Origin of the sequence: Pseudomonas sp. TKO26, assembly GCF_003225665.1 — a bacterium.
GTDB classification, from domain to species: domain Bacteria; phylum Pseudomonadota; class Gammaproteobacteria; order Pseudomonadales; family Pseudomonadaceae; genus Aquipseudomonas; species Aquipseudomonas saponiphila.
Map to the genome: position 1 here is coordinate 112487 of NZ_QKLN01000008.1, position 57671 is coordinate 170157.

At 64.2% G+C, this 57671-nt stretch carries 45 protein-coding genes (2 of these 45 running past the window's edge); 17 read left to right on the forward strand and 28 right to left on the reverse strand.

Going from position 1 to position 57671, the window contains the following annotated elements; translation table 11 throughout:
• Window positions 1-739, forward strand: the 3' portion of a protein-coding gene (locus DNK59_RS14205; RefSeq protein WP_110723589.1) for a sensor histidine kinase KdpD. 395 nt of this gene lie to the left of the window's left edge; only the last 739 of its 1134 coding nucleotides appear in the window; its start codon lies beyond the left edge, outside the window; it ends in the stop codon at window positions 737-739.
• A 91-nt stretch (window positions 740-830) separates the two neighbouring features.
• Here the strand turns inward: DNK59_RS14205 and DNK59_RS14210 are convergent, their stop codons facing one another.
• Both DNK59_RS14210 and DNK59_RS14215 read right to left on the reverse strand, forming a co-directional pair.
• Window positions 831-1136 carry a chaperone modulator CbpM gene (locus DNK59_RS14210; protein ID WP_173655925.1) on the reverse strand — a complete coding sequence of 102 codons (306 nt, stop codon included), beginning with the start codon at window positions 1134-1136 and terminating at the stop codon, window positions 831-833.
• A gap of 20 nt (window positions 1137-1156) precedes the next feature.
• Complete coding sequence (locus tag DNK59_RS14215; protein WP_060841868.1) at window positions 1157-2095, reverse strand: DnaJ C-terminal domain-containing protein; 939 nt, start codon at window positions 2093-2095, stop codon at window positions 1157-1159.
• 298 nt (window positions 2096-2393) lie between these two features.
• On the opposite strand from DNK59_RS14215, the gene DNK59_RS14220 reads away from it, so the two are divergent.
• Window positions 2394-3659, forward strand: a complete 1266-nt coding sequence (locus DNK59_RS14220) for an Hsp70 family protein (protein WP_110723590.1) — start codon at window positions 2394-2396, stop codon at window positions 3657-3659.
• Between the two features lie 95 nt (window positions 3660-3754).
• Here DNK59_RS14220 and DNK59_RS14225 read toward each other — a convergent pair whose 3' ends face one another.
• The 6 genes from DNK59_RS14225 to DNK59_RS14250 form a co-directional block, all read right to left on the reverse strand.
• Window positions 3755-4765: an AI-2E family transporter gene (locus DNK59_RS14225; protein ID WP_092319165.1), complete on the reverse strand. Its 1011-nt coding sequence runs from the start codon at window positions 4763-4765 to the stop codon at window positions 3755-3757.
• 125 nt (window positions 4766-4890) lie between these two features.
• Window positions 4891-5646: a hypothetical protein gene (locus tag DNK59_RS14230; RefSeq protein WP_256596366.1), complete on the reverse strand. Its 756-nt coding sequence runs from the start codon at window positions 5644-5646 to the stop codon at window positions 4891-4893.
• A gap of 98 nt (window positions 5647-5744) precedes the next feature.
• Window positions 5745-15374, reverse strand: a complete 9630-nt coding sequence (locus DNK59_RS14235) for a hemagglutinin repeat-containing protein (protein ID WP_110723592.1) — start codon at window positions 15372-15374, stop codon at window positions 5745-5747.
• 35 nt (window positions 15375-15409) lie between these two features.
• Complete coding sequence (locus tag DNK59_RS14240; protein ID WP_110723593.1) at window positions 15410-17113, reverse strand: ShlB/FhaC/HecB family hemolysin secretion/activation protein; 1704 nt, start codon at window positions 17111-17113, stop codon at window positions 15410-15412.
• A 246-nt stretch (window positions 17114-17359) separates the two neighbouring features.
• Window positions 17360-17659, reverse strand: a complete 300-nt coding sequence (locus DNK59_RS14245) for a PsiF family protein (RefSeq protein ID WP_092319159.1) — start codon at window positions 17657-17659, stop codon at window positions 17360-17362.
• Window positions 17660-17730: 71 nt separating this feature from the next.
• A complete protein-coding gene (locus DNK59_RS14250) occupies window positions 17731-18519 on the reverse strand; it encodes a helix-turn-helix transcriptional regulator (RefSeq protein ID WP_110723594.1) in 789 nt (262 codons plus the stop codon).
• A gap of 96 nt (window positions 18520-18615) precedes the next feature.
• Between DNK59_RS14250 and DNK59_RS14255 the strand changes: the two genes are divergently transcribed.
• Entirely contained in the window at window positions 18616-19521 is a 906-nt protein-coding gene (locus DNK59_RS14255) for a DMT family transporter (protein WP_110723595.1), read from the forward strand.
• Between the two features lie 3 nt (window positions 19522-19524).
• On the opposite strand, the gene DNK59_RS14260 is transcribed toward DNK59_RS14255, so the two are convergent.
• The 3 genes from DNK59_RS14260 to DNK59_RS14270 form a co-directional block, all read right to left on the reverse strand.
• On the reverse strand, window positions 19525-20415 hold the full coding sequence (locus DNK59_RS14260) for a triacylglycerol lipase (protein ID WP_110723596.1): 891 nt from the start codon (window positions 20413-20415) through the stop codon (window positions 19525-19527).
• Window positions 20416-20534: 119 nt separating this feature from the next.
• On the reverse strand, window positions 20535-20840 hold the full coding sequence (locus DNK59_RS14265) for a multidrug efflux SMR transporter (protein ID WP_110723597.1): 306 nt from the start codon (window positions 20838-20840) through the stop codon (window positions 20535-20537).
• A gap of 9 nt (window positions 20841-20849) precedes the next feature.
• Window positions 20850-21488 carry an FMN-dependent NADH-azoreductase gene (locus DNK59_RS14270; RefSeq protein WP_092319149.1) on the reverse strand — a complete coding sequence of 213 codons (639 nt, stop codon included), beginning with the start codon at window positions 21486-21488 and terminating at the stop codon, window positions 20850-20852.
• A 125-nt stretch (window positions 21489-21613) separates the two neighbouring features.
• Between DNK59_RS14270 and DNK59_RS14275 the strand changes: the two genes are divergently transcribed.
• Both DNK59_RS14275 and DNK59_RS14280 read left to right on the forward strand, forming a co-directional pair.
• Window positions 21614-22567: a LysR substrate-binding domain-containing protein gene (locus DNK59_RS14275; protein ID WP_177431244.1), complete on the forward strand. Its 954-nt coding sequence runs from the start codon at window positions 21614-21616 to the stop codon at window positions 22565-22567.
• 112 nt (window positions 22568-22679) lie between these two features.
• Window positions 22680-23210, forward strand: a complete 531-nt coding sequence (locus tag DNK59_RS14280) for a bacterioferritin (protein WP_110723599.1) — start codon at window positions 22680-22682, stop codon at window positions 23208-23210.
• 66 nt (window positions 23211-23276) lie between these two features.
• Here DNK59_RS14280 and DNK59_RS14285 read toward each other — a convergent pair whose 3' ends face one another.
• The gene (locus DNK59_RS14285; RefSeq protein WP_110723600.1) at window positions 23277-25352 is read right to left on the reverse strand and encodes an AsmA family protein; all 2076 of its coding nucleotides are present in this window, start codon (window positions 25350-25352) and stop codon (window positions 23277-23279) included.
• Between the two features lie 384 nt (window positions 25353-25736).
• Here DNK59_RS14285 and DNK59_RS14290 point away from each other — a divergent pair, with 384 nt between their 5' ends.
• From DNK59_RS14290 to DNK59_RS14320, 7 genes are all read left to right on the forward strand, one after another.
• Complete coding sequence (locus tag DNK59_RS14290; RefSeq protein ID WP_092319141.1) at window positions 25737-26204, forward strand: hypothetical protein; 468 nt, start codon at window positions 25737-25739, stop codon at window positions 26202-26204.
• 169 nt (window positions 26205-26373) lie between these two features.
• Window positions 26374-27006 (forward strand): TetR family transcriptional regulator, encoded by a 633-nt coding sequence (locus DNK59_RS14295; RefSeq protein ID WP_016967858.1) that lies wholly within the window; start codon window positions 26374-26376, stop codon window positions 27004-27006.
• Window positions 27007-27288: 282 nt separating this feature from the next.
• Window positions 27289-27789, forward strand: coding sequence for an urease accessory protein UreE (gene ureE, locus DNK59_RS14300; protein ID WP_110723601.1), 501 nt, complete (start codon window positions 27289-27291; stop codon window positions 27787-27789).
• Window positions 27786-28460: an urease accessory protein UreF gene (locus tag DNK59_RS14305; RefSeq protein WP_110723602.1), complete on the forward strand. Its 675-nt coding sequence runs from the start codon at window positions 27786-27788 to the stop codon at window positions 28458-28460. The genes ureE and DNK59_RS14305 overlap by 4 nt, the downstream gene beginning before the upstream one ends.
• A gap of 9 nt (window positions 28461-28469) precedes the next feature.
• Window positions 28470-29084, forward strand: coding sequence for an urease accessory protein UreG (ureG, locus tag DNK59_RS14310; RefSeq protein ID WP_092319135.1), 615 nt, complete (start codon window positions 28470-28472; stop codon window positions 29082-29084).
• Window positions 29085-29120: 36 nt separating this feature from the next.
• Window positions 29121-29693: a HupE/UreJ family protein gene (locus tag DNK59_RS14315; protein ID WP_110723603.1), complete on the forward strand. Its 573-nt coding sequence runs from the start codon at window positions 29121-29123 to the stop codon at window positions 29691-29693.
• 207 nt (window positions 29694-29900) lie between these two features.
• Complete coding sequence (locus tag DNK59_RS14320) at window positions 29901-31040, forward strand: AGE family epimerase/isomerase (protein WP_110723604.1); 1140 nt, start codon at window positions 29901-29903, stop codon at window positions 31038-31040.
• Window positions 31041-31089: 49 nt separating this feature from the next.
• On the opposite strand, the gene DNK59_RS14325 is transcribed toward DNK59_RS14320, so the two are convergent.
• From DNK59_RS14325 to DNK59_RS14370, 9 genes are all read right to left on the reverse strand, one after another.
• Window positions 31090-31995, reverse strand: coding sequence for a cation diffusion facilitator family transporter (locus tag DNK59_RS14325; protein ID WP_110723605.1), 906 nt, complete (start codon window positions 31993-31995; stop codon window positions 31090-31092).
• A gap of 212 nt (window positions 31996-32207) precedes the next feature.
• On the reverse strand, window positions 32208-32969 hold the full coding sequence (locus DNK59_RS14330; protein WP_016967870.1) for an SDR family oxidoreductase: 762 nt from the start codon (window positions 32967-32969) through the stop codon (window positions 32208-32210).
• Window positions 32970-33846: 877 nt separating this feature from the next.
• Entirely contained in the window at window positions 33847-34563 is a 717-nt protein-coding gene (locus tag DNK59_RS14340) for an ABC transporter ATP-binding protein (RefSeq protein WP_092319125.1), read from the reverse strand.
• Window positions 34560-35432, reverse strand: coding sequence for an ATP-binding cassette domain-containing protein (locus DNK59_RS14345; RefSeq protein ID WP_110723606.1), 873 nt, complete (start codon window positions 35430-35432; stop codon window positions 34560-34562). The genes DNK59_RS14340 and DNK59_RS14345 overlap by 4 nt, the downstream gene beginning before the upstream one ends.
• Window positions 35429-36724, reverse strand: coding sequence for a high-affinity branched-chain amino acid ABC transporter permease LivM (gene livM, locus DNK59_RS14350; RefSeq protein ID WP_016967873.1), 1296 nt, complete (start codon window positions 36722-36724; stop codon window positions 35429-35431). The genes DNK59_RS14345 and livM overlap by 4 nt, the downstream gene beginning before the upstream one ends.
• Before the next feature lie 2 nt (window positions 36725-36726).
• Window positions 36727-37641 (reverse strand): branched-chain amino acid ABC transporter permease LivH, encoded by a 915-nt coding sequence (locus tag DNK59_RS14355; RefSeq protein WP_092319121.1) that lies wholly within the window; start codon window positions 37639-37641, stop codon window positions 36727-36729.
• Window positions 37642-37802: 161 nt separating this feature from the next.
• Window positions 37803-38939 carry a branched-chain amino acid ABC transporter substrate-binding protein gene (locus DNK59_RS14360; protein WP_092319119.1) on the reverse strand — a complete coding sequence of 379 codons (1137 nt, stop codon included), beginning with the start codon at window positions 38937-38939 and terminating at the stop codon, window positions 37803-37805.
• A 364-nt stretch (window positions 38940-39303) separates the two neighbouring features.
• Window positions 39304-40587: an FAD-binding oxidoreductase gene (locus DNK59_RS14365; protein ID WP_110723607.1), complete on the reverse strand. Its 1284-nt coding sequence runs from the start codon at window positions 40585-40587 to the stop codon at window positions 39304-39306.
• Window positions 40588-40674: 87 nt separating this feature from the next.
• Window positions 40675-42165, reverse strand: coding sequence for an aldehyde dehydrogenase family protein (locus DNK59_RS14370; protein WP_110723608.1), 1491 nt, complete (start codon window positions 42163-42165; stop codon window positions 40675-40677).
• A gap of 171 nt (window positions 42166-42336) precedes the next feature.
• On the opposite strand from DNK59_RS14370, the gene DNK59_RS14375 reads away from it, so the two are divergent.
• The 3 genes from DNK59_RS14375 (at window position 42337) to nadE (ending at window position 45486) form a co-directional block, all read left to right on the forward strand.
• Window positions 42337-43239, forward strand: coding sequence for a LysR family transcriptional regulator (locus DNK59_RS14375; RefSeq protein ID WP_110723609.1), 903 nt, complete (start codon window positions 42337-42339; stop codon window positions 43237-43239).
• A 201-nt stretch (window positions 43240-43440) separates the two neighbouring features.
• Complete coding sequence (pncB, locus tag DNK59_RS14380) at window positions 43441-44655, forward strand: nicotinate phosphoribosyltransferase (RefSeq protein ID WP_092319111.1); 1215 nt, start codon at window positions 43441-43443, stop codon at window positions 44653-44655.
• Between the two features lie 3 nt (window positions 44656-44658).
• Window positions 44659-45486: an ammonia-dependent NAD(+) synthetase gene (nadE, locus tag DNK59_RS14385; protein WP_110723610.1), complete on the forward strand. Its 828-nt coding sequence runs from the start codon at window positions 44659-44661 to the stop codon at window positions 45484-45486.
• Window positions 45487-45561: 75 nt separating this feature from the next.
• Here the strand turns inward: nadE and azu are convergent, their stop codons facing one another.
• Window positions 45562-46008 carry an azurin gene (gene azu, locus DNK59_RS14390; RefSeq protein WP_011058960.1) on the reverse strand — a complete coding sequence of 149 codons (447 nt, stop codon included), beginning with the start codon at window positions 46006-46008 and terminating at the stop codon, window positions 45562-45564.
• 351 nt (window positions 46009-46359) lie between these two features.
• Here azu and DNK59_RS14395 point away from each other — a divergent pair, with 351 nt between their 5' ends.
• Both DNK59_RS14395 and DNK59_RS31930 read left to right on the forward strand, forming a co-directional pair.
• On the forward strand, window positions 46360-46947 hold the full coding sequence (locus DNK59_RS14395; RefSeq protein ID WP_060837277.1) for a TIGR00730 family Rossman fold protein: 588 nt from the start codon (window positions 46360-46362) through the stop codon (window positions 46945-46947).
• Window positions 46948-47015: 68 nt separating this feature from the next.
• Complete coding sequence (locus DNK59_RS31930) at window positions 47016-47186, forward strand: hypothetical protein (protein ID WP_177431246.1); 171 nt, start codon at window positions 47016-47018, stop codon at window positions 47184-47186.
• 97 nt (window positions 47187-47283) lie between these two features.
• Here the strand turns inward: DNK59_RS31930 and DNK59_RS14400 are convergent, their stop codons facing one another.
• The 6 genes from DNK59_RS14400 to DNK59_RS14425 all read right to left on the reverse strand — a co-directional run.
• Complete coding sequence (locus tag DNK59_RS14400) at window positions 47284-48174, reverse strand: transglutaminase family protein (protein ID WP_110723611.1); 891 nt, start codon at window positions 48172-48174, stop codon at window positions 47284-47286.
• Complete coding sequence (locus DNK59_RS14405) at window positions 48174-50660, reverse strand: circularly permuted type 2 ATP-grasp protein (protein WP_110723612.1); 2487 nt, start codon at window positions 50658-50660, stop codon at window positions 48174-48176. Before DNK59_RS14405 ends, DNK59_RS14400 begins: the two co-directional genes overlap by 1 nt.
• An 87-nt stretch (window positions 50661-50747) precedes the next feature.
• Window positions 50748-54023, reverse strand: coding sequence for a DUF2126 domain-containing protein (locus tag DNK59_RS14410; protein WP_110723613.1), 3276 nt, complete (start codon window positions 54021-54023; stop codon window positions 50748-50750).
• 171 nt (window positions 54024-54194) lie between these two features.
• Entirely contained in the window at window positions 54195-54656 is a 462-nt protein-coding gene (locus DNK59_RS14415) for a hypothetical protein (RefSeq protein WP_110723614.1), read from the reverse strand.
• Window positions 54653-55594: an NAD synthetase gene (locus DNK59_RS14420; protein WP_110723615.1), complete on the reverse strand. Its 942-nt coding sequence runs from the start codon at window positions 55592-55594 to the stop codon at window positions 54653-54655. Before DNK59_RS14420 ends, DNK59_RS14415 begins: the two co-directional genes overlap by 4 nt.
• A 170-nt stretch (window positions 55595-55764) precedes the next feature.
• Window positions 55765-57671: the 3' portion of a YgiQ family radical SAM protein gene (locus DNK59_RS14425; protein ID WP_060837271.1), read on the reverse strand. It continues 391 nt past the right edge of the window; only the last 1907 of its 2298 coding nucleotides appear in the window; its start codon lies beyond the right edge, outside the window — the gene reads right to left on this strand; its stop codon occupies window positions 55765-55767.

Consider the following 57671-nt stretch of genomic DNA (forward strand, 5'->3'; position numbering starts at 1 on the left):
CGACGAAGCCCTGGCCGAGTCCACCACCGCCTATGCCGAGCAGGTCAGCCGTTCACGGGACATCTTCCTGGCGATTCTGGGCCACGATCTGCGGGCGCCGCTGCAAGCGGTGAGCATGTCCACCGAAATGCTGGCGCGCAAAGTGCCGCTGGATGAGGACGCCCAGGCCTTTGTCTCACGCATCAAGACCGGCACCCGACACATGGGCGCCATGGTCAGCGATTTGCTGGAGTTCGTCCGCAGTCGGCTGGGCAACGGCCTGCCCATCGACCCCGCGCCCATGGACCTGGCCTGCGCGGCCAGGGCGGCCATGGACGAAGCCTGCGCGGGCCAGCCCGACTGCATGCCGCTGTTGAGCTTTGAAGGGGACAGCCACGGCATCTGGGACCGCGCCCGCATCGAGCAGATGCTGCAGAACCTGATCGGCAATGCCTTGCAGCACGGCAGCAACCGCCGCACCGTCACCGTGACCCTCACCGGCGGCGCCGAGCAAGTGCTGCTGACCGTTCACAACTACGGCGCCCCCATCCCCCAGGAAGCCCTGGCCACCCTGTTTGACCCGCTGGTGCGCAGCGCCGACGAGGAACTGGGCAGTACCAGCACCAGCCTTGGCCTGGGCCTGTTCATCGTCAAGGAAGTGGTGACGGCGCACCAGGGCAGCATCGAAGTCAGTTCCAGCCAGAGCGACGGCACCACCTTCACCATCACCCTGCCAAGGGTCTCCCGCGCCACCTCGTAGGAGCTGGCTGGCCAGCGAAGGCGTCAGCCTGGATTGCGCAAGGCCCAAGGGCCCCTTCGCCGGCAAGCCGGCTCCTGCGCGATGAGGGAGATCAATCCAGCAGCAGGCGCCCCAGGCGCTGCCTGAGCATCTGGTTCTCCGCCCGCAGTTGCCGCACTTCGTCCAGCAGGTCCAGGGCCAGGGCGACCCCCTCCCACTCCAGATCAAGGTCGCGGCGCAGCTTGGCCGCGCGCTTGGCCAGGGACAGCTCGACGTCACTGAAACGCCAATTCTGGGGCGCCGTCCCCTGAGGTTCGAGGATGCCGTGCTCGACGATTTCGATCACGTAGGCCGCCGACAGGTCGGCCACTTCACAGAATTCTTCCATGTCCAGCTGAACGATCAGGGTGCTCATGATCGGCGCCTCCTAGTGTCGAATCAGAAATTTTCCCGAGGGTCGAACGCCGCCTTCTTCGCCAGTTCCTGCCACAAGGCCTTGACGTCGTCGCCGGTGTGCTTGGGCATCACCGCCTTGAGCTGGACGAACAGGTAGCCACGCTGGCCGGCCTTGTTCAGCAGGCCGTGGCCCTTGGCGCGCATGCGCTGGCCGTTCTGGCTGCCGGCCGGAACCTTGAGGTTGATCTTGCCGGTCAGGGTCGGCACCGCCACCTCGGTCCCCAGCGCCAGCTCCCAAGGGGCCAGCGGCAGAGTGATGATCAGGTTCTCGCCTTCGACATCGAACTTCGGATGCGGCGCGAAGCGAATGGTCAGGTACAGGTCGCCATTGGCTCCGCCGCCCACGCCCGGCGCGCCCTGGCCCTTGAGGCGGATGCGCTCGCCGTCGGTGACCCCGGCCGGAATCTTCACGTTCAGGCTCTTGCTGGTGTTGCTCACGTGCTGGCCGGCGGCGTTGTACTGCGGCACCTGGAAGCTGATCTTTTTCGACTCGGTCGACAGGGTTTCCTCAAGAAAGATCGGCAGTTCCATTTCCACATCCTGTCCACGACGACCGCTGCTGCGGCGCTGTTCCGGGCCGCCGAATCCTGGCCCCCGGTTACCAAAGATCGAACTGAAGAAGTCCGAGAAGTCACCACCGTCGCCACCGCCAAAGCCGCCACGGCTCTGCCAGCCCGGCGGCCCCTGGAAGGGCTGGCCATGCTGGCCGTACTTGCGCAGGTCGTCGTATTCGGCGCGCTTGTCGGCGCTTTTCAACGCCTCGTAGGCTTCCGAGGCATCCTTGAACTTGGCCTCGGCATCCTTTTCCTTACTGACGTCGGGGTGGTACTTGCGCGCCAGCTTGCGATAGGCGGCCTTGATCGCCTTGTCGTCCGCTGTCGGCTCCACGCCGAGAATCTTGTAATAGTCTTTGAAGTCCATCGAGGGAGTCACCATCCGTTATCAAAGTCGCGCGGCGTACAGCACAGCATGCTCGGTCTGGCAGCATGAGAATTGATCAATCTCAATCCTCTGACTGAACGGCGCATCAGAAGTTTATCGGCAGCCGCGGGCGGATCTTGTGATCCCTGGACGACTGCTCGGCCCATGCCTGCAAGTTTGGGGGTCAAGGATAGTCTTTCAAGGCACCACGGGTTGCGATTTAGCACATAGTCGGCCTTTGCAACGCGCGACGACTGGCGTACGCTGCGCGGCCGTTTTTTTCACCGGATCCAAAGACATGAACAACGCCACCCCGGCCCGGGCCTGCGGCATTGACTTCGGTACCTCCAACTCCACCGTCGGCTGGCTGCGCCCCGGCGAGGAAACGCTGATCGCCCTGGAGGACGACAAGATCACCCTGCCTTCGGTGGTGTTCTTCAATATCGAGGAGCGCCGTCCGGTGTACGGCCGCCTGGCACTGCACGAATACCTGGAAGGCTACGAAGGCCGGCTGATGCGCTCGCTGAAAAGCCTGCTGGGCTCCAAGCTGATCAAGCACGACACCAGCGTGCTGGGCACCGCCATGCCCTTCAAGGACCTCTTGGGGCTGTTCATCGGCCAGCTGAAAAGCCGCGCCGAGGCCGCCGCCGGTCGGGAATTCGAGCAAGTGGTACTGGGCCGCCCGGTGTTCTTCGTCGATGACGACGCTGCCGCCGACCAGGAAGCCGAAGACACCCTGGTGGAAGTGGCGCGCAAGATCGGCTTCAAGGACGTGTCCTTCCAGTACGAACCGATCGCCGCGGCCTTCGACTACGAGTCCACCATCGAGCGCGAAGAGCTGGTGCTGATCGTCGACATCGGCGGCGGTACTTCGGACTTCTCCCTGGTGCGCCTGTCCCCCGAACGCCGTGGCGTCGACAACCGTCACGACGACATCCTCGCCACCGGCGGCGTGCACGTCGGCGGCACCGACTTCGACAAGCAGTTGAGCCTGCAGGGCGTGATGCCGCTGTTCGGCTACGGCAGCCGGATGAAGAGCGGCGCCTACATGCCCACCAGCCACCACATGAACCTGGCGACCTGGCACACCATCAACTCGGTGTACTCGCAAAAGTCCCAGCTGGCCCTGGGCAGCATGCGCTACGACATCGAGGACACCGGCGGCATCGATCGCCTGTTCAAGCTGATCGAGCAACGCGCCGGGCACTGGCTGGCCATGGAAGTGGAAGAAACCAAGATCCAGCTGACCCACGCCGAAAGCCGCCTGGTGGCCCTGGACCGCATCGAGCGCGACCTGAGCGTCGACTTGAGCCGGGCGCTGTTCGAATCGTCGATCGACGGCCTGCTGGAACGCATCCGCACCAGCGTCACCCAGTTGCTGGGTGACGCCGATGTCGGCGTGGGTCAGGTCGATACGGTGTTCTTCACCGGCGGCTCCAGCGGCATTCCGGCGCTGCGCCAGAGCGTGGCGGCCATGCTGCCCAATGCCCGTCACGTGGAAGGCAACATCTTCGGCAGCATCGGCAGCGGCCTGGCGATCGAGGCCAAGAAACGTTACGGATAAAGGCAGCGGTAAGCTTCAAGCGGCAAGCCACAAGTAAAGGCAAGAGCGCAGTCGGCTTTAGCTTGCGGCTTGAAGCTGCAAGCTTGCCGCTGCTGTTACACCAAGCCTGCCAGTTTCAGTTCGCTCTTCAGGTACGCATAATAAATCGGCCCTGCCACCACTCCGGGCAGGCCGAAGGCGGCCTCGAACACCAGCATCGCCAGGAGCAGTTCCCAGGACTTGGCACTGATCTGCCCGCCGACGATCCGCGCGTTGAGGAAGTATTCCAGCTTGTGGATGAAGATCAGGTAGCCCAGCGCCGCCACCGCCACCCAGATCGACAGCGACAAACCGACGATGGTGATCAGGGTGTTGGAGATCAGGTTGCCGATCACCGGCAGCAGGCCGAGCAGGAAGGTCAGCACGATCAGGGTCTTGGTCAACGGCAGCTTGACCCCGAACAGCGGCAGGATCAGGGCCAGGAAGATCCCGGTGAAGAAGGTGTTGAGCAGGGAGATCTTGATCTGCGCGAAGACGATGTTGCGAAACGCCTGGACCAGCAGGTGCAGGCGATCGAACAGCGCCGCCGCCAGGGGCTTGCGCTTGGTCAGGTCGGGAATGCGCTGCAGGGCGATGATCGCCCCCAGGACCATGCCGATCAGCAGGGTCACGAACATGTGCGCCGCGTCCTTGCCCACCAGTTGCAGCTCGCTCAGGTGCTTGCTGGCCCAGGCGCCGATGGCGGCCTGGAACTCGGCGGCGCTGGCCGGCAGATAGGAATCGAGGAACGGCGGCAACTGACCCCGGGCCTTGTCCACCACCACCATGAACTTGCCCAGCGAAGCGCCGGGGTTCTCCGCTTCATGCAACAGGAAACTGATGGCCCCGGCGAACAGCAGGGTCAGCAGACTGACCACCAGGGTGCCCAGCAGCGCCACCGCCAGCCAGCGCGCGCGCCGGCCCTCGATCAGCCGCTGCAATTGCGGAGTGAGCATGTTGACCAGCTCGAACACCAAGAGACCGGCCAACAGGCTGGGCAACAGACGCAGGGGCAAGGCCAGCAACAGGCCACCGAAGATGATGATCCAACTGATGAACAACAGATGACGCTGTGAAAACGTTGGCATACAGCCTCAAGACAGACAGCGGGGAAAAGACCGGCAGTCTGCCAGCCTTCACCCCTGAGGAATAGTGGCAGGCGCCGTAAGGATGCGGGCCTACAGGCTACTTGAGTGTTGTGACGGACGAAGGTTCAGTCGGTTTTGGCCTGAGGCACCGGGGCTGAAAGATCGGGCAGCGGCACGTCGTAGCCGCAGTAGCGCAGGCGGGTCAACGTCAGGCGCTTGTCCGGGTAGTCATCGCCCCATCTCAGGTTCTGGTCATAGCGCGACTTGATGTGGGCACAAGCCTTTTGAATATCGGTTCGAGCCTTGGCCAGCACCGGCGCCGGCAAGGGGTTGATCTTCAGACTCTGGAAGAACGGCACGATGAACACCTGATCCAGGTCATAGCCCTTGCTCCCCAGGGGCAGGCGCTGGCCGGCATGGACATAGAAAGGCTGTTGCAGGCCGCTTTCCTGTTCCCAGCACCAGTACTTGACCTTGTCTTCGAGAATGCCCACCGCGGTCCCTTCCCAGCGCTCATAGGAGCGCAGGCATTGATAGCCCTGCATGCTCACCCAGTCGAGACTGCTGGGCTTGACACCGGTATGGGATGGCAGCGCCTGCCTGGCCAGCAGATCCTCAAGAAAGGCCTGCTGCGGATAGAGCAGACCATCCCCCCAGCCATCGAGAAAGCTGTTGACGCGCATGTACAACGCCCCAGCCGTCACCTGGACAGTGCCGTAGGAGAAGGTTCCGGAGGTGCCGACCGACAGCGCGTCCTGGCCCTTTTCATAGTCGAAGCCACCGGTGACGGTGCCGCACGGCGCATGCCGATACGGCCCAGGTAAATCGAAGGAGTAGCGCTGCATCAGGGTGACCCGCTTCGCGCCCTCGGTGCACAGCATGCGGGAATCCAGGCGCGCATTTTCATAGACCAGGGGTGGGCCGCCGCAAGCCGGCAGCAACCCACTGGTCAGTACTATCAGCGCTATCCGTGCAGCCTTCATTGCGCACCCAGTAATTTGTCGTTGCCATACTGATCGATCAAGGTCGGGATGATGTACTTGTCGGTCTTCTTGAAGGTCTCTTGCAGCCCGCTGTTAGCCCCGCCGCAGATATCCTTGGCCACACACAGGTAGTTGGAGTGAGGACTGTCCGCGCCCAACAACTTGCCTGTAGTGGCCGCGGCCCCGAAGAATCGGGTAACCGTATCGGACGAGTGCCACGCATTCAGCCCCAGCAAGTCGGACACTGTATCGGTCACCGGCAACGTATTGAAAAGCATGCTCGACGTCGACCGGTTGACCTGGAAGAACGCCCCTTCACTGATATCGAACCCGGCATTCTTGGCTGCCGCGAAGAAGTCCGTCGAGCCGACGGGCGCGCCCGACAGCTGGATGCTGCCCGCATTGCCATTGACATTGAAATTGAGCCCGGCAATGGCCCGGTACGTCAGCAAGCCGCCCTGGCTGTGCCCGAAGACATCCAGCTTGTTGCCCTGATCTATACCGGCGCCAAGGAAGTCGCTGAGCTGCCGTGCGTTCCCCGAACGCACGGCACCGCCCAGCATCACATCCCACAGCGACTCCACCAGGTCTCCCAGCAGGCCGTGTTCCGGGTTATAGGCCTGCATGAACTGGTCCTGGCCGGTCTGCATGCCGCCATTGACCAGCGCCGCATCCAGCGAGTTCTGAATCCCGTTGGTGAACACCGCGCCGTTGCCGTCAGGTGTCAGCAGGGTCTTCAGGCTGTCGCGTGTCGCATCCACATCCATAACCGGCTTGCCGGTTTTCGGGTCGATGAAGACATGGCCATCTTTGTCCTTTTTGTACTGCATCGTCACATGATAGAAGCTCATGTCCCCCGTCAGCAGCGCCGGGACCTGGGTGATGACGCCGCCATGGCTGATGACGCCCGGCATCACTCCGCCGGTGAAGTAGGCCGACTCATCCATGGCTTTCTGCAAGAACCCCGGTATCCAGGCCAGGGGTGCCAATGCCGGGTTGTCTGCCAGTGCCTTGTCCGCCGCCTTGGTCAGATCACCGTATTGGGAAAAAGCCGCCGACGCATTCTTGCCATAGTCCTTGAGCCCCTGGGCCCATTGATTGAGGGTCTGCACCGGATGGCCCACCGCCTCCAGGGACGATTGAGACACATACAGGTCGGTACGCTTTTCATTGTCCTTGGTGATCTCATAGGCCCGTGACGGATCACGGTTCAGGCCCGCCGTGGAGTCGGCGCCAGTCTTGGCGTCGTTGCGCACGGTGATGGTGCCCGCGCCCACCGTGGCGCGCACTTCCTGCTCACGCTCCTTGCGGTAGTCATAGCCACTGACGCTCCAGCCCGAGGCGCCGGTCTTGCCTTCCTGGCTGTTGTCGGTGGTGAAGGCCACGTCCTTGCCACCGGTGGCCTTGGCGCCGTCACCGCCGCCCCAACCAAAGGTGCCACCCGCGTTGACGTAGTAGCTGTGCTCCTTGTCCTGGCCGGAGATATCACGGAAGCCCAGGGTGCCGGTGTCCAGCTTGAGATTGCCGTTGTCGGCGGCGACCAGCGCGCCATCGAGCTGGGTGTGCTTCTCGGTGCGGATGTCCACGCCGTTCTTGCCGGTGATGCTGGTCTGCTCCTGGATCCAGTTGGTATTGCCAGTGGTCTTGCCCACGCCCAGGGAACCGCTGACGCTGCCACCGCCGCCCAGGCCGATGCTCACGGTGACGCTGGCATCCAGCTCCTTGCCGCTGACCTTGCCGGTGTCCGGCACCGAGGACACGGTCAGGTCGCCGCCCACCCGGCCGATGACTTCGCCACCACGCAGGGTGGCGCCGGCAATGGTGGTGTCCTTGCCGCTGCTGAAACGCAGCTGGTCGCCGGCCACCAGATTGGCGTTCTGTTGCCGCTGGTTGTCCCGGTCCAACTGGCCCTTGCCCATGTCGACGCTGGCATAGACCGAGATGAAGTCCTTGCCGCCCACTGCCAGGCCCACTTCGCCACCGCCGCTGTGACGGCTGGACTCGCTGCTGGAATCGTTCTGCGCAGCACGGATGGTCAGGTCATTGCCGGCCCCCAGGTCGATATCGCGACCGGCATGGACCTGGGTCCCGATCAGGGTCAGGTTGTTGCGCGCCTCAAGGCTGACATCGCGCCCGGCCAGGAACACCGACGGGGTGTTGGTGCCCTGGTGCATCTGCTCGTTGGCCACACCGTTGCTGCCACCGATACCGGCACGGGCACTGCCGCCGCCGCTCTGGCCGTTGATGCCACCCTGGCTGCGGGCGGTCTTGCTCTCTTCGGAGATCGATCCGCGGGCCACGTCCACATTGATGTCACGCCCCACCAGGGTGATGTCGCGCCCGGCGTCGAACTGGCCACCGCGAATGTTGATGTCGTTGCCTGCCACCGCACTGATGTCCCGACCGGCCCCGAGGCTGGTTGGGCTGCTGCCGTGCACTTCCTGGCGCGAACTGCTGGACTGGCTGGCCGTACCGAAGTGGGTCGCGGTGGTCGGGCCCGAGGTGAACTGGTTGATCGCATCCACGGTGCTCAACACGCTGGAGGCCTTGCTGGTGTTGTCCTCGCCTTTGCCGGTGCCCTTGAGGGCATCCATGGTGTTGCCGTAGTTGTGGCTGACGTTGACCGTCAGGCCATTGCGATCACGGCTCTTGCTGCGTTCCTGGATCGAGGTTTCCTTGCCCGCGTCGATGCTGATGTCGCGCCCGGCCTGCAAGTTGATATCGCGCCCGGCATCCACGCGCGAGCCTTCCAGGGTCAGGTCACGCCCGGCCTTGATGGTTGCATCCTGCCCGGCCAGCAACTGGCTCGGCGCTACGGTCTGCTCGGCATTGCGCGACTTCTGCTTGAGGCCTTCGCTGCCCAGGAACGCGGTGACACCATTGCGATCGCTTTCCAGGGACAGCCCGACGTGTTTCTCGGATTTCCAGTTGCTCTGGTCCGAGCTGTTGCTGCCGGCCAGAACGTTGATGTCGCGGCCCGCCCCCACCGTGAGGTTGCGCTCGGCCGCCGCCGTGCTGCCGATCATGTTGACGTCGCGGGAGGCTTGCAGGGTGGTGTCACGCCCACCGCTGACCACACTGCCGACGCTCTGGGACTGAAGGTTTTCCTGGCCGGATTTCTTCGCCGAGGCGATCGAAGTGAAGCTGCCGGAACTGGAGAAGCCGACCTTGCTCTTGTACTTCTCGCTCTGGCTGCTGGAGGTGTTGGCCGCGTCCATCAGGTTGATGTCACCGTTCTTGTCGATCAGCCCAGCACGTACTTCGGCATCGCGCTTGGCTTCGATGGAACTGGCCGAAAGGTTGACGTTGGTCCCGGCGATCACCACGGCGTCGTTGCCGGCACTCAACTCGCTGCCCACCTGGGTGGTGGTGCTGGAGGTGCGGCTGTTGCCGCTCTTGCTCAGGCCGAAGCTGCCGCTCTTCTTCTGGCTGTAGGAGCTGTCCTGCTGCTCCTGGGCCGAAACCAGGCTGACATCCCGGGTGGCGCCCACCAGCAGGTCGTTGCCGGCCTTGAGCTGGCTGCCGATCACGGTGACGTCGCGCCCGCCGTTGAGGCTGATGCGTCCATCCTTGTCCTGGCTGACGTTGACCATCAGGTCGTGCCCGGCGCTGATTTCGGATGCCACGTTGCTGGTCGAGGAATCGGCGCCCTGTGTTGTCTTGCTCTTGCCCCAGGAGCCTTTTTTCTTCTGGCTGAAGGTCGAGGACTGCTCGTCCTGGGCCGAAGCGATGACCACATCGCGCTTGGCATTGAGGGACAGGTCATGGCCTGCGTCGACCTTGCTCGCGACCACCGCCAGGTCGCGCCCGGCATTGAGTTCCAGGTTGCCACCGGTGCTCACGCTGGAGCCCAGGGTCTGCACCGAGTCGTGGGTCACCAGGCCGCGACGGATTGCGCTCTGGGTGAAGCTGTGGTCCTGCACGGCCAGTAAATCGATATCGCGACCGGCGCTGAGCTTGGCATCGCCGGCGCTGGCCAGCTGGCCGAGGTTGGTCAGGTCGCGGCCGGCGCTGAGGTCCAGTTGCTGGCGCGCGGTGATCTGGCTGCCCTGGTCGAGGATGGTGCGGCTGCCCGAACCATAGCCCACGGCCACCGCCGTGCGGTCGTTGATGATGTCGCCCTTGATCGAGGTGACGCTGACCTGGTTGCCGCGGATTTCCCCGGCCAGGGCGTTGCGCACGCTGTCCTGGGCCATCAGGCTGACCCGCTCGTTGGCTTCGATCAGGCCGCCCTGGTACAGGCTGCCGCTGGCATTCACGCTCAGGTCGTTGCTGGCCCGCAGGGTGCCGACGTTGCTCAGGTCGCCACCGGCGATCAGGGTCATGTCGCGCCCCTGCACCAGGCTGCCGCCGCGCAGGTTGCGGGTTTCCGCCTGGGCCAGGTACAGCACCGGCACCAGCACTTTTTCGCCCTGCACTTCGCGGGTTTCCATCCACACGATGTCGTGGGTCAGCGAGGCCACCTGGGCCGGGGTCAAGGACACCCCGACACTCAGTTGCAACTGGTCCTTGGAGGCGATGGCGTTGTCCATCAAATAGCGGTACTGGTCGTAGTCGCTGGTCAGCCCGGCGGCCAGGAAGCGCTGGCCGGTCTGAGCCAGCACGGCGTCGCGGATCAGCCGGGTTTCATACAGCCCGTCGCCCAGGCGGCGCCAGGTCTGGTCGGCGTTGTAGTTGAGGTTGCCGAGCATGTAGTCCGAGCTCATGAAGCGCGACAGGTCGGTGAAGGTCGGGTTGGTTTCGATCAGGTAGCGGCCCTGGGGATTCTGGCTCTTGACGAACAGCCCGTACTCGCCCTGGGGCACGCGGAAGCTCGACAGCGATGTCGGGTCCACGGCGGCGAACGGCACGCCGAAGAAATCCACCGGGACGAAGCTGACCTGGGTCGTGCCGTCGGCGCCGACCTTTTCGATACGCTGCACGTCCTTGGCTACCTGGTTGGCTGCCGCGGAGCTTTGGGCATTCACGGTGATCACCTGGCCGCCGACCTGGGACAGGTTGTTCTGCAGCGTCTGCCCGGTGAGCTGGGCGCGGCTCTGTTCGTTCTGCACGCCGTTCTCGAGGGTGCCGCTGACCTGCAGGTACAGGTGCTGGCCGGCCTGCAAGGTGGAGGCGTAGGCGGTCTGGGTGCCCGGCTTGATCACCGTGTGGCTGGCGGGTTGGTAGATCGGGTACTGGGTCACCTCCGTCGGCAGCGGGTCCTGCTGGCCCGGCGCGCGATTGGCATTGTCGGCGTTCCACGCCAGGGTGGCCCGTTCAGCCGCGTGGAACTCGCCCGGGGAAACCCCATGGAGGAAATAACTGATGCTCTCGACCCGTTGATTCAGGGTCAGGCCGCGGTTGTAGAGATTGTTGGCGGTGATCGAGACATCGCGGTTGGCGGCGATCAGGCTCTGATCGTTTTCCACCGTGTCGGCATTGATGGTCAGGTCACGGTTGGACACCAGACGCGCACCGGCGGAGTGCTCGCCCAGGGTGCCTTCATAGGTGGTGTTGACGATGTAGGTGGAGGTGTAGTGATCGCCGGAGCAGTCAGTGCAATTGATCACGATATTGCGCTGGGTAATGGTTTCGCCGACCTGGTACTTGTCCATGGCGTTTTGCAGCGACGCCACGTTGAGGCTCATGTCGCCCTCGCTTTCGATGGTCCCGGAGCGGTTGCTGAGCAGGGCCGCACGACCACCGTCGAGGGCGGTGAAGCTGAGGTTGCCGGTGCTGTAGATGTCGCCATAGCTGTTGCTCAGGCTGTTGCCCCGCAGCAGCATGTCGCCACCGCTGTAGATCAGGGTGTCCGCCGAGGTGCTGATGCCATTGCCGGAACGCAGCTGCATCTGCCCCAGGGCCCCCAGGGTGCCGCGGTTGTTGATCTGCGCCGCGGAGACGTTGAGGTTCTGGCTGGCGATCAGGCGCCCCAGGTTGTCCAGGGTGCCACGCAGGTTCAGTTCGGTGTCGCCGCCGCTGGCGATACGGCCGCCGTACTGGCTGAGGTTGCCGGCCCCCACCGTGAGCTTGCCCCGGGACGACAGCAGGCCGCTGTTGTTCAGGTTGCCCCCCAGGTCCAGGGTCAGGTAGCCGTCACTGGCCAGCTCCCCGGCGTTGTTCAGGGTCGCCGCGCCCACCCGCAGGCCACTGGCGCTGGCGATGCGTTCGCCGGCATTCAGGTTGAGGTCGCCCCCGATGCTCAGGTCCAGGTTTCCGTTGAGCTGCATCAGGCCGCTGCGGTCCACCCAGCCGATGTCCCAGTCGCCCCGGCCCAGGCCGGTGATGCGGCCCTGGAAGCCCGAGAGCCCACCCAGGTCGAGTTTGAACAGGCCACTGCCGGCGTGCTCGACGCCCCCGCCGACGTTGTTCAGGTTGGCCGCACTCAGGTTGAAGGCGCTGGAGCCCACGGCCAGGCTGCCGCCCTGGTTGTTCAGGGCGCCGCCCAGGGTGATCCGGCTTTGCTCCCCGCCCACCGCGCGGATGCGCCCACCGGCGCTGTTGTCCAGGGTGCCGCCCACCAGCAGCAGCGAGCCGGCGGACTCCACCAGGCCGCCCTGGTTGTAGAGATTGGCCGCGCTCGTCAGGTCCAACTGCCGGGCGCTGATTTCACCGCCAAAGCGGTTGTCCAGAGTCTGCCCGGTGCTGCTCAGCAAACCATTGGCGTAGAGCTTGCCGGCCTGGTTGGTGAGGCGATCCACCACCAGCTTGAGCGCTCCGGCCTGGCTGCTGATCAACCCGGCCTTGCCGTTCAGGGCACTGTTGTCCACGGCCCCGGCGGTGATCCCCAGGCTCGCGCCCTGCAGGGTGCCGCCGCGGTTGTCCAGGGTGCCCAGGCCCAGCGTCACTTCGCCGTGGCCGCCCTGGGCCAGGATCATCCCTTGGGCGTTGTTCAGGCCGCCGGCGACCAGGTTCAAGCCATCGCTACCGGCCAGCAATTGTCCCTGGCGGTTATCCAGGACTGAGCCCTCGACCTCCAGGCGCTTGCCCTTGAGGGTGCCGCCCAGATTGTCCAGTTGCCCACCCTGGGTCACTCGCAGCCTCTGTTCACCGGCGTCGATGACACCGGCGTTGTTGTTCAGTGCACCGTGGTTGAGCTGCAGATCCAGCGTCCCCTGGCTGGCCACCACTGCGCCCTTGGCGCTGTTGTCGAGGCTAGCGGCATCGATTCCGACGCTGCGGCCCAGCAGTACGCCGCCGCTGTTGTTCAACTGCCCACCGTTGATCTGCATATGCCCATCGCTTTGCAGGCGGCCCTGGCTATTGAGCAGTTGCCCCGGCGCCATAGCGTCCGCCGTCAATGTCAGGAGCAAGCCATCGCTGCCCGCCGCCAGCAGGCCGGAGGCCTGATTGTCCAGGCGCTGGGTGCTGACGGTCAGCCGATCACCGGCCAATTGCCCGCCACGGTTGTCCAAAAGGCCACTGTTGGTCAGCAGCAACTGATTGCCCACCACCACACCGCCCTGGTTGTTCAGGCTGCCCGAGACGATCTGCACATCGCCGTTCTTCGCCTGCAAATGCCCCAGGGCGTTGTTCAGATGCTGCTTGACGGTCAACGTCAGCTTGCCAGTCTCGGCGCTCAGCACCCCGGCCTGGTTCTGGCTGAGGCTGTCGAGGTTGGCGCTCAGTACATTGCCGATCACCCGGCCTTTGTTGTTGGCCAGGTCCCGGGCCTCCAGCAGCAGGTTGTCCTTGCCTTGCAGCAGGCCACCCTGGTTGTCGATGTCGGCGGTGTGCAACTCCAGGTCGTCGGCGCTGAGGGTACCGCCCTGGTTGCCGAGCGTGCCGCTGCTGTTGAGGATCAGTTGCGGGGCGATCAGATTACCGCCGCGGTTGTCCACACTGGCGGACTTGAGGTTGAGCTGCGACGTGGCCTGGAGCTTGCCACCGGCGTTGATCAGGTCTTGATCGAGGCTGACGTGCAACGCGCCCTTTTCGGCGCTGATCAGGCCCTCCTGGCTGTTGTCCAGGCGCTTGCCGGCCAGCTTGATCTGGTCGGCAAGCAACTTGCCGCCCTGGTTGAGCAACTCCCCGCCCTGGGTTTCCAGCAGGGTCTGGGCCTGAAGTCGACCGCCGTTGTTGTTCAACCGCTCGCTGACCTTGAACGTGGCGCTGCCTTGGCTGGCACCGATCAGGCCCTTCCGGTTGTCCAGCCGCTCCGCGCTGATATCGATCTGATCAGCGATCATCGAGCCCTGCTGGTTGCTCACCTCACGAGCATTGAGAGTCAGCTCGGCGCTCGCCACTTCCAGGCGTCCGCCATTGTTGTTCAGGCTGTCCAGAGTCAGGCTGGCGGCCTGGCGCTCGCCAAAACGGATCAGCCCCCCCAGGTTGGCGATGGCCGGAGTAGTCAGCACCAGCTCGTTGTACGCCAGTATCCGGGCCTGCTCGCCCTGGTTGACCAGCCGCGCGGCCTTGACTTCGACCTTGGGTCCCTGGATCACCCCGTTCTGGTTGTTCAGGGCCTGCCGCGCGGTCAGTTCCAGGTTGCGACTGGCCAGTACCTTGCCGTGGTTCTCCAGGTGCTCGGCGTTGAGCTTGACCTCGCCGTGATCGTTGCGGCTGTTATCGCTGTTGACCCCGGCTTCAATGATGCCGTGGTTGACCACTCGCGCTGCGTCCACCACCTGCACCCGATCTCGGGCCGCCAGGCTGGTCTGCACCTGGATCTGCTCGGCGGCTTGCAGGGTCGCCTCACTGCCGGCATAGGCCTTGCCCTTGAGTTCGATGCTCTGGGCCTTGATGGCGATGGCCTGGTTGGCGCCCATGCCGGCCACCGTAACCTTGCCGTTGGCATCGATCTGAATGTCCCCGGTGCTGGCCGCCATTTCCCCGGACATGTTCACGCCCACGCCCTTTTCCGTGCCCACCAGGCGGATGGCCCCAGCGTACATGCCGCCCAGGGCCGAGCTGTCGATGGCCAGCTCCGGCTTGGCGCTGGCGTCGGCGTCCCGGGCCGTGACGCTCAGGTCGTCGGCCTTGACGTCGTTGCGCCCGGTGATGACGTTGAGCTTCTTGGCGTACAGGTCGGCATTGAGCTTGGTACTGCGGGTGATCAGGTCGAACTGATCGATGTTGCTGGCATTGAGGCCGGCGCCTTCGATGCTGATGTCGCCGCCGTCGACCTGGAAGCGATCGAGCTTCTGCCCTTCGATCACCGGTTTGCCCGTAGTCAAGGTGGCCCGCGGAGTGTTGATGAAGCCGCAACCGTTACAGGTGATGCCATGGGGGTTGGCGACGATCACCCGGGCCGACTGTCCGGCGACCTCGGTGTATCCCGCCAGCTTGCTGCGATTGCTGCCGGTGACTTCATTGAGAATGACCTGGGCCGCCTGCCCCTTGAGATTGGGGTTGCCGATGATGTAGCCGCCCAGTTGGGTGTTCTGGGTCGAACCGGTGGCGTTGTTGAGGATCAGCCCGTTGCTGCCGACGTTGTATTCGCTGAACTTGTTGTGGGACAAACCGGCGCCATTGGCGGCGTTGATATTGACGATGGGTACGCCGTTGCCCGCCGCACCAATGGTGGCGTTACCGCCAGCGGCCGGGTCCAGAGTCAGCCCGGCGGCCACACTGACGATCGGGTTGAGAAACAGGATCCCCGACAGCGACAGGGCAATGCATTGGGCAAAAGGCTTGCGTACGTCCATGTGCGAATCATCCATTGAATAACGTGGCGGGCGAGTCAGAAGAACAGGTCGACCCGGAAGTACACCGGGTGCTCTCGCCTCTCGATAATTGCCGGCCGCTCCAGGGAGCGCGCGAAGCTGACGGATGCGGCCAGGTACTGGCCGCGGGCATTGAATTCCAGGGCATTGCCGCTCATGCGCCCCTTGGCGTCATGGTTGTAGCGATCGGCCTTGATCACCCCGACGTCATAGGCAAAGGCCATGCCGTATTCCTGAACAAAGGGTTGCAGCGCCGGCCAGGTCACCGCGCGGCGCCAGCGCAGCTGGTTACGCCAATAACCGCCGCTGTTGCCGGACAGGGTCTGGTCCTGGAAGCCGCGCACCGAATTGAGCCCGCCGAGGCTGATGCGCTGCGGGCTGAAGAGCACATCCTCACTGCGCTGGCCAGTGGCCAGGCTGTCGAAGCTGAAGTTCTCGTCCCACAGCCGAAAGGGCTGCAGGTAGCTGAGGGTCAGGCTGTATTTGTTGTAACGGGCCACGGGCTCACTGCCATGGGGATTGCCGCGGCCCTGGGCGTCGAGGGCACCGATGCCCTGCTGCCAGCCGATATCGGCGTTGACCAGGGCATTGCCGATGCGCCGCCCGTGGTTGAAACCCAGCTGGCTTTCGGTGATGCGGTTACTGGAGACATCGATCAGGTTGTCGTCGATGTAGTTGCGTGTGCGCAGCTGGCTCAGGCCCAGGCTCATGCCGGTCTTGCTCAGGTTGTCGCGGTGCAGTACCCGTTCGGCACGCAACTGCTGGTTGGTGCTGTCACCATCCATGGCGAAGTTGAAGCCGGTGCTGTCATTGCGGGTGCGGTAGTAGCTCTGGCTGTAGGAATAACTGACGGTCCACCAGCCCCAGGGCAGGCTGTAGTACAGGCTCTGATTGTCGGAATGGCGCCAGCGGTCGCTGACCGTATCCTGGTTGGCCCGCAGGCTGAGCTGATCCGCCAGGCCCAGGGGGCTGTCCCAGTCCAGGCCAAGGCCGGCCTGCTGTTCACCGGTGCTCTTGTCGCCGCCGTTGTTGCGGGTGGCCGTCACCCGCCAGGGTTTCAGGCGCTGGCCCTTGAGGCCGACGCGGCTGTCGCCCAGTTTCTCCCCCGGGGCCAGCTCCAGTTCGACCTGGCGCGAAGGCAGGCGGCTCAACTGGTCCACCAGTTGCTCCAGTTCCCGCAGATTGAGCACCTCGCCGGTGGTGCCGGGAAAGCTCATGGCCAGTTCCCGGGAGCTGGCCAGGGCCGAGCTGTCCAGGCTTTCCAGGCGGCCTTCGACCACCACGATGGTCAGCTCCCCCGCGGCCAGTTCCTGGGCCGGCAGGTAGGCACGGGTGGTGACATAGCCCTGCTGCAGGTAGTGGTGGGTGATGGCCTTGAGCAGGGTATTGATCTGCGCCACCGACAGGCACTGATCGCGATAGGGCGCCACCAGGCGTTCGCGGTCGGCGGCGCTCAGGTGGTCGGCACCCTTGAGCGTCACGGTCCTGATGGTGAAACAGCGCTGCTCCCCCGGTTGCGGGGCAGGCTCGGTGGGCAAGGTCTTGCCGGGGAGTTGCTGGAGTTCGTCGAGACGCTTCTGCTGCTCTTGCAGCAACTGCTGTTGGCGATCACGGATCAAGTCGCGATCACCCGGCGTCTGCAACGGCGCGGCGCCGAGGGCCAATGACGCGGATAAAGCACAAAACGCTACTACAGGCCTGAACAAGCCAAAACGCGACATGCCTTTCATTCCCTGAAATCACGCACACCGGCAAACCGAACGTACGCGAGGTGCATCCCGGCACCTGTTTTCGAAGGGAATAAAGTGTAAATGTAAAAAAATTTACATAATAAAAAAGCGACGAACGGTAAAAATAGGATTTATCTCATTGAAAAATAATGAGTTACGTGATCCACAAAATCCAGAATAGCCGATGCAAGCCAAGGTTCGGTCACAGATTCGATACCTTGGCCCGCCGACAGAGGCCTATTTCTTCTTCAGACAATCACTCATGAACGCCTTGCGCGCATCGCCCTTGAGGGCCTTGGCAGTGGCGTCGGCGTTACAGGTCTTCATTCTTTCCTGAGGCGTGGAAGGGGTAGTGGCGGCAGCCGGGGCGGCCTTGAGGCAGGTGCTCATGAAGGCTTTGCGCTCATCGCCCTTGAGGCTCTTGGCGGTGGCTTCGGCGTTACAGCTGGTCATCTTGTTCTGCTGGGCGGTGGCGGCAAACCCCTGGGAGCACAGCAGCAGGCCCACCATCAACAACGGAATACGCAACATCTTCATGGAGTTTTCTCCTTGTCACCGCGCCGACGGGCACGGCCTCCTGCGCAGTGTAGACAAAGCCTGTTACACCTTCATCTGTTCTGCAGGCCGGCCCGGCGGTATTGCTCGGGGGTGCAACCGGCCTGGCGCTGGAACATCGCGATAAAAGCCGAGGCGCTGCTATAGCCCATGTCGAAGGCGATTTCCTGGATGCTGCGCGAGCTGTCCAGGGCCTCGATGGACGCCAGGAAACGCTGGCGCTGGCGCCATTCGCCAAAGCTCATGCCCAGCTCGCGAACGAACTGCCGGGCCAGGGTCCGTTCGCTGACATGGGCCTGCTGCGCCCAGTGGGCCAGGGGCTGGTGGTTGCCCGGATCGGCCTGCAGGGCCTGGAGCACTCGCAGCAGCTCGGGGTGGCGGGCATAGGGCAGGTAACAGTTATGCACCGGGGCCTGGCGCAGTTGGTCCAGCGCCACCTGGGCCAGGCGCTGGTCGGCCTCGCCCTCGGGGATCTGCACGTCCCGGGCGGCGAAGTCCTTGAGGATTGCCTTGAGAATTTCGCTGATGGCCAGGGTGCTGCCCTGCCGTGGCAGCTCCGCGCACAGTTCCGGCGCCAGCAGCACCGCCCGGTAGTTGATCGGCTGGGAAGTGTAGAAGCTGTGGGGCGTCTGCGGCGGCACCCAGACCGCGTATTGCGGTGGCGACATGAAGCGCTGGCCAGCGATCTCCATGTGCATCACGCCGTGGGCCGAATACTCCAGGCAGCCCCAGGAATGGCGGTGCTCCAGCGCATGGCTGTGGGCGGCGAAGTCGGCATAGCGAAAGTACACCGGCGCGGGGAGCCCGTGGAAATCCAGAAGGTCGATGTGTTTTTTGCTCATGCTGTCCGGAAGTCGGGGCGGGTTGTCCGGTTCGCAGTATAGGCGTTGATCCGGACAGGCGGATAATCGGCCCTCACACATTTTCTGGTTGTTTGCATGCAATACGCTTATCCCCTGCTGGCCATCTTTATCTGGGCCGGCAACACCGTGGTCAACAAACTCGCCGTGGGCGCGATCTTCCCCGCGGAGATCGGTTTCTATCGCTGGTTGCTGGCCGGCCTGCTGTTCACTCCGTTCATGCTCAAGCCGGTGATCGAGCACTGGCCGGTGATCCGTCCCAACCTGTGGCGCATCGCCATTCTCGGCATCCTGGGCATGGCGGTGTATCAGAGCCTGGCCTACTTCGCCGCCAGCCTGACCTCGGCCACCAACATGGGCATCATTCTGTCGCTGATGCCGCTGATGTCCCTGGCCATGGCCATCGCCGCCCTGGGCCAGCGGCTGACCGCCGGGGCCCTGGTGGGCGCGGTGCTGTCGTTTGCCGGGGTGCTGATGGTGGTGTCCTCCGGCAGCCTGGCGGCGCTGCTGCAGCACGGGGTCAACCTGGGTGACGCGATGATGCTGGTGGCCACCCTGGCCTACGCGGTTTACAGCACCCTGCTGAAAAAATGGCAGCTGCGCCTGCCACCGCTGGTGCTGCTGTACCTGCAGGTGCTGGTGGCGGTGGTGGTATTGCTGCCGCTGTTCCTGGCTTCGCCAAAAGTCGGGCCGACCCTGCAGAACATTCCCCTGGTGCTCTATGCCTGCCTGCTGGCCTCGATGCTCGCGCCCCTGGCCTGGATGCAGGCGGTGGTGCGCCTGGGGCCGAGCCGGACCACGCTGTTCTTCAACCTCTTGCCGTTGATCACGGCGCTGATCGCCGCCGTGGTGCTACATGAACAACTGGCCTGGTTTCATCTGGTGGGTGGCGTGCTGACCTTGGCCGGGGTGGTGCTGTCGGAGCGCTGGACCACCGTGCTGCGGCCGTTCGCCGGCAAGCCGGCGCCTGCGGGGCAAGGCTGAAGGTCAGAGGCCGGCGGCCTTGAGGCGCTGGGCGTGTTCGACGAACAGGCGGATCGGCTCCGCACCCTTGCCCACCAGGCCCAGGGACTGGTTGACGATATCGAAGTGATCCAGGGGGTAGTCGTCGCCGATGACCTGCCCCAGGTGCGAGCTGTAGCGCCCCACCATGCCGTCGCACTGGCCGGCTTCGCGGACGAAGGTCCGGGCGAACAGGCGGCAGCTGCGGCTGGTGCCGTCGAACAGATTGCGTCCGCGATTGGTCTTGCCCGGCTGCAAGGTGCCGGACCAGGAGTAGTAGCGCACGCCGTCGACCTGTCCCGGACCCTGGCCACCCCAGGTCGTCGGTAGCCCCTGGGGATATTGGCGGTTGAACAGGGCCACGCCCGCGGTGGTCAGCGACTGGTGCGAGGCGTGCATATCCACCGGCAGCTTCGGCCCGCGATAGCCGGTTTCCAGCAGCGTCATCAGGGCCGCGATACCCCGCAACAACGCACTCAGAATGCGCCCCTTGAAGCTGTGGGCCGGGGAATGCCGTGCCAGGTAGTCCGCCAGTTCGGAACCGTGGTTGGGCCCTGCCACCGAAGTCACCGAAGCCACCCAGTCCGGACGCTTGGCGGCGGCGTAGCGCGCGGTGAGCGCGCCCTGGCTGTGGCCGATCAGGTTGACCCGGGCGGCGCCGGTTTCGGCCATGATCCGCTGGACCTGGGTCAGCAGTTGTTCGCCGCGCACCTCGCTGGAGTTGAGCGGCGACACTTGCACCGCATACACCCGGGCCCCGCCCCGGCGCAGGGCCGGGATGATCCCGTACCAGTAGGGGTACAGCAGCAGGCGGACAAAACCGAGCATGCCGGGGACCAGTACCAGGGGGTAACGCGTGGCAAGCTCTTGGGACATGCGGCGACATCCTTGTGCAAAGGCGGCGGGACTGGCTGAAAACTAGACCATAACCCGGGCCATCGCAGCCTCCATGACGCTTTGGCGACAATCTGATGACAGCCCTTGCCCCCGTCCGGCTACTTGAGCCCGATCACTCCCGCCACGATCAGCCCCACCGACACCAGCTTGACCGCGGTCAGGCTTTCTCCCAGCAGCAGGCAACCCAGCAACACCGTGCCCAGGGAACCGATGGCGGTCCAGATCGGGTAGGCCACGCTCACCGGCAACTCGCGCATGGCCAGGGTCAGAAAGTAGATGCCACCCACCGCCGCGACCACCGTCAGCAGCGATGGCCAGGGCCGGGTAAAGCCTTCGGCATACTTCATGGCCATGGCGAACGTGACCTCGAAGGCCGCCGCCAGCAGCAGGAATATCCAGGCCATGGCGCCACCTCAGAACGTGCGTGCCAGGGCCTGCAGGTGCTGCTGGGCCTCGGCACAGGACTGCTGGAAACGCTCGGGCACCGACTCCTCGCCTTCTGCCGCGACCACGGTCACATCCTCGATACCGATGAATCCCAAGGCCGTGCGCAACCAGCGGTCGGCGTGGTTCAGCGCTTCGTGCTCGCCCCCGGGACCGAAGCCGCCACCGCCACGGCTGGTGACGATCAGTACCTTCTTGCCCTGCACCAGGGGCTGGTACTGGGCCACGCCGTTGTCCAGCAGGGTGTTGAAGGTCAGCCCCAGGCGCACGATGTGATCGACCCAGGCCTTGATCCCGCTGGGCACGCTGAAGTTGTACATGGGCGCGGAAATCACCAGGCGCCGATGCTCCAGCAACTCGCCCACCAGTTCGTCGCTCAAGGCCAGGTCGGCCTGCATCGACAGCGGCCGCGCCTCGGGCTGTGGATAAAACGCCGCGGCGATAAAGGCCTCGCTGACGTGGGGCAGGGAACCGCGCCCGACTTCCCGGCGCACAAGCCTGCCCAGGGGATTGGCCCCTTGCCAGGCCTGAAGAAACTCTTCGGCCAAACGCCGGCTATGGGAACGCTCGCCCCGTGGGCTACCGTGAATGACAAGAATTGAACTCATCTTGATACTCTCCTGCGGATTGATTGCAATGGCCTTTAATGGCCGATTACTCCGCAACAAATCTAGAATCACCGGGTTTTCAGCACAAATGAGCAAAAGTTCTCTCAGATGAATCCAGCTCACCCATGGAGCCAGACATGTTCGCCCATCTGCCCCTCACCGCCCTGCGTACCTTCGAATCCGCCGCGCGCCTGCTGAGCTTCAAGGCCGCCGCCGAGGACCTGTCGGTGACGCCCACCGCGGTGTCCCACCAGATCCGCAGCCTGGAGCACTGGCTGGGAGTGCCGCTGTTCCAGCGCCTGCCGCGCCAGGTGCGCTTGACCGAAGCCGGCGAACGGCTGTTCCACAGCCTGCATGGCGCCCTGCTGGAGGTGACTCAGAGTGTCGATAGCCTGCGCCCCAGCCCCAGCGCCACCCAGTTGACGGTTTCCACCACCGCCGCCTTCGCCGCCCTGTGGCTGGTGCCGCGCCTGGGGCGCTTCTACACCCGGCACCCGCGCATCAACCTGCGCCTGGATACCCGCAGCGAAGTGGTAGACCTGCAGCAGGACGCCAGCATCGACGTGGCGATCCGCTATAGCCAGGGTGACTACCCAAACCTCCATGGCCTGTGTCTGTTCGATGAGCGTTTCGCGGTCTATGGCGCGCCCCGGCAAGTGGCCCTCGCGCACCAGCAGCGACCGCCGCTGATCAGCGTGCATTGGCGCAACTCGCGGCTTTACGCCGACGGCTGGCAGGCCTGGTGCACCCTGGCCGGCGAACAATGGCTCGACGACCCGGCACTGATCCGCTCCTACGACGAAGAGCAATACGCCCTGCAAGCCGCCATCGCCGGCCAGGGCCTGGTGCTGGCGAGCAACATCCTGGTGTCCCAGAGCGTGGCCAGCGGCCTGCTGCAACCCTATCGCCCGCAGGTCCAAGTGGACGGTGCCGGCTACAGCGCCCTGTGCGTGCCGGGCCGTGAACGCCACCCGCCGGTGAAAGCCTTCCTCCAGTGGCTACAAGAGGAATCGCTGCGGGACGGGCATCCGCCCCTGGCGCGCGGCGGCGCACCCGGCCGCTCACCCAGCGCGGACTGAAGGCGCGGGCATATCCGATAAAACTTTTTGCCGCCCCCGGGACTCACACCCCCTGTAGCGATCAGGTCGGCAGAGCCTGACGCCAAACGGATTAGCCCCCCAGGAGATCGACATGAGCGACAAGCATTTATCCGATGTGCAAAGCCTGCGGCAGCGGGCCCGCCAACACGTGGAAAACGGCGCCGTGACCGAAGGCTACAACGCCGACCGCGAGCAGGTGCTGCGCCTGCTCAACGAGTCGCTGGCCACCGAACTGGTGTGCGTCCTGCGCTACAAGCGCCACTACTTCATGGCCACCGGCCTCAAGGCCAGCGTGGCGGCCGAGGAGTTTCTCGAACATGCAACCCAGGAAGCCGAACACGCCGACAAACTGGCCGAGCGCATCGTCCAGCTCGGCGGCGAACCGGAGTTCAATCCGGACCTGCTGTCCAAGCACTCCCACGCCCAGTACGTGGCCGGCAACAACCTGAAGGAAATGGTCTACGAGGACCTAGTGGCCGAGCGGATCGCCATCGACAGCTACCGCGAGATCATCCAGTACATCGGCGACAAGGATCCCACCACCCGCCGCCTGTTCGAAGAGATCCTGGCCCAGGAAGAAGAACACGCCGACGACATGGCCGATATCCTCAACGACCTGTAGCGCCACCCTCTCGGCCCGCCTCTACCTCCGGTAGGAGCGGGCTCGCCCGCAAAGTTCCTCTGCCGCTTACTTGCTCGGCTTCACCGTCACCGGTGCCTTGCCCGAGCGCATCTGCTGCAGCAACGGCGCGCACTGATTGGGCTCGTCGCCGCTGGGCGCCACCAGCGCCAGCAGCCCCGCCGCCGGCCCGGCAATCACCCCCAGCGCCACCATCCCGGCCCCGCGCAGCGCCAGCGGCACGGCCTTGACCCCGGCGCTGGGCTTGCTGAACTTGCCCTGCACATACAGCGGTGAACGCAGGGAGAACAGGCGCAGCCCCTTGGATTGCGGGGTGATGGTCAGGTCCAGCTGCTCGCTGGCCAGGTTGGCGGTGCCATCGATGTAGATGATGGCGTTCTCGGTGTCGAAGACGAACAGCCGGGAACTGGCCAGCCCGCTCTTGATGCCGAAGTCGGCGGCGGCACAATTGATCTTCACTTCCTTGTCGCCAAACATCTTGCCGACGACGTAGTTGCCCACGTTGAGTCCGGCGATTTCCATCAGGCTGCGGCTGATGGCGCCGTCGTTGATCAGCATCTTCAGGTCACCGTTGGCGCTGCCCAGCAAGGCCGCCACCGAGTTGCCGCGGCCGGCGATGTCGGCATCGCCGTTGAGCTCGCCGAAACTGGTCTTCATCGGTTCGAACCCTGGGAACAGTTGCTTGAGCTTGAAGTTGCGCGCGGTCAGCTTGGCCCGGCCTTCCAGCGGCGTGGCCTGCCCGTTGAGGCGCACCTGAGCATCCAGCCGGCCGCCGGCCACGCCGAAGCGCAGAGGCTCCAGGCTCAACTGGCCGTCATTGAGCACCAGGTGGGTGTAGAGATCGGTGAACGGCAGATCGGCGCTGTGGACGATGCGCTTGCCGGTGAACTCCACATCGGCGTCCATATCGCCCCAGCGCTCGGTGCGAAACTCCTCCACCGGCAGCACCTTGTCCGCCGGCTGCTTGCTTTCGCCGCCCCGGGCCTTCTGCGCGGAGTTGGAATCGGCACCGATCAGCGGCGCCAGGTCGCTCATCAGCAACTGGTTGGAAACCAGCGCCCCGCTGAGCTTGGGCCGCGGCTGACTGGCCACGTAGGTCAGGTTGCCATGGATATCGCTGTCGCCGATCTTGCCGTTGAAATCCTGGTAACTGAAGGTCGCGCCTGCCGGGTCGCGCAGTTTGGCAGTCAGGCGGCCATCGGTGGCATAGGGCGGCGAATCCGGCAGGGTCACGCCGGTCAGCGGATAGAGGTTGCCCAGGCTGGTGCCCGCCAGTTTCAGGCGCAGGTCCAGGGCGCCAAGGTTCAGCGGATCGGTGAGACTGCCGCGCAACTCCACCTGGGTCGCGCCGATCTGCGCCTGGGCCTGCAAAGGAAACGGCTTGCGGCCGTCCTGCAGGGCCAGCAGCCCGCCGATCTTGCCGGTGCCGGCGAGCTTCTGTCCGTGGTACTGGCCCTTGACCTTGAGGGCGAACGCATAGGCCTGAGGCTCGGCGCCTTTGGCAGTGACCTTCTGCGCCTCGCTGTCACCGACGATATCGCTGAACGGAATGGGCTTGCCGAGCAACTCCACTTGCAGGTCGAGCTGGGTGTTCAGGGTCTGGTCGTCCAGGGTCACGTGGCCCTTGTCGAAACCGATGGCGCCGATATCCAGCGTCCAGCTGGAAGGCTCGGCCTCAGGGTCTTTGGGGTCGAACTTGAAGGTCCAGTTGGCGCGACCGTCCGCCAGCCGCTGCAGGGCCGCGTCGGGCTCGGTGAGATCGATACGCGGGATGCTGAGCCGCCGCGCCAGCAGGGCCAGGGGCGATATGCGCAGCTCGACCTGTTTGAGGCCGACCATCTGCGGCGCCTTGGACCAGTCCGGATTGCCCAGGGTCAGGTCCTGGGCCACCACGTGAGGCCAGGGCACCCAGGCGCGCCAGCCGCCTTCCTCAGGTTCCCGGTGCCAGGCCACCGACAAGTCGCCATTGATCGCGAACGGCCGGTGCAACTCCTCGGACACCTTGGCGTTGAGGGTGGGCTTGATCCGGTTCCAGTCGAAGCAGGCAATCACCAGCACCAGCAAGGCCAGTAGCAGGATCAGACCACAGACGGTCCAGGCGAGAATTTTACGAGTGCGCGGCATTGCACGAGGCTCCTGAAAACAGCTGAGCGCCAAATCACGACGCATCGGTGAAATGCCGGAGGAGAATCCCCGGCCATGAAAACTACGACTGATAAAGCCCACACAGGTTTAATCCGGGTGCCGGGCCAGGCGAAAAAAACCGATTTCCTGATCGATCGGACAGCAAGGTGTTACCTCGCCCTGCCCTGCCGCGAGGCATGAGTGAGTCGAAAATACCCACGTCGGTGCAAACGCAATAGGCGCAAAGGCCCGGGCTAGAGCCTCGCGGGCAAACAATCAATTTCGTTGATTATTACCATTGTGGTTATGAACTTTTATATCGAAATAGCGGCGGTAACATTAGCTCCGTACCCAATTTATCGCCCTGCCAAGGAGCAACCCATCATGAAACGCCACATCTTACTGAGCCTGACCCTGTCCATCCTGGCCGCCAACGCCTTCGCCCTGCCTGCCGCCGAACAAGCCACTCCGCAGGTCAAGGCCAGCCACAGTGTGTTCAGCCAAACCCTGGCTGAAGGCGGTTCGGATCGCCTGATCGAACGCAACAAAGTCGCTGCCGACGGTTATGAGCGCACTCCACAAGGCCAGAGCGTCGCTGAAGACGGCTATGATCGCACCCCTCAGGGCCAGAACGTTGCCGAAGATGGTTACAACCGTACTCCACAAGGTCAGAACGTCGCTGAAGATGGCTACGATCGCACCCCACAAGGTCAAACCGTTGCCGAAGGCGGCCGTGATCGCCTGGAAGAGAAAGGTCTGGTGCAAGACGGCTACAGCCGCACCCCTCAAGGCCAGACCGTTGCCGAAGGCGGTGCCGATCGCCTGGCCGAACGTCATCAAGCAGCGAGCTGAGGCCATGCTGGCCCTCGAAAAAAGCCCGATCCCTGGATCGGGCTTTGGCTTTTATGGAATCCCGTTGTCACCCCCTGCCTTCCCTGTCCTCGCCTGACGCAGGTTCGACGCCGGCAAAGTTGATTTGCTAGAGTGCGCCGCTCCTCTTGAGCAAAGAAATAACCCGCCGATGCTGCCCCGCGCCGAACAGAAGCAACAGACCCGTAATGCCTTGATGGATGCCGCCCGGCATCTGATGGAGTGTGGTCGTGGTTTCGGCAGCCTGAGCCTGCGGGAAGTGGCGAAAGCCGCCGGTATCGTGCCCACCGGTTTCTATCGGCACTTCAGCGACATGGACCAGTTGGGCCTGGAACTGGTCAGCGAGGTCGGCCAGACCTTTCGCGAAACCATCCGCCTGGTGCGCCACAACGAATTTGTCATGGGCGGGATCATCGACGCCTCGGTGCGGATCTTCCTCGATGTGGTGGAAGCCAAGCGCGCGCAGTTCCTGTTTCTCGCCCGCGAGCAATACGGCGGCTCGCTGCCGGTACGCCAGGCCATTGCCAGCCTGCGGGAGAACATCAGCTCCGACCTGGCGGCCGACCTGACCCTGATGCCCAAGCTGCAGCACCTCAATGCCGCCGATCTCGGGGTGATGGCCGACCTGATCGTCAAGAGCGTGTTCGCCACCCTGCCGGACATCATCGATCCGCCGGCTCAGGCCCTGCCCGAGCACCTCACGCCCCAGGCCAAGATCACCCAGCAACTGCGCTTCATCTTCATCGGCCTGAAACACTGGCAAGGCCTGGGCAGCACCGAGTAACACAGCCTTCCCCTACTCCTCTCTCAATAGGCGGCCACGCTCTGGATCGCGCGTTTGCGCCTGCTCGTCCGACCGGCACCGGATTGCAGCAAAAATATTTCCGGCGCACCAACTCGGTGCTATAAATCAGCACAGTGCGCCATTTTGTAACAAGATAAAACAGGGTTTTGCCCCTTTTTCACGCGCAGTTCCGGTGTCGACAAAGGGGTTTTCCTCTCCTCCGAGCGATTGGCAAGGCCCTTGCTCTGGCTTGTGCATCGCTCATAGCTGGAAGCTCCCCCGATGCTGGTGATCCACCGCAGAACCGCCCCCCAAAACGCCTGGTCCGCCGAGCTGCACCTGACTTACGAGGCCCGCAGCAAAAGCCGCCTGCGCTGTTTCAGTGCCGAGGGCGAAGACGTCGGCCTGTTTCTCGAGCGTGGCCAGCCGCCGCTGCACGACGGCGAGTTCCTGGAAGCCGAGGACGGGCGAATCGTCAAAGTCTGCGCCCGCCCGGAAACCCTGCTGCACGTCACCTGCCGCAATGCCTTCGAACTGACCCGCGCCGCCTATCACCTGGGCAACCGCCACGTGGCCCTGCAAGTAGGCGACGGCTGGCTGCGCCTGCTCGATGACTACGTGCTCAAGGCCATGCTCGAACAGCTGGGAGCCAGCACCGCCACCATCGAGGCACCGTTCCAGCCCGAGCACGGCGCCTATGGCGGCGGCCACCATCATTCGCGCCATGGCGATGAAGACTTCAACTATCCACCACGCCTGCACCAGTTCGGCGCCCGTCCATGAACCCGGCCTGGGCCCTGTTGCGCCTGGCCAGCCCGCAGTTGCCGATTGGCGGCTACAGCTATTCCCAGGGCCTGGAAATGGCCGTGGAACAGCAGCGCGTGCATGACCCGGACAGCGCCCGCCGCTGGATCGGCGACCAACTGCTGCTGAACCTGGCGCGCTTCGAAGCACCGCTGTTGCTGGCCCACTGCCAAGCCGCCGCCGAGCAGGACTGGGGCCGCTTGCAGCAACTGTGCGAAGCACACCGGGCCAGCCGCGAAACCCGCGAGCTGTACCAGGAAAGCCGGCAGATGGGCTATTCCCTCAAGCAACTGCTGGAAGGCCTGCCGGAACTCGACGCTGGCGCCCGGGAGCTGCTGGCACACCAGGAAGAACCGCACCTGGCCCTGGGCTGGGCCCTGGCCGCCCGCGCCTGGAACATCAGCCCCGCCGATGCCCTGGCCGCCTGGCTCTGGAGCTGGCTGGAAAATCAGCTGGCGGTGCTGATGAAGACCCTGCCCCTGGGCCAGCAAGCCGCACAACGCCTGACCAGCGAACTGCTGCCGTTGTTGCAACAGGCCCAGCATCACGCCGCGAACCTTGACCCCAACCAACATGGCAGTGCCGCTTTCGGCCTGTCCCTGGCGAGCATGGCCCACGAGCGCCAATACAGCCGCCTGTTTCGTTCCTAGGAGAAACTCATGAACGCACAACCTCTGCGTGTCGGCATCGGCGGCCCGGTGGGCTCCGGCAAAACCGCCCTGACCCTGGCCCTGTGCCTGGCCCTGCGCGAACGCTACAACCTGGCGGTGGTGACCAACGACATCTACACCCGCGAGGATGCCGACTTCCTGGTGCGCAACCAGGCCCTGGCCCCGGAGCGGATCATCGGCGTGGAAACCGGCGGCTGCCCGCACACCGCGATTCGCGAAGACGCCTCGATCAACCTGGAGGCGGTGGACCAGTTGAACCGGCGCTTTCCCGGGCTCGACCTGATCCTGGTGGAATCCGGCGGCGACAACCTCTCGGCCACCTTCAGCCCGGAACTGTCGGACCTGACCATCTACGTGATCGACGTTTCCGCCGGCGACAAGCTGCCGCGCAAGGGCGGCCCGGGGATCTGCAAGTCCGACCTGCTGGTGATCAACAAGATCGACCTGGCGCCACTGGTGGGCGCCTCCCTGGAGATGATGAACAGCGACACCCAGCGCATGCGCGGCGGCAAGCCGTTCGTCTTCAGCAACCAGAAAACCGGCCAGGGCCTGCAAGACATCATCGCCTTCATCGAACGCCAGGGCCTGCTGACCGCGGCCTGATCCCCTATTCCAATCCGCTGAACAAGGAAGCCACCCATGACCTTAAAATCCATCCTCGGGGCCCTGGCCCTGCTGCTGACCCCGGCCCTGGCCTTCGCCCATCCGGGCCACGGCGACAACGGCCTGCTGGCCGGCATCAGCCACCCCATCGGCGGCCTCGACCACCTGCTGGCCATGGTCGCCGTCGGCCTATGGGCGGCCCAGCAGCAAGGCGCGGCGCGCTGGGCGCTGCCCTGCACCTTCGTCGGCACCATGCTCATTGGTGGCCTGCTGGGTTTTGAAGGCTTGAACCTGCCGGCCCTGGAGAACGGCATCGCCGCGTCGGTCCTGGCCCTGGGCCTGGCCGTGGCCCTGGCCGTGCGTCCGCCGCTGAGCCTGGCGCTCGCCGCCACCGCGCTGTTTGCCCTGTTCCACGGCGTGGCCCACGGCCTGGAGCTGCCGGACATGTCCAGCCCCTGGACCTACGCCGCCGGTTTTGTCGCGGCCACCGCGGCCCTGCATGCCGCCGGTTATGCCGTGGTGCGGGTACTGCCGCAGGCGGCGGCGCCGCTGGTGCGCGTGGCCGGTGCGGCATCGGCCGCCACAGGCGTGTGGTTGCTGGCGGGCTGAGCTAGGCGCTCTGCTGCCGGCGAAGGCGGTCTTGCGGGGTTCGTTCGCTGGCAAGCCAGCTCCTACGAGGCTGTGGTGATCTTTCGGATGCCTTCGCTGGCGGCAAGCCAGCGCCTTCCAGGCTGTCGTGCTCGGCGGGCGAGCCGCCTTGCGGGGCTTCTCTGGTAACATGTTGCGCACTCAAATCTGCCGTGACGACGCCAGCCAATGCCCGATGTATCCCGCTCCGCCTCCTCGCCTGAATCGCACGCGCTGTTCAAAGCCGTACAGCAGCATTTCCACCAGGTGATAGTGCCGCTGTGGCAAGGCCCGGGCTGGAATCCGCAACTGGCCCTGCCGTTCGAGGCGCTGGATGCCGAGCAGCGGCCGCTGCCGCCGCAGCGCTACCGGGCCATGGCCTGCGCCCGCCAGTTGTATTTGTTCTCCCAATTGATCGGCGATGCCGCCGCGCCCTTTGCCGAAGAGCGTGCCGCCGCACTGTTCCGCTCGTTGCAGCGGCACTTCCACGATGCCGAGCACGGTGGCTGGTTCTACAGCATCGATGCCGACGGCGCGCCGCTGGATCGGCGCAAGGACCTCTACACCCACGCGTTCATTCTCTTCGCCTGTGCCCACTACTGGGCCAAGGTCCGCGAACCGCTGGTGGAGTCGGTGCTCAACGCCGCCCTGGAAGTAGTGGCCCAGCGCTTTGCCCGGGGCGACGGCCTCTACGAAGCCAGCCTCGACCAGGACTGGTCGAGGCTGGGCTGTGGCCCGCTGCAGAATCCGCTGATGCACCTGGCCGAAGCCTTCCTCGCCACCCTTGAGGTGCGCGAGGACCAGGCGGTGCAAGATGCGCTGCTGAAGTTGTGCCAGGCCATGCAGCAGCACTTCATCGAGCCTCAGCAGGGGGTGATGCTGGAAAAACCGCTAGGGGCTGTGGATAACTGGTTCGAGCCCGGGCACCAGTTCGAGTGGTACTTCCTCCTCGCCTCGTCCCCCCTGCTGCGCGGCAGCGCGCTGCACCAGTCGCTGGAGCGGGCTTTCGCCTTCACCGAGCAGCTTGGCGTAGCGCCGGACAGCGGCGCCGTCTGCGCCATGCTCGAACTGCAGCCCCAGGCCGGTGTCAAGGACGCCACCCAGCGCATCTGGGCCCAGGCCGAATACCTTCGCGCCCTGACCTTGCGTCCGGACGGACAGGCCACCCTGCTACGCCAGCTCCAGGCGCTGCAAGCGCATTTCCTGCATGCCCGGGGCTGGAATGAGTGCCTCGATAGCCAGGGCACGGTCAGCCGGCGGGACATGCCGTCCACCACGCCCTACCACCTGGCCACCTGCTATCGCGGGCTGGCGGACTATTTCGCCTGACGCCTTGCGCCTGTAGGAGCGGGCTTGCCCGCGAAGCAGGCAACGCCGATCAGACGATCCACTTGCGATCCCCGGTAAAGCTGATGGTCAGCCAACGCGCGGCATCGGCTTCGCCCAGCTGGTCGGAGATCTCCTCGCGCAACCGATCCAGCGCTGCCACGTTCTGCAGCGGATAGTCCGCCGGCAGCACGATATGGATCTCGATGAAACGCGCCCGGCCGTGCTTCTGCACGTAGGACATGTATTCCTGGAAGCCATGGGCAACCATGGCCTCCTCCATCACGCTGCGCACCCTGTCATCCAGCTGGTCCGGAGCGATACCCAGCACATCGCGCAACGCCGGCCGCAGGATCTTCAGCGCCGGCGGCAGCATGCTGATGGCCAGCAAGATCAGGATCGCCGGGTCGACATACACCGCCCAGCGGTCATGCCCGTACTGCTTGAGCAGCAAGGCCGTGACAAAGCTCACCAGCAGCCCCACCGAGAGCATCGCGTCCACCAGCCAGCTGATGTTGTCGAACTGGATCAGCGACGACTTGAGCTTGCGGTTACGCCGGCGCACGTAGAAGAAGTAGGCAAACTCCGCCACAGCAAAGAAGGCGGCATAAAAGATCACCAGCCCCAACTCGACCTCTCGGCCACCGTTGATGATGCCGAACACGCCGTTGAGGAAGGCATAGATGGCGATCAGCAGCAGGAAACTGCCTTCGATCAGCAGCACCATGGGCTCCAGATGCCAGAAGCCGAACTGGAAGCGGTGGTTGCTTTCCTTGGCGATCAACCGGGCGGTGATCAGCATCAGGACCTTGATGAAGGTCGCGATCAGGGAAAAGAAACCATCGAACAAAATGGATTGGGCGCCAGAAACAAAACCCGTGACGATACCGGCGATCGCCACGGCGAACATCAGTACGGTCGATTGTTTGAGCAGAGCCTGCTCACCTCGGTTACTCACGATTCCTCCTATCGAACTTCAAAAAACACCGCCTCCAGTGAGGCGGCAGCGAAATTTCGGGGCGGAATTCTACCTTGCCAGGGCTGACCTTTAGCTGAAACGAATCAGCTTATGTGTTTCCGAGTACAACTGTAGTCGCTGCCGAGCCATGGCGAGGCTGCGGTCGCCGAGGTCTTGCAACCGCAGGAGGGCCTGACGGCCCTGCGCAGCGGTTACGCCTTGCGCTCGATGGCAAAACCGGCCCAGGTCTGGCTTACCGGCATCAGCTCCAGACTGTTGATGTTGACGTGGGCCGGCGTGTTGAGCACCCAGAAGATGGTGTCGGCGATGTCCTCGGGCTGGATCGGCTCGGCGCCGGCATAGGTGGCGTCATAACGCGCCTGGTCACCGGCGAAACGCACCAGGGAGAACTCGCTTTCGCACAGGCCCGGCTCGATGTTGGTCACTCGCACGCCGGTGCCCTGCAGGTCGCAGCGCAGGTTCAGGGAGAACTGTTTGACGAAGGCCTTGCTCGCGCCATAGACGTGGCTGCCCGGGTACGGGTAGTTGCCGGCGATGGAGCCCAGGTTGACGATCCCGGCGCCCCGGCCATGGGCGATCAGCCGCGGCAGCAGCAGGCGGGTGCTGTACATCAGGCCCTTGATGTTGGTGTCGACCATGGTGTCCCAGTCATCCAGGTCGCACTTGGGCGCCGGGTCGACCCCCAGGGCCAGGCCGGCATTGTTGATCAGGCCACGCAGCTTGCCGAAGGACGCCGGCAGATTGGCGATGGCGTTCTCCATGGCCTTGCGGTCGCGCACATCGAGCACTAGGCCGTGCACTTCGGTCTGCTTGGAAAGCTCGGCGCACAGCGCGTCGAGGCGTTCTTGGCGACGACCGGTGAGCACCAGCGACCAACCGGCCGCCGCAAAACGCCGGGCGCAGGCTTCGCCAAAACCGGACGTCGCGCCCGTAATGAACAGTGTGGAAGTCATGGTGTTCTCCTTGCTGGGTGGCGAGCCGCCGTTTCATGAAAAAAAGCGCTTCGCAGCATGCCCGGCCCGGCTTCGGGCGGCAACAGAAGCACCGGATCCCCCTGGCGTCTGTACAAAAAACGCTCACTGAGCCGAAAGGCACGGCAGACGCGGCCTGCAGCCAGCTGCGCGCACCTTATCCACAGGCCGGTCCACAGTCTTTGGGGGCAAGTGCAGATCCCGCAAAGCCACTGTGCACAAGGCCTGTAGCCGATCACGAGAAGTTTTTTGCTTGACCCACAGCAGTCGTCCGTGCACCCGCCGCCGGTAAAGATGACCGCGCGGTCAAAGTACATAAGGCCAGAGGCCAGCAACCACGCTGCTCAGCGCGGTCTTTCCAGAGTTTAGTCACAGACTTATCCACAGGCTTGTCCAAGCCTTTGGCAGGGTCTGGCTGCGACAATAAAAAGGTTGACAATTGCGTCCACGAGCCACTCCAAAAGCCCTGGTCAAAAAATACACAATCGCCTGTAAGCCACGTAAATAAAGGCCTTCAGCCAGCTACTCCCACGTTACCCACAGCCCGCTCCACAGCAAACGGGGAAAAGTCAAAACGGTGGAAAAACAACTGTTTGCAGCGTCTTTATGCCGCGCTTTGGCAGCTTGCGAATAATGTTGTCCACAATTGTCAGACGTGAGCGGGCAGCCCTGGCCATGTGCGCGCCGAGTCCGTAGGAGCCGGCTTGCCGGCGAATCCCGAACGCACAACAGCATCTGAATGACGCAACCATCGGGGAGGCCATTGCGCTGGCCGGCTCCTACAGGGCGGTGCAACTGTGGATAAAAATGCCCCGGCGGCGTGAACCGGCGGGGCATGGTTTATCCACAGACCGGGCCGTCAGTGACCGCCCAGGTAAGCGTTGCGCACCTCCTCGTTGACCAGCAGCTCCTTGCCGGTGCCACTCAGGCGGATCTCGCCGTTGACCATCACGTAGGCGCGGTCCGACAGCTTCAGCGCATGGTTGGCGTTCTGTTCCACGAGGAAGATGGTCATGCCGGTGGCCGCCAGTTCTCGCAGGGTGGCGAAGATCTGCTTCACCACGATCGGCGCCAGGCCCAGGCTCGGTTCATCCAGCAACAGCAACTTGGGCCGGCTCATCAGCGCCCGGGCAATGGCCAGCATCTGCTGTTCACCGCCGGACATGGTCATGGCCCGCTGGGTACGCCGCTCCTTGAGCCGTGGAAACAGTTCGAACATGCGCTGCATGTCTTCACTGGCGTACTGGTCGCCAATCGGGATGGTGCCCATCAGCAGGTTTTCCTCCACGGTCATGTCGGGGAACACCCTGCGCCCTTCCGGGGACTGGGCGATGCCGTTGGAAGCGATGTAGTGGGACGACTTGTGGGTGATGTCCACACCGCGATAGAGGATCTGCCCGGACTCGGCCCGGGGCTGGCCGAAGATCGACATCAGCAGGGTCGATTTGCCGGCGCCGTTGGAGCCGATCAGGCTCACGGTTTCCCCTTCGTTGATGTGCAGTGAGACTTTCTTCAGGGCCTGGATCGGGCCGTAGTACACGTCCAGGTCCTTGAGTTCGAGGATAGGTTGACTCATACCAGCTCCTCTTCGTCGGCACCCAGGTAGGCGGCGATCACTTTCGGGTCGTTGCGGATCGCCTCCGGCCCGCCTTCGGCGATCACGTTGCCGTGGTCCAGCACCACGATGTGGTCGGAAATACTCATCACCATGCCCATGTCGTGTTCAATCAGCACCACGGTCAGATCGTGCTCGTCGCGCAGCAGCCGGATCATCGCGCTCAGCGCTTCGGTTTCCTGAGGGTTGAGGCCGGCGGCCGGTTCGTCGAGGCAGATGATCTGCGGCCGGGTGCACATGGCCCGGGCGATCTCCAGGCGCCGTTGCTGGCCGTAGGACAGCTCGCCGGCCAGGCGGTTGGCGCAGTCCACCAGGTCCACCACTTCCAGCCAGTAGAAGGCGTGGTCCAGGGCGGCGCTTTCCGCCTTGCGGTAACCCTTGGTGTTGAGGATGCCCGACAGCAGGTTGCGGTTGACCCACATGTGCTGGGCCACCAGCAGGTTCTCCACCACGGACATTTCCTTGAACAGGCGAATGTTCTGGAAGGTCCGCGCCAGGCCGGCCCGGTTCACCAGATGGGTGCCGCCGAACATCTTGTAGTACAGGCGGCTGGCGAAGCTTTTCGGCGACACGAAGTCGCTGGCGCGAAACGGCTCGCCCAACAGCTTGATGACGTTGGTCTGCTGGCCCCGGGTATCGAGTTCGATGCGTCCGCCGGAAGCCTTGTAGAAGCCGGTCAGGCAGTTGAACACCGTGGTCTTGCCGGCGCCGTTGGGGCCGATCAGGGCGAAGATCGAGTTGCGCTTGACCTTCAGGCTGACGTCGCTCAGGGCCTTGATGCCGCCGAAGTGCATCATCAGGTTCTCGACCGAAAGAATGTATTCGCTCATGGCGCGTTCCCCTCAGTCAGAGCACCTTTGCGTGGAGTGACCCCGGTGCGGCTGATGCGGATCAGCCCTCGCGGTCGCCAGATCATCATCAACACCATGAGGATGCCGAACAGCAGCACCCGGTATTCGGAGAAGCTGCGCAGCAGCTCCGGGGCCACGGTCAGAACGAAGGCCGCGATCACCACGCCCACCGTGGAGCCCATGCCCCCCAATACCACGATGGCGAGGATCAGCGCCGACTCGAAGAAGGTGAACGAAGACGGATTGACGAAGCCCTGGTAGCTGGCGAAGAACACCCCGGCCAAGCCGGCGGTGGAGGCACCGAGGGTGAAGGCCGAAAGTTTTACCAGCACATGGTTCAGGCCCATGGCGCGGCAAGCGATCTCGTCTTCACGCAGGGCTTCCCAGGCCCGGCCCACCGGCATGCGGGTCAGCCGGTGCTTGATGTAGAGCACCAGCAGCACAACGATGAACAGCACGATGTAGATGAACAGGAACTTCAGGTTGGGGTTGTATTCCAGGCCGAAGAACTCGTGGAACGGCACCCCGCCGTCCTTGGCCTTGCGCCCGAACTCCAGGCCCATGAAGGTCGGCGAAGGCACCGGCATGCCGTTGGGGCCGCCAGTGAAGGACAGCCAGTTGTTGAGCACCAGGCGGATGATCTCGCCAAAGCCCAGGGTCACGATGGCCAGGTAGTCGCCGTGCATCCGTAGCACCGGGAAGCCCAATATGCATCCCGCCAGCGCCGCGGCAATCGCCGCCAGGGGCAGCACGGTCCAGAAGCCCAGGCCCAGGTACTGGTAGCCCAGGGCCAGGCCGTAGGCGCCGATGGCGTAGAACGCCACGTAACCCAGGTCCAGCAGCCCCGCCAGGCCCACCACGATGTTCAGCCCCAGGCCCAGCAGCACGTAGATCAGCCCGAGGATGACCACGGTCAGCAGGTACTTGTTAGCGAAGAACGGGAACACGATGGCGATCACGATCAGCGCCGGGATGATCCAGCGCAGCCGCGACTTGTAGTCCGGTGCCAGCACATGCACCCCGGAACCTGTGGTCTCGAAGCCCTGGAGAATCTTCAGGCCCTTGGGGGTTTGCAGGAACAGGCTCAGGGCCAGGCGGCCGGCCATGACAATCGCCACCAGCCACGCCACGCGGGTCGGTTGCAGGTTGAAGCTGTAGCCATCGAGCACCACGCCCACGATGGGGCCGAACACGATCAGCGAGATCAGCCCGGCGAGCACGGCGTCGATGACGCTCTTTTTGATATCAATCGGTTTATTGGCAGCAGACATACTTATACCTTCGCCACGAGTGGGCGACCCAGCAGGCCTTGGGGACGGAAGATCAGGATCAGCACCAGCAGCGAGAAACTGAACACGTCTTTGTAGTCGGAGTTGATCAAGCCGGAGAACAGCGACTCGGAGATCCCGAGGATGATCCCGCCGAGCATCGCTCCGGGCAGCGAGCCGATGCCGCCGAGCACCGCCGCGGTGAACGCCTTGATGCCGATGACGAAGCCGGCATAGAAGTCGAAGGTGCCGTAGTTCATGGTGATCAGCACCCCGGCCAGGGCCGCCATGGCTGCCCCGATGATGAACACGTAGGAGATCACCCGGTCGGTGTTGATGCCGAGGATCGAGGCCATCTTGCGGTCTTGCTGGGTGGCCCGGCACATGCGCCCCAGCTTGGTGTACTTGATGATGTAGGTCAGCAGCGCCATGCCGGCGAACGCCGCCACCAGGATGAAGATCTTGGTATAGGTGAGCTGCACGAAGCCGGTGCCGATATCGACTTTCCAGGCCCCGGCCAGCAGGGTCGGAACCCCTTGCTGCTTGGCGCCCTGGCTGATCTGCGCGTAGTTCTGCAGGATCAGCGAGATACCGATGGCACTGATCAGCGGTGCCAGGCGGGTGGAGTTGCGCAGGGGTTTGTAGGCCACACGCTCGATGACCCAGCCATAGATCCCTGTCACCACCACGGTGAAGATCAGGGTGCCGAGAATGAGTAGCGGGAAGGATTCAATGCCGAAGTAGGCCAGCAGAGCCAGACTGATTGCCGCGAGGTAAGCGGAAATCATGTAAACCTCGCCGTGGGCGAAGTTGATCATGCCGATGATGCCATAGACCATTGTGTAGCCGATGGCGATCAGACCATAGACAGACCCGAGGGTCAGTCCATTGATCAGTTGCTGCAGGAAAATACCATCCATAACGCAATCTCACGGACTTGAGAGACGGCACAGGGCGTCAGCGACGGGCAGGGATCACCGGCCCGCGCAACACGTCCGTTGTGCAGCTCTACGAGAAAAGGCAAGTACTGCACGAATACGAACCGGCACCAGGGGGTGGTACCGGTTCGTTCGGACTCAGGTCACTTCTGTTTTTCCAGCTGGTGGTACTTGCCGTCCTTGTCCCACTGATAGACCACGTAGTCGGAGATCTTCAGGTCGCCCTTGGCGTCCCAGGCCTTCTCGCCCATCACGGTTTTCACCGGATTGGCCTTGAGCCATTTGGCGGCGTCTTCGCCCTTGTTGGATTTGGCGCCGTTGAAGCCGGCGGCCAGTGCCTGGACCGAGGCATAGGCGTACAGGGTGTAGCCTTCAGGCTCGGTGCCGGCCTTGCGGAACGCATCTACCACGGCCTTGCTGTCGGGCAACAGGCGTGGATCGGCGCCGAAGGTCATGTACACGCCGTCGACGTATTGCGGGCCACCGGCGGTGGTCACCAGCTCGTCGGTCACGATACCGTCGTCGGACATGAACTTGACGTCCTTCAGGCCCTGCTCGCGCAGCTGGCGTACCAGCGGACCGGCTTCCGGGTGCAGGCCGCCGAAGTACACCACGTCGGCACCGGCGGCGCGGATCTTGGTCACCACGGCGCTGAAGTCCTTCTCGCCACGGGTCAGCCCCTCGTACAGAACCGGGGTCACGCCGCGCTTGGTCAACTGCGCCTTGGTGGCATCCGCCAGGCCCTGGCCGTAGGTGTCCTTGTCGTGCAGCACCACGACTTTCTTGCCCTTGAGCACGTCGACGATGTAGTCGCCGGCGACGATGCCCTGCTGGTCGTCACGCCCGCACATGCGGAACATCGCGGACAGGCCGCGCTCGGTGACCTGGGGGTTGGTAGAGCCCGGGGTGATGGCAATCACGCCCGCGTCGCTGTACACCTCGGAAGCCGGAATGGTCGACGAAGAGCAGAAGTGCCCGACCACGCCAGCCACCTTGTCCTGGTCCACCAGGCGGTTGGCCACGGCCACCGCCTGCTTCGGTTCGCAGGCATCGTCGCCCTTGACCAGAACGATCTTCTCGCCGTTGACCCCGCCCTTGGCGTTGATCTCGTCAGCCGCTGCCTGTGCACCCTTCATGTACTGCTCGCCAAATGCCGCATTGGCGCCTGTCATGGGACCCGCTACGCCGATCTTCAGGTCGGCTTGAGCAAACGCAGAAACACCCAGCGCAGTTGCCACTGCGAGGGCCAGAAAGCCTTTCTTGTAAAACGTCTGGGACATGAGGTGGTGCTCCAAGGTTTTTTTAGTTGGCACTGCGACTTCACTAGGATTGCTCAGAGCAAGCGCCGTGCCAGTGGTTTTTTATTCTGAAAAAAGTCGCTGTCTTATTGTTATTTCGACTGTTTCGAGCCCTTTTTTATTGGGCGTGCAACCGTCTAAACCGCGGAAGGTGAAACCCTGCTTTTTAATGGGCGCAACCCATGCGTGCCATCATTGCAACCGCGACACAATTCAACGTGCAACCTTGCTGTAACAGCCCGCGTCACCGAACTGCACACTGCTGGTGCGGGACTGCTACGAGCCGCACCATTACAGGCTAGTCGTTGCATCGAAAAGCGTCGTCTCCGGCCGTTTATTTCCTTGTTCAGATCACGATCCGCAGGCACTGGCCCGCGTGATAGAGAGAAAATCCCGCCTCGTACAGGCAACTGCGCAACCCCACACCGGCCAGGGGCTGCATGGGTGCGAAGGGAATCGGCAATACCTGGGGATCGCCGTTGCACAGGTAGTCGGCGAAGGCCTTGCCGACCACGGTTCCGGTGGTTACCCCACGACCGTTGTAACCGGTGACGGCCACCAGGCCGGGCGCCGGCTCGAACAGGCGCATCAGGTGATCGGGGGTGAAGGCGATGCAGCCGGTCCAGGTGCATTCCCACTGCACCGGTTTGAGGTAGGGAAAGTAGTGCTGCTGCACCCGATCGGCCCAGGCCTTGAGGAACCACAGCGGCTTCCGGTTGCCGTTGCCCAGGCTGCCGAGCAACAGGCGCCCGTCGGCATCCCGGCGGATACTGCTCAGCACCTGCCGGGTATCCCAGGAGCCCTGGCCACCGGGGAGGATCTGCCGGGCCGCCTCTTCGGTGAGCGGCGCGGAAGCCACCTGGTAGTAGTAACCAGGGAAGAAGTTGCGTCGCAGCTCGGTCCAGTCGCCTTCGGTGTAGGCGTTGGAAGCGATCACCACCTGCTCGGCCAGCACCGAGCCCTGGTCGGTCTGCACCGACCAGCGCTGGCCCTGGCGCTCCAGGCGGGTGACCGGGGAATGGTCGAACAGCTGGCCGCCGAGCTTGATCGCGGCCTTGGCCAGCCCGGTGGTGTAGGCCATCGGATTGAGGGTGCCGGCGCGCCGGTCGAGCAGCGCCGCGGCGATCTTGCGGGTGCCGGTGGCCTGCTCGCAGGCCGCGCCGGTCAACAGTTCCACCGGGGCGCCACGGCGCTTCCATTGTTCCTCGCGGCTGCGCAGGTCGGCCTCGCCCCGGGCGTTGTGGGCCATGTGCAAGGTGCCTTCGCGGCGCAGCTGGCAATCGATCTGGTACTTGTCCACCAGGCTGAACACCAGGGACGGCGCGGCGCCGAGCATGCGGTTGAGCTGGCTGCCCACCTGCTCGCCGAAACCGGCCTCGATCTCGTCCGGGGGGATCCACAGGCCGGCGTTGACCAGCCCGACGTTGCGCCCCGAACCGCCCTGCCCCGCGCGATGGGCCTCGACCACACAGACCCGCTTGCCCTGCTCCAGCAGATGCACCGCCGCCGACAGGCCGGTGAAACCGGCGCCGATGATGCACACATCCGCCGTCAGCTCGCCCTTGAGTGGGGCGTTGTCAGGCCGCTGCGGGGTCAGTTTTTCCCATAGACATTGTTCTTGTAGCGCCATAGGTGCTCCTAACGGAGCAGTGGCGAGCCGCAAGCTTCAAGCTGCAAGCAGGTTCGCTTGCAGCTTGTGGCCTAGAGCTTGCCGCTGCTATTCAAAACTGATGCCCTGTGCCAGCGGCAACTCCCGGGAGTAGTTGACGGTGTTGGTCTGGCGCCGCATGTAGCCGCGCCAGGCGTCGGAACCGGATTCGCGACCGCCGCCGGTTTCCTTCTCGCCACCGAAGGCGCCGCCGATTTCCGCGCCACTGGGGCCGATGTTGACGTTGGCGATGCCGCAGTCGCTGCCCACCGCCGACATGAACTGCTCGGCTTCACGCACGTCGGTGGTGAAGATGCAGGAAGACAGGCCCTGGGGCACGGCGTTGTTCAGGCGCAGGGCCTCTTCGAAGTCGTTGTAGCCGATCACGTAAAGGATCGGGGCGAAGGTTTCGCTGCACACGACGTCGCTCTGCTCGGGCATTTCGACGATGGCCGGCGACACGTAGTAGGCGTTGGGGAAGGTGTCCTGCAACTGGCGCTGACCACCGAAGACCCGGCCGCCTTCGCTCAGGGCCTGCTCCAGGGCGTCCTGCATGGCGTCGAAGCTGTGCTTGTCGATCAGCGGGCCGATCAGGTTGCCTTGCAGCGGGTGGCCGATGCGCACCTTGGAATAGGCGGTCTTGAGACGGCTGATGATCTCTTCCTTCACCGACTCATGGGCGATCAGCCGGCGCAAGGTGGTGCAGCGCTGGCCGGCGGTGCCGACGGCGCTGAACAGGATGGCACGCACGGCCATGTCCAGGTCGGCGCTTGGGCCGAGGATCATGGCGTTGTTGCCCCCCAGTTCGAGAATGCTGCGGGCAAAGCGCGCGGCGACCTTGGGCGCCACTTCGCGGCCCATGCGGGTGCTGCCGGTGGCGCTGATCAGGGCCACGCGCGGATCGTCCACCAGGGCGGCGCCGGCGTCGCGGCCGCCAATGATCACCTGGCTCAGGTACGCGGGAGCATCCTGGAAGTTCTTCAGCACACGCTCCAGCAGGGCCTGGCAGGCCAGGGCGGTGAGTGGAGTCTTCTCCGAGGGCTTCCAGATCACCGAGTTGCCGCAGACCAGCGCCAGGGCGGTGTTCCAGGCCCAGACCGCCACCGGGAAGTTGAAGGCGCTGATCACCCCGACCACACCCAGGGGATGCCAAGTCTCGCGCATGTGGTGGCCCGGGCGCTCGGAGGCGATGGTCAGGCCGTAGAGCTGGCGCGACAGACCGACGGCGAAGTCGCAGATATCGATCATCTCCTGCACTTCCCCCAGGCCTTCCTGGGTGATCTTGCCGGCCTCCCAGGACACCAGTTCCCCCAGGTCGGCCTTGTACTCGCGCAGCACCTCACCGAATTGCCGCACCAGCTCGCCACGACGGGGTGCCGGCACGTTGCGCCACAGGGCGAAAGCATGCTCTGCACGACTGACCTGCTGCTCCACCTCGGCGGCGCCCTGCCAGTTCACCGCGGCGATCTTGCTGCCGTCGATGGGCGAATGCACAGGCTGGGAGCCCGATTGGTACAGGGCCGGGTTGACACCCAGACGATCAAGCAATGCGGCAACCATGGGGTTACTCCTGACAGATGAACGCGAAAGATCCAGGCCGCCGTGACGGCCATCAAGGCCTGTAGTTGTAGCTGGCCCGAGACTTGCCAACAAACGACCTTTAAGCGAGATATCATTCCGTTTATTCATGCTGAGCCGGTATCCAGCACCGATAAGAACAAGGACCACCCCATGCTGAACAAACGCTACCTGCCATCGATCACTGCCCTGCAGTGTTTCGAGGCCGTGACCCGGCACCTGAGCTTCACCCGCGCCGCCGAGGAACTCAACCTGACCCAGAGCGCGGTGAGCAAACAGGTGGCGCAACTGGAAGAGCTGCTGCAGCACCTGCTTTTCCGCCGGGTACGGCGGCGCCTGCAACTGACCCCGGCCGGCGACCTGTACCTGGTGGAAGTGCGCAAGATCCTCACCCAGGTGGAGATGTCCACCCACTACCTGCGCTCCTATGGCGGCGAAACCGAAGTGCTGCGGGTGTCCACGCCCTACACCTTCGGCGCCCGCTGGCTGGTGCCGCGCCTCAAGGGCTGGCGCCTGCGCCACCCGCACATCCACCTGGACCTGTGCAACGAGCAGGAGCCGGATGAACTGCTCCAGGGCCACGCCGACCTGGCGTTCTACTTCGGCCAGGGCGCGCGCCCCGGCACCGAAAGCCTGAAGCTGTTCAGCGAGGAACTGGTGGCGGTCTGCGCCCCGGACAGCCTGCCCGCCGAACCCTTGAGCGACCCTCGGCAACTGACCGAGCTGGTCCTGCTGCAGAACGCCTCGCGGCCCCAGGGCTGGCACGAATGGTTCGAACAGCAGGGCTACCAGACCGAACACAGCTATCACGGCCCGCGCTTCGAAACCTTCTACATGTGCATCCGTGCCGCCCAGGTCGGCTGTGGCGTGGCCCTGCTGCCGCGTTTCCTGGTGGAAGAGGAGTTGGCCGAGGGCAAGCTGGTGATCGCCTGGAAATACGCAATGCCCAGCCAGGACGCCTACTACCTGGCCTACCCCGAGCACTCGGCGGAAGTGCCCAAGGTCCGCGACTTCGTGCGCTGGATGCTCGAACACAACGACGTTCCCCTAGCGTAGGCGCCGGCTTGCCGGCGATGGGCCCTTGAGCCCTGCACAAGGCTGCAGATTCATTCGCTGGCGAGCCGGCTCCGGCGGCCGCCCCCTCACCCGCCGTGAAAAAACACTGGCAAAGCGCCGGGCGTCTATGCGCCACTAGCGCCTTCATTGAAAGAGCTGAAGCCGCCGCTGTGCGTCGCGGCCAGCATGGAGATTGCCGTTATGAGCGAGAGTGTGTTTGCCGATCGCATCGTGCAGAACCTGCTCGACACCGACTTCTACAAACTGACCATGATGCAGGCGGTGCTGCACAACTACCCCAACGTGGAAGTGGAATGGGAGTTTCGTTGCCGTAACAGCGAGGACCTGCGGCCCTACCTGGCCGAGATCCGCTACCAGTTCGAACGCCTGGCGGACCTGAGCCTGAGCGCCGACCAGCTGGGCTTTCTCGAACGCATCAGCTTTCTCAAGCCGGACTTCCTGCGCTTTCTCGGGCTGTTTCGCTTCAACCTGCGCTACGTGCACACCGGCATCGAGGACGGCGAGCTGTTCATCCGCCTGCGCGGCCCCTGGCTGCACGTGATCCTGTTCGAAGTGCCGATGCTGGCCATCATCAGCGAAGTACGCAACCGCTACCGTTACCGCGAGATCCAGCTGGTGCAGGCCCGGGAGCAGCTGTACCGCAAGTTCGACTGGCTGACCGCCAACGCCAGCAGCGAGGAATTGTCCGAGCTGCAAGTGGCGGATTTCGGCACTCGTCGACGCTTTTCCTACCGGGTCCAAGAAGAAGTGGTGAACGTGCTCAAACACGATTTCCCCGGGCGCTTTGTCGGCACCAGCAACGTCCACCTGTCCCGTGAGCTGAACATGAAGCCTCTGGGCACCATGGCCCACGAATGGATCATGGCCCACCAGCAACTGGGACCGCGCTTGATCGACAGCCAGATCGCCGCCCTCGACTGCTGGGTCCGCGAATACCGCGGCCTGCTGGGCATCGCCCTGACCGACTGCATCACCACCGATGCCTTCCTCGGCGACTTCGACCTGTTCTTCGCCAAGCTGTTCGACGGCTTACGCCACGACTCCGGGGACCCGATTCTCTGGGCGGAAAAGGCCATCGCCCACTACCACAAGCTGGGCATCGAGCCGATGAGCAAGACCCTGGTGTTCTCCGACAGCCTGAGCCTGCCGCGCTCCCTGGAAATCTTCCGCGCGCTGCGCGGCCGGATCAACGTCAGTTTCGGTATCGGCACCAACCTGACCTGCGACATTCCCGGTGTCGAGCCGATGAGCATCGTGCTTAAAATGGCCGCCTGCAATGGCCAGCCCGTGGCCAAGATCTCCGATGAAGCGGGCAAGACCCATTGCAAGGATCCCAACTTCGTCGCTTACTTGCGCCACGTTTTCCAAGTACCTGCCCAACCTGGCAAGGAGTGAATCATGCAAGCCGTACAGCGTGAGATTGCGCAGCAGCTCAAGGTCCAAGCGCCTTTTTCCGACCACGCCACCCTGGAGGCGGAAGTCGCCCGACGCATTGGCTTTATCCAGGATTGCCTGGTCAATTCCGGGCTCAAGTCCCTGGTGCTGGGCATCAGCGGCGGCGTCGATTCGCTGACCGCCGGCCTGCTGGCCCAACGGGCAATGCGCGAACTGCGCGAGCGCAGCGGTGACGACCGCTACCGCTTTATCGCGGTGCGCCTGCCCTATGAAACCCAGTTCGACGAACACGACGCACAGGCTTCGGTGGATTTCATCAACCCCGACGAACGCCACACGGTGAACATCGGCCCGGCGGTCAAGGCCCTGGCCAGTGAAGTGGCGGCCTTCGAAGGGCAGCACGCGGTGTCCCGGGACTTCGTCCTTGGCAACACCAAGGCGCGGATGCGCATGGTCGCCCAGTACACCATCGCCGGCGCCGCCCATGGCCTGGTGATCGGCACCGACCACGCCGCTGAAGCGGTGATGGGCTTCTTCACCAAGTTCGGTGACGGCGCCTGCGATCTCGCACCCCTGAGCGGCCTGGTGAAGAACCAGGTGCGTTCGATCGCCCGCTACTTCGGTGCGCCGGAATCCCTGGTAGAGAAGGTGCCCACCGCCGACCTCGAAGACCTGTCCCCAGGCAAGCCGGACGAAGCCTCACACGGCGTCACCTACACCGAGATCGACGCCTTCCTGCATGGCCAGCCAGTGCGCGAGGAAGCCTTCAAGATCATCTGCGACACCTACCGCAAGACCCATCACAAACGCGTCATGCCCTTCGCCCCATGAGGCGCTAGCGGCCGAACGTCAGGCACAAAAAAAGCGCCCCTCGGGGCGCTTTCTTGTTGCAGCCTGGCCTGATGCTTACTTCAGGACCACAGCGCCTTTCATCATCGAGTTGTGGCCTGGGAACGAGCAGAAGAACTGGTAGCTTTCGCCAGCAGTCAGCTTCGATACGTCGAAGGTCACCGAGTCTTTCTCGCCGGCACCGATGATCTTGGTGTGGGCGATGACGCGGGTGTCGCCTTCCTTCAGGTAGCTCTTGTCGATGCCGGCGGCCATGCCGTCGGTGGCGATGCCGGCCATGTCTGCGGTTTTGCTCAGGACCCAGTTATGGCCCATGACGTTCTTCGGCAGGCTGCCGGAGTGAGTCAGGTTCACGGTGAAGGTCTTGCAGCTCTTGTCGATGGTGATTTCCTTAGTGTTGAAGGACATCTGGTCGGTAGAGTCGACATCGACCTTGCATTCGGCAGCCATCAGTTGGCTGCTGGCCAGTGTCAACAGGGATACCGCAACGAGTTTGGCAAACATGGTGAATCTCCAAGGCAGGGTTAACAAAATCCATCTGAATCCATGGGACCGAAGACTGCCTGAATTTCTCCCAAGTTCCTATGATGTGCATCAAAAAATTGTATACAACTCTCTGCTATCGGGCCGATCGAGACAATTGAACAGCCAGCTTCGCCAGGGCTACCTAAACTTCGCCCACCTGCACTTTCCGGAGCCTTGGTCATGCCCATAAACAGTCTGCTTCGCAGCTTGCTCGCCGCCTACGCCTGTGGCGCCAGCGGCACCCATGAAACCCCGCAACGCGAGGTTTAATGCTTGGAGCCACGCCGGCCTGCCTTTACCCTGAGGCCCTCAATGACCTCGGAGTAAGGCATGTCGTTAACATCTGTCTGTGTATTCTGTGGCGCCAGCACCGGCACCAATCCTCTGTATCGTGAAGCGGCCCAGGCCCTGGGCCGCGCCCTGGCCGAACGCAAGCTGACCCTGGTCTACGGCGGCGGCGCGGTGGGCCTGATGGGCATCGTCGCCGATGCGGCCCTGGCGGCCGGCGGCGAGGTCATCGGGATCATTCCGCAAAGCCTGAAAGACAAGGAAATCGGCCACAACGGCCTGACCCGCCTGGAAGTGGTGGACGGCATGCACGCGCGCAAGGCGCGCATGGCCGAACTCAGTGATGCCTTCATCGCCCTGCCCGGGGGCCTGGGCACCCTGGAAGAGTTGTTCGAAGTCTGGACCTGGGGCCAGCTCGGCTATCACCACAAGCCCCTGGGCCTGTTGGAAGTGAGCGGCTTCTACGAAAAACTCAGCGGATTTCTCGACCATATCGTCGGCGAAGGCTTCGTCCGCGCCCCGCACCGTGACATGCTGCAAATCAGCGACTCGCCCGCCAGCCTGCTGGATGCCCTGGACGCCTGGAAACCGTCGGTGGCGGACAAATGGGCCGACAGCAAACCCAGTTAACGGTCAACGCCCGATTACAGGCAGAATACGCGCCGCTCAACCTCACCTTCGACCCCAGAGGATCGCCCATGGCCAAACCCAATTACTCCTTCGCCAAACGTCAACGTGACTTGGCCAAGGAACAGAAGAAAGAGGAAAAGCTGCAACGCAAGAAAGCCGCCGCCGAAGAAAGCAACGCAGCGGATGCGGATCCTGAAGTGAGCATCGACGACGCCGAACCCGAGGCCCCTCAGGCCTGACCTGCCCCGTAGGAGCTGGCTTGCCAGCGAAAGCGCCTTCCAGCCCTACGCCGTCTTCGCCGGCAAGCCGGCTCCTACAAGGTCGGAATCAGCCGTGTCATGCCAGGGGCATGACGGTGACCCGGACATCAGGGTCATGGCTGCCCCCTCCCAGAATCACCCCACGCAACGGCGACACATCGGAAAAATCCCGGCCCCAGGCCAAGGTGATATGTTCCAACGCCGGCTGCACATTGTTGGTCGGGTCGAAATCCACCCAGCCCAGCACCGGGCAAAACACTGAAACCCAAGCATGGGAAGCATCGGCGCCAATCAGCCGCGGCTGCCCCGGCGGCGGCTGGGTCAGCAGGTAGCCGCTGATGTAGCGCGCCGCCAGCCCCCGCGAACGCAGGCAGGCGAGCATCAGGTGCGCGAAGTCCTGGCACACCCCGCGCCGACGCTCCAGCACCTCCACCAGGGGCGTGGCCACCTGGGTCGCCTCGGCATCGAAGGTGAACTCGCTGAAGATTTTCTCCATCAACGCCTGGACGCCCAGCAGCAAGGGTCGGCCCGGGGGGAAACAGCTGGCGGAAAACTCGACGAAGCTTTGCTTGAGGTGCACATAAGGCGACTCGAAGCGATAACGACAGGCTTCCAGTACCTGGGGCGACAGGGGCCCACCACTGTAGCTCAGGCTGCTGCGGGCAGCGTCCCAGGCCTCGGAGAGCGCAAAGTCCAGCGGCGGCCGGTCCAGTACCTCGACGCTGAGCTGGGCGTTGACCTGCAATTCATCATGGGGCCGTTCGAAAGCCAGCCGGGTCAGGGGATTGCCGAACACATCCTGTTCGTCGCGGCGGCTGGTGGGCTCGGGGCTGATCAGCAACTGCCGCTCGCTGCACCGCTGCCAGGCACAGGCCCTGGGCCACAAGTGCGCCAGTTGCTGGGCCAGGGACACCGGGCTGTCATAGCGATAATGGGTGTCGTGGAATATCTGGTAACGAGCGCTCATCAGACCGACACCGTTTGCTGGCTGACATCATCCACGTGGGCGAAATGCCGCAGGGCCAGGCGATCGGAAACCTGGCCGCTGACCTCGGCGATCTCCTGCAATAGATCCGCCAGTCCTTCCACCGCCGCCCGGACACTGGCCTGGCCGAACAGCGAGTTTTCCAGGCAACCCAGGTCGAAATGCGCCAGGCGCTCCACCAGCTTGGGCAGCGCCAGATCGCGGGGCACGGCGAAGTCGTCATTCAGACGCTTGAGGGTGCGAGTCACCAGCTTGAGCTGGAACAGCACCGCGTGGGGGTTCTGCTCGTCGAGCAGCAACAGGTCGAGCACCGGGATCAACTGCGCCACGGCCAGGTAACGCGAGCGATAGGTGATGCTGCTGTTGCCCAACTCCAGCAGCCACTCCAGGCCCGCCTGATCGAAGGGCGCGGTGCCCCGCAGGAAGGCCGCCAGGCTGCTGCTGAGAAATTGCAGGCGTTCGATACGTCGACCGATCATCAGGAAACGCCAGCCTTCATCCCGGGTCATGTCGTCCAGGGCAAAGCCCGAAAGGGCCGCCAGGGACATCACCAGCCGATTGAGAAAGTCCAGCAGTTCACCAAAGTCCGGCTCCTGGGTATCCAGCTCCTGGGCCTCGCGCTGCAACTCCACCAGGGCCTGCCAGTTTTCCCGGGATAGCTTGCCGCGTACCTGGGACGCCGCCCACTGCAGGCGCTGCAGGTTGGAACGCAGGCTGAACGACCAGTCCTCGCCCAGCAGGGCCGCCAGCAGGCGCTCGGGCAACTCGCCCTCCTCCGGCAGCAGCATCAGGCTTTCCCCCAGGTCCACCGCGGCGCGCAAGGCTTGCGGATCATCGCCATCGACGTAGCGCGCCAGCATGATGCGCAACAACCGCGCGCTGTCGTCACAGCGCTCGCAGTAACGACCGAACCAGTACAGGTTCTCCACCACCCGCGATGGCAGGTAAGGGTCGCGACGCACCAGATCGTAGACGCCAATGGTGCGCTGGGCCTTCCACTGCTCGCCGCTGGGAGCTCGCTCCCCCAGCACCCAGGTGTCCTTGCTGGCGCCGCCGCGCTGCATCGACACCGCTTCGGCGTCAGCGTCGGCGGCGACCCGGGTCAGGCCGCCGGGCAAGACCCGGTAACCGTCATCACTGGCCACCGCGTAGACCCGCATGCCGATTGCCCGGGATTGCAGCCGGCCGTCCTCGGCCTGCCAGACCGGCGCCTGGGACAGTTGCGGCAACTCCTGGGCGACATAGGCATAAGGCCGCGCGCGCATGCGTTCGGCAAGGCGCTGGCGCTGCTCGGGACTCAGGTCGCGGCCCAGCACCGGAGCAAAGCTCTGTGACGGAAACGCCGGCTTGATCAACAGTTCCGGGAGCTTTTCCAGGGCCTGTTGCAACACAGGCGCCTCACCGCACCACCAGGTGGCGATGGACGGCAGGAGCAGTTCCTCGCCCAGCAGGAACTGACTGATCTTGGGCAGGAAGCCCAGCAGCCCGGGAGACTCCAGTACCCCGCTGCCCAGGGCATTGGCCACCAGCACCCGGCCCTGGCGCACCGCGTCGAGCAGGCCGGGCACCCCCAGGGCCGAATCGGTGCGCAGCTCCAAGGGATCGCAAAAGTCATCGTCGAGGCGCCGCATGATGGCGTGCACCCGACGCAAGCCGCTGAGGGTCTTGAGGTAGACCGTGGCGTCGCGCACCGTCAGGTCGCCGCCTTCCACCAGCGGGTAGCCCAGCTGGCGCGCCAGGTACAGGTGTTCGAAATAACTCTCGTTGAAACGCCCCGGAGTCAGCAGCACGATCAGCGGCGCCTCGGTATCCCGGGGGGCCTGGCGAGCCAGGGTTTCCTGCAGGGTCCGGAAGAACCCGGCCAGATGCTGCACTTGCAGGTCGCGGTACAGATCGGGAAAGGCCCGGGACACGATCATGCGGTTTTCCAGGGCATAACCGGCCCCCGACGGCGCCTGGGTGCGATCGGCAGTGACCCACCAGCGACCATCGGGGGTGCGCGCCAGATCCACCGCGTACAAGTGCAGGAAGGTCGCCTCGGGCGGCTGGATGCCCTGGCACGGCCAGAGGAAGTTGTTGTGCCCGAACACCAGTTCGGCGGGCAACAGCCCTTCACTGATCAGGCGTTGCGGTCCGTACAGGTCCGCCAGCACGGCATTGAGCAGCCGCGCTCGCTGGGCGATCCCGGCCGACAGCTGCTGCCACTCCGCCAGCGGAATCACATGGGGCAGCAGGTCCAGCTCCCAGGGGCGGTCGGCGCCCTTGGGGTCGGCGTAGACGTTGTAGGTGACACCGTTCTCGTGGATCTGCCGGGTCAGCAGCGCCTGGCGCTGAGCCAGTTGCGCGGGGCTGCTGCGCTGCAGCTGTTCGAGCAGGCGCCGCCAGTGCGCCCGCACCGCACCCTGGTCATCCAGCAGCTCGTGGTAGGTACCCGCCGTCAGCGGGTAGCGGTCTAGCAAGTCAGGCATGGAACACTCGGCAGACGGCAGGGAAAGGCAGATTAACCCACAGCCATGACGCCCGGATATGGCTATATCGCGGGCGTCGCAGCGGGACTAAAAGCGTCGTAAATCCAGGGTCATGGGCATTTCCTGGTTGCTGCTCGGCGGCGCAGCCCGGAGGCTGCCGGGGCTGTGGCCGTGGCGGAAAAAGCGCGCCATGCGCCGGCTCTCCGCCTCATTGGCATTGACCGGCAGGCTGTCGTAGTTGCGTCCTCCGGGATGGGCCACATGGTATTGGCAACCGCCCAGCGAGCGCTGCATCCAGGTATCCAGCAGGTCGAACACCAGCGGCGCGTGTACCGCAATCATCGGCTGCAGGCAGTTGGCCGGCTGCCAGGCGCGAAAGCGCACCCCGGCGACGAACTCGCCCACCCGCCCGGTGGGCTGCAAGGGCACCGGCACGCCGTTGCAGGTCAGCACATGGCGCTCGGGTGTCAGCCCGCTGACCCTGACCTGCAAGCGCTCCAGCGAGGAGTCGACGTAACGCACCGTGCCCCCGGCCGCCCCCTCTTCTCCCAGCACATGCCAGGGCTCCAGGGCCTGGCGCAACTCCAGCTCGATACCAGCGACGGCATAGTCGCCCACCTTGGGAAAGCGAAATTCCCGGTGCGCGGCAAACCACTCGGCCTGCAACGGATAGCCAGCGGCCTTGAGCTCCTGCAGCACATCGGCGAAATCCTGCTCGATGAAATGCGGCAGCAGAAAGCGATCGTGCAGCTCCGTGCCCCAGCGCGCCAGCCGGGCCGGAGCGTAGGGCTCGCGCCAGAACCGCGCCACCAGCGCCCGCAGCAGCAACTGCTGGACCAGGCTCATGCGCGCATGGGGCGGCATCTCGAAGGCGCGCAACTCCAACAGCCCGAGACGCCCGGTGGCGCCATCCGGCGAATACAGCTTGTCGATGCAGAACTCGGCGCGGTGGGTGTTGCCGGTGACATCGATCAGCAGGTTGCGCAACAGCCGGTCCACCTGCCATGGCGCGCACTCCTCGCCCGGCGCGGGCATCTGTGCGAAGGCAATTTCCAGTTCATAGAGCGCATCGTTACGGGCCTCGTCGACCCTGGGCGCCTGGGACGTGGGGCCGATGAACAAACCGGAAAACAGGTAGGACAGCGACGGGTGGTTGTGCCAGTAGCTGATCAGGCTGCGCAGCAGATCGGGGCGGCGCAGAAACGGCGAGTCCCCCGGGGTGGCGCCGCCCAGGACGAAATGGTTGCCGCCGCCGGTGCCGGTGTGGCGCCCGTCGATCATGAACTTCTCGCTGGTCAGGCGCGTCTGCCGCGCCTGCTCGTAGAGGAACTCGGTGCGCTCCACCAACTCGTCCCAACTCACCGAAGGCTGCACGTTGACCTCGATCACTCCCGGGTCCGGGGTCACCCGGAAATTGTCCAGGCGTGGGTCCGCCGGTGGCTCGTAGCCCTCCAGCAGCACCGGACACTGCAGCTCGGCGGCGGTGGCCTCGATCACGCTGACCAGTTGCAGGTAATCCTCCAGTCGCTCCAGCGGCGGCATGAACAGGTACAGGCGCCCTTCCCGCGCCTCGGCGCACAACGCGGTGCGGGTCAGCCAGTCGGCGGATTGGTCGATCGCGGGCACCCGCTCCTGGGCGGCGGCCGCCTCGGCGATATCCGCCAGTTGCGACGGGCCCGGCAGTTCCGCGAAGTCCTGGTTCGGATCCAGGGGGTGAATGAAGGGGTACTCCGCCGCCGTCACCCAGGGCTGGGACGCCAGGGGCAAGCGGTAGCCCAGGGGCGAATCCCCGGGCACCAGGCGGCAGTGACTGTCGCGCAGGTACCAGCGCCCGCTCTGCCACTGGTCGCCCTTGGCCGTGCGCGCCAGGGGCAGCACCTGGCCGATGACCTTGTCCAGGCCCTGGTTGAACACCTTGCGCAGCCGCTGGCGCTCCAGGGCGTCCTCCAACCGCGAGTCTTCGGCGCTGACGTTCAGCGGCAGGCGGCCTTCGCGCCACAGGTAGTAGAAATTGTCCTCGTAGGCTGGGAACACGAAGCGTGCCGGCAGTTTCAGGCGCTCGGCGACAGTGGCCAGAAAGCGCCCGGCCATCTGCGCATCGGCGGCGTAATCCTGGTGCTCGTCGGCAATCAGGGCAGGGTCGTGCCAGATCGGTACGCCGTCGCGCCGCCAGTAGGCGTTCAGCGACCAGCGCGGCAATTGCTCCCCCGGGTACCACTTGCCCTGACCGAAGTGCACCAGTCCCTGGGGGGCGTAGCGCTGGCGCAGGCGCTGGAACAGCTCGCCGGCCAGGCGGCGCTTGTTCGGCCCCAGGGCCGCGGTGTTCCATTCGGCGCCGTCGGGATCGTCGATGGCCACGAAGGTCGGTTCGCCGCCCATGGTCAGGCGCACATCGCCTTGCTGCAGCTCATGGTCGATCTGCCGCCCCAGGGCCTGGATCGCCGTCCATTGCTCATCGGTGTAGGGCTTGGTCACCCGGGGGGCTTCCCAGATCCGCTCGACACTCATGGCGTGACTGAACTGGCACTCGCAGGGTTCCACCAGGCCGCTGATGGGCGCCGCTGAAGAAGGATCGGGGCTGCAGGCCAGGGGAATATGCCCTTCCCCGGCAAACAGCCCGGAGGTGGCATCCAGGCCGATCCAGCCGGCACCGGGCAGGTAGACCTCGCACCACGCATGCAGGTCGGTGAAATCCACGTCGGTGCCCGAGGGACCGTCCAGGGCCTTGACGTCCGCGGTCAGCTGGATGAGGTAGCCGGAGACGAACCGCGCCGCCAGTCCCAGGTGGCGCAGCAGCTGCACCAGCAGCCAGGCCGAGTCGCGACACGAGCCCGACGCCTTGACCAGGGTCTGCTCCGGGCTCTGCACCCCGGGCTCCATGCGGATCAGGTAGGCAATGTCGTCGCTGAGACGCTGATTCAGGCCCACCAGGAAATCCACGGTCGGCACTGGCGCGCGCGGGATGGCGTCCAGGTAAGCCTGGAAGGTCGGGGTCAGGGGCAGGGTTTCCAGGTAGGGCGCCAACTCCCGCCGCTCATCGGCGGCGTAGCTGAATGGAATCTGCTGCGCGTAGGGCTCGAGGAAAAAATCGAAGGGATTGAACACCGCCATTTCCGCCAGCAGGTCCACCTCGATGCGCAGCTCGGTGGTTTTCTCCGGGAACACCAGACGCGCCAGGTAATTGCCCTGGGGGTCCTGTTGCCAGTTGATGAAATGCTCCTCGGGCTCAACCTTCAAGGCATAGGCAAGAATTCGCGTGCGGCTGTGGGGCGCCGGGCGCAAGCGGACGATCTGCGGGCCAAGTTCGACGGCCCGGTCGTAGCGATAGTGCGTGACATGGTGCAATGCGACATGGATCGACACGGCGTGCCTCCTGCGAGCCTGAGCGGTGGATGGACCCGCGCAAGACTTATGCCAGCGCACAGATCCCGGGGTTTGCTCAACGACTCGGGGCAGTACAGCACCAAAATCGCGCAACCGTTGCATCCCTGTGCAAGGGATTGCACGAAAATGCACCGGTCGGCCGGGTCATCATCAACGGCGCTTGCGCGATTGCTTGGCGGCAGCCTGCAGGTGTCGACGCTCGTGGCGGATCTGCAGCAGGCGCCCACGCATCTCCCGGTACCGCCGGCTGTTGAGCAACAGCAGGCCGAGCAGCGGCACGAGCATGGCGAACAGGTACACGCCCTGGTGCGGGCGGTACTGGATCATCGGCACCACCAGCAGCAGGCAGGCCAGAAAGTAGCCGGCCAGCAGCCACACCGCCCAGGCCACTCCGCGCACGATCAGCAGGTTGCCCAGCACCAGCAGCGGAATCAGCAGCAACAGGCCCAGCAGCAAGTAGTCGTCGCGCTGCGCCGGCGCCATGCCACGCCAATAGGTGGTTCCGCACAGGGACAGCAGCAGCGACGCGCTGAAGCAGCCGAGCAGGACCGTGAGTATGAAAATCGGAAAATAACGCGCCAGGAACTCGCCCATCCGGCCGCCGCCAATCACTGGTCGAACTCCTCGTAGAGGCCCACCGCCAGGGTCTTCACCGTGCCGAGGTTGCCGGAGCTGTAACTGCCGGCGGTGCTCAGGGCGGCGCCCAGGGCATCCTTCATCTGCGTCAGGGTGGCGTGCTTGATCTGCGCCGACGAGTAGCGCTTGGGCAGCCCCCCTGCCCGTTGCTGCAACTTGAGCAGTTTGGGCGTCAGGCTGGGGTCGCGCAGGCTGAGCAACTCCTTGGTCAATTTGGCCCGCTCCTGGCGATTGAGGCCCTTGAGCAACTGCACCCAGCTTTTGCCGGTGCCAGCGGCCTTGCTGGCCTTGAGCAGCTTGACCGTGGTCAGCGCCGAACCGCCGACGCCCACCAGCGAGATGCCGTCGAGGATCGGCGAGACGGTGTTGTACCACTCGGCGTCGTCCATGCGGTCGTTGGCCGCCGGATCCTGGATCTCGTTGATCACCCGGGCGCCACCGATGGCGCACTGGGCGGTGCCCGCCGCGGCGACGGTGACCCCCAGCCCGACCATCCAGGCGCTGGCGCCGGCGGTGAACGGCACGGCGATACTGCCACTGAACACCACCAGCCAGCCGATGACCGCGGCGGTGCAGGACAGCGTGGTGTTGAACGATTCCGTGGCCAGGCGGGATTCCCGGGGGTTGTTCTTCACTTGATCGACGAACTGCTGGGGCGCGATGTACTTCTTCGCCTCCCGCAGGATGATGCGCTTGGGCGTGATACTGCAGATCGGCTTGAATTCGCGCAGGGTCACCACGTTGAAGTCGGCATCGATGTACACCACCCCGGCGCCGACAATCGATGGATCGGCGTCTATGGCAGCGAACAGGCGCGGCAGGTTGATCTGGCTTTCGATACGTTGGCGGGCAAGAAACTGCGAAGGGCTGGAGTCCATGCCGATGGCGGCTAACGAGCTGGTCACGGGATTCATCCTTGGTCTGGCGATTGGAAGCTGCCTGATGGCCTCAAGCCATCCCGGCATTACGGCGATAAAAACCCGGCAACCTTAACAAAGCCCTGGCGATTTGTTGCGCGCCCACGGGCAAAAAAACCATCGCCCAGAAAGCAAAACGCCAGCTCGGCGGCTGGCGTTTTGTCGGTCTAGCGCGGTACCACCGGCTTGCGGGTCGGCTTCTTGCCTTTGCCCTTGGCAGCGTCGGCACGCTCCTTGGCGGCCTGCTTGTTGCGGGCGAACGCCGCGGCCTTGGCCTGTTCGCGCTTGTCCCAGGCATTGCCGCCGTCGCTGCCACGCGGTGGCAGGCCGGTGTGCTGGGTGAGGATCCGGGTTTCCTTGGCCACCTTGTGGCTGCCGGCCGGCGTCGAGTTCTTGCGCCGCGCGCTCTGGTAGCTGTCGGTGGCCGGTTGGTGGGCCGGGATCAGCTGATGCTTGCCCGGGCCGATCAGGTCGCCACGGCCCATGCGCAGCAGGGCCTCGCGCAGCATCGGCCAGCCCTTCGGATCGTGGTAGCGCAGGAACGCCTTGTGCAGGCGGCGCTGCTCCTCGCTCTTGACGATGGTCACGCCGTCGCTCTTGTAGGTGACCTTGCGCAGCGGGTTCTTGCCCGAGTGGTACATGGCCGTGGCGGTGGCCATCGGCGACGGGTAGAACGCCTGCACCTGGTCGGCACGGAAGCCGTTGCCCTTGAGCCACAAGGCCAGGTTCATCATGTCTTCATCGGTGGTGCCCGGGTGGGCGGCGATGAAGTACGGAATCAGGTACTGCTCCTTGCCCGCTTCCTTGGAGTACTTCTCGAACATGCGCTTGAAGCGGTCGTAGGTGCCGATGCCCGGCTTCATCATCTGGTTGAGCGGGCCTTCCTCGGTGTGTTCCGGGGCGATCTTCAGGTAACCGCCAACGTGGTGGGTCACCAGTTCCTTGACGTACTCCGGCGATTCCACCGCCAGGTCGTAACGCAGGCCGGAGGCGATGAGGATCTTCTTCACCCCGGGCAGGGCGCGGGCGCTGCGGTACAGCTGGATCAGCGACGAGTGGTCGGTGTTCAGGTTCGGGCAGATGCCGGGGAACACGCAGGACGGCTTGCGGCACGCGGATTCGATTTCCGGGCTCTTGCAGGCGATGCGGTACATGTTCGCGGTCGGGCCGCCGAGGTCGGAGATCACCCCGGTAAAGCCGGGCACCTTGTCGCGAATTTCTTCGATCTCGCGAATGATCGACTCTTCGGAACGGTTCTGGATGATCCGCCCTTCGTGCTCGGTGATGGAGCAGAAGGTACAGCCGCCAAAGCAGCCACGCATGATGTTCACCGAGAAGCGGATCATCTCGTAGGCGGGGATCTTTTCCTTGCCATAGGCCGGGTGCGGGATGCGCTGATACGGCATGCCGAACACGTAGTCCATTTCCTCGGTGGTCATGGGAATGGGCGGCGGGTTGAACCACACGTCCACTTCGCCATGTTTCTGCACCAGGGCACGAGCGTTGCCCGGGTTGGTTTCCAGGTGCAGCACGCGGTTGGCGTGGGCGTACAGGACCGGATCGTTGCGCACCTTCTCCATGGACGGCAGGCGGATCACGGTCTTGTCCCGGGTCATGCGCGGGCTGGCGAGGATCTGCACCACCTTGGCTTCGTTGGGGTCTTCGGCCGGGCCTTTTTCCTGCTCGATGGCGCAGGCGGCGGTGTCCTGGGTGTTGACGTAGGGGTTGATGATCTTGTCGATCTTGCCCGGGCGGTCGATACGGGTGGAGTCCACTTCGTACCAGTCCTTGGGCGTGTCGCGGCGAATGAAGGCGGTGCCGCGCACGTCGGTGATGTCTTCGATCTTGTGGCCATAGGACAGGCGCTGGGCCACTTCGACGATGGCCCGCTCGGCGTTGCCGTACAGCAGGATGTCGGCGCTGGCGTCGATCAGGATCGAGTTGCGCACCCGGTCCTGCCAGTAGTCGTAGTGGGCGATGCGGCGCAGGGAGGCTTCGATGCCACCGAGGACGATCGGCACATGCTTGTAGGCTTCCTTGCAACGCTGGCTGTACACCAGGCTGGCGCGGTCCG

What these genes read in the sequence shown, in the direction of transcription:
- DNK59_RS14400 (WP_110723611.1), bottom strand. Translation starts at nt 48,174, where the DNA reads ATGAGCGCTCGTTACCAGATATTCCACGACACCCATTATCGCTATGAC.
- DNK59_RS14345 (WP_110723606.1), bottom strand. Translation starts at nt 35,432, where the DNA reads ATGAGCGAATACATTCTTTCGGTCGAGAACCTGATGATGCACTTCGGC.
- DNK59_RS14255 (WP_110723595.1), top strand. Translation starts at nt 18,616, where the DNA reads ATGCAATACGCTTATCCCCTGCTGGCCATCTTTATCTGGGCCGGCAAC.
- DNK59_RS14405 (WP_110723612.1), bottom strand. Translation starts at nt 50,660, where the DNA reads ATGCCTGACTTGCTAGACCGCTACCCGCTGACGGCGGGTACCTACCAC.
- pncB (WP_092319111.1), top strand. Translation starts at nt 43,441, where the DNA reads ATGAGCGAGAGTGTGTTTGCCGATCGCATCGTGCAGAACCTGCTCGAC.
- DNK59_RS14340 (WP_092319125.1), bottom strand. Translation starts at nt 34,563, where the DNA reads ATGAGTCAACCTATCCTCGAACTCAAGGACCTGGACGTGTACTACGGC.
- DNK59_RS14320 (WP_110723604.1), top strand. Translation starts at nt 29,901, where the DNA reads ATGCCCGATGTATCCCGCTCCGCCTCCTCGCCTGAATCGCACGCGCTG.
- DNK59_RS14240 (WP_110723593.1), bottom strand. Translation starts at nt 17,113, where the DNA reads ATGTCGCGTTTTGGCTTGTTCAGGCCTGTAGTAGCGTTTTGTGCTTTA.
- DNK59_RS14305 (WP_110723602.1), top strand. Translation starts at nt 27,786, where the DNA reads ATGAACCCGGCCTGGGCCCTGTTGCGCCTGGCCAGCCCGCAGTTGCCG.
- DNK59_RS14330 (WP_016967870.1), bottom strand. Translation starts at nt 32,969, where the DNA reads ATGACTTCCACACTGTTCATTACGGGCGCGACGTCCGGTTTTGGCGAA.
- DNK59_RS14315 (WP_110723603.1), top strand. Translation starts at nt 29,121, where the DNA reads ATGACCTTAAAATCCATCCTCGGGGCCCTGGCCCTGCTGCTGACCCCG.
- nadE (WP_110723610.1), top strand. Translation starts at nt 44,659, where the DNA reads ATGCAAGCCGTACAGCGTGAGATTGCGCAGCAGCTCAAGGTCCAAGCG.
- DNK59_RS14370 (WP_110723608.1), bottom strand. Translation starts at nt 42,165, where the DNA reads ATGGTTGCCGCATTGCTTGATCGTCTGGGTGTCAACCCGGCCCTGTAC.
- ureG (WP_092319135.1), top strand. Translation starts at nt 28,470, where the DNA reads ATGAACGCACAACCTCTGCGTGTCGGCATCGGCGGCCCGGTGGGCTCC.
- DNK59_RS14220 (WP_110723590.1), top strand. Translation starts at nt 2,394, where the DNA reads ATGAACAACGCCACCCCGGCCCGGGCCTGCGGCATTGACTTCGGTACC.
- livM (WP_016967873.1), bottom strand. Translation starts at nt 36,724, where the DNA reads ATGTCTGCTGCCAATAAACCGATTGATATCAAAAAGAGCGTCATCGAC.
- DNK59_RS14235 (WP_110723592.1), bottom strand. Translation starts at nt 15,374, where the DNA reads ATGGACGTACGCAAGCCTTTTGCCCAATGCATTGCCCTGTCGCTGTCG.
- azu (WP_011058960.1), bottom strand. Translation starts at nt 46,008, where the DNA reads ATGTTTGCCAAACTCGTTGCGGTATCCCTGTTGACACTGGCCAGCAGC.
- DNK59_RS14230 (WP_256596366.1), bottom strand. Translation starts at nt 5,646, where the DNA reads ATGCTGTGCACCGAGGGCGCGAAGCGGGTCACCCTGATGCAGCGCTAC.
- ureE (WP_110723601.1), top strand. Translation starts at nt 27,289, where the DNA reads ATGCTGGTGATCCACCGCAGAACCGCCCCCCAAAACGCCTGGTCCGCC.
- DNK59_RS14260 (WP_110723596.1), bottom strand. Translation starts at nt 20,415, where the DNA reads ATGTCCCAAGAGCTTGCCACGCGTTACCCCCTGGTACTGGTCCCCGGC.
- DNK59_RS14295 (WP_016967858.1), top strand. Translation starts at nt 26,374, where the DNA reads ATGCTGCCCCGCGCCGAACAGAAGCAACAGACCCGTAATGCCTTGATG.
- DNK59_RS14355 (WP_092319121.1), bottom strand. Translation starts at nt 37,641, where the DNA reads ATGGATGGTATTTTCCTGCAGCAACTGATCAATGGACTGACCCTCGGG.
- DNK59_RS14285 (WP_110723600.1), bottom strand. Translation starts at nt 25,352, where the DNA reads ATGCCGCGCACTCGTAAAATTCTCGCCTGGACCGTCTGTGGTCTGATC.
- DNK59_RS14275 (WP_177431244.1), top strand. Translation starts at nt 21,614, where the DNA reads ATGGAGCCAGACATGTTCGCCCATCTGCCCCTCACCGCCCTGCGTACC.
- DNK59_RS14375 (WP_110723609.1), top strand. Translation starts at nt 42,337, where the DNA reads ATGCTGAACAAACGCTACCTGCCATCGATCACTGCCCTGCAGTGTTTC.
- DNK59_RS14225 (WP_092319165.1), bottom strand. Translation starts at nt 4,765, where the DNA reads ATGCCAACGTTTTCACAGCGTCATCTGTTGTTCATCAGTTGGATCATC.
- DNK59_RS14420 (WP_110723615.1), bottom strand. Translation starts at nt 55,594, where the DNA reads ATGAATCCCGTGACCAGCTCGTTAGCCGCCATCGGCATGGACTCCAGC.
- DNK59_RS14360 (WP_092319119.1), bottom strand. Translation starts at nt 38,939, where the DNA reads ATGTCCCAGACGTTTTACAAGAAAGGCTTTCTGGCCCTCGCAGTGGCA.
- DNK59_RS31930 (WP_177431246.1), top strand. Translation starts at nt 47,016, where the DNA reads ATGGCCAAACCCAATTACTCCTTCGCCAAACGTCAACGTGACTTGGCC.
- DNK59_RS14280 (WP_110723599.1), top strand. Translation starts at nt 22,680, where the DNA reads ATGAGCGACAAGCATTTATCCGATGTGCAAAGCCTGCGGCAGCGGGCC.
- DNK59_RS14290 (WP_092319141.1), top strand. Translation starts at nt 25,737, where the DNA reads ATGAAACGCCACATCTTACTGAGCCTGACCCTGTCCATCCTGGCCGCC.
- DNK59_RS14250 (WP_110723594.1), bottom strand. Translation starts at nt 18,519, where the DNA reads ATGAGCAAAAAACACATCGACCTTCTGGATTTCCACGGGCTCCCCGCG.
- DNK59_RS14265 (WP_110723597.1), bottom strand. Translation starts at nt 20,840, where the DNA reads ATGGCCTGGATATTCCTGCTGCTGGCGGCGGCCTTCGAGGTCACGTTC.
- DNK59_RS14245 (WP_092319159.1), bottom strand. Translation starts at nt 17,659, where the DNA reads ATGAAGATGTTGCGTATTCCGTTGTTGATGGTGGGCCTGCTGCTGTGC.
- DNK59_RS14395 (WP_060837277.1), top strand. Translation starts at nt 46,360, where the DNA reads ATGTCGTTAACATCTGTCTGTGTATTCTGTGGCGCCAGCACCGGCACC.
- DNK59_RS14365 (WP_110723607.1), bottom strand. Translation starts at nt 40,587, where the DNA reads ATGGCGCTACAAGAACAATGTCTATGGGAAAAACTGACCCCGCAGCGG.
- DNK59_RS14270 (WP_092319149.1), bottom strand. Translation starts at nt 21,488, where the DNA reads ATGAGTTCAATTCTTGTCATTCACGGTAGCCCACGGGGCGAGCGTTCC.
- DNK59_RS14215 (WP_060841868.1), bottom strand. Translation starts at nt 2,095, where the DNA reads ATGGACTTCAAAGACTATTACAAGATTCTCGGCGTGGAGCCGACAGCG.